This is a genomic window from Actinobacillus lignieresii, assembly GCF_900444945.1.
Lineage (GTDB): Bacteria > Pseudomonadota > Gammaproteobacteria > Enterobacterales > Pasteurellaceae > Actinobacillus > Actinobacillus lignieresii.
Window position 1 is genome coordinate 2,020,001 of sequence record NZ_UFRM01000001.1, and the last position, 57,671, is coordinate 2,077,671.

Consider the following 57,671-nt stretch of genomic DNA (forward strand, 5'->3'; position numbering starts at 1 on the left):
TGCAAGGTATAGACCCGAAACCCGGTGATCTAGCCATGGGCAGGTTGAAGATTGGGTAACACTAATTGGAGGACCGAACCGACTAATGTTGAAAAATTAGCGGATGACTTGTGGCTGGGGGTGAAAGGCCAATCAAACCGGGAGATAGCTGGTTCTCCCCGAAATCTATTTAGGTAGAGCCTTGAGCGGACACCTTCGGGGGTAGAGCACTGTTTCGGCTAGGGGTCCATCCCGGATTACCAACCCGATGCAAACTGCGAATACCGAAGAGTGATACTCAGGAGACACACGGCGGGTGCTAACGTCCGTCGTGGAGAGGGAAACAACCCAGACCGCCAGCTAAGGTCCCAAAGTACTAGTTAAGTGGGAAACGAAGTGGGAAGGCTTAGACAGCTAGGATGTTGGCTTAGAAGCAGCCATCATTTAAAGAAAGCGTAATAGCTCACTAGTCGAGTCGGCCTGCGCGGAAGATGTAACGGGGCTAAAACTAGTCACCGAAGCTGCGGCATCAATGGAAACATTGTTGGGTAGGGGAGCGTTCTGTAAGCGGATGAAGGTGAATCGAGAGGTTTGCTGGACGTATCAGAAGTGCGAATGCTGACATAAGTAACGATAAAACGAGTGAAAAACTCGTTCGCCGGAAGACCAAGGGTTCCTGTCCAACGTTAATCGGGGCAGGGTGAGTCGGCCCCTAAGGCGAGGCTGAAAAGCGTAGTCGATGGGAAACGGGTTAATATTCCCGTACTTGGTATAACTGCGATGTGGGGACGGAGAAGGTTAGGTTATCGCACTGTTGGATGTGCGTTTAAGCCGGTAGGTGGGTGTTTTAGGCAAATCCGGAACACCATTCAACACCGAGAAGTGATGACGAGGTTCTACGGAACTGAAGTAACCGATACCACGCTTCCAGGAAAAGCCACTAAGCTTCAGGTTATACTAAACCGTACTATAAACCGACACAGGTGGTCAGGTAGAGAATACTCAGGCGCTTGAGAGAACTCGGGTGAAGGAACTAGGCAAAATAGCACCGTAACTTCGGGAGAAGGTGCGCCGGCGTAGATTGTAGTGATTTACTCACGAAGGTTGAACCGGTCGAAGATACCAGCTGGCTGCAACTGTTTATTAAAAACACAGCACTCTGCAAACACGAAAGTGGACGTATAGGGTGTGATGCCTGCCCGGTGCTGGAAGGTTAATTGATGGTGTTATCGCAAGAGAAGCTCCTGATCGAAGCCCCAGTAAACGGCGGCCGTAACTATAACGGTCCTAAGGTAGCGAAATTCCTTGTCGGGTAAGTTCCGACCTGCACGAATGGCATAATGATGGCCAGGCTGTCTCCACCCGAGACTCAGTGAAATTGAAATCGCCGTGAAGATGCGGTGTACCCGCGGCTAGACGGAAAGACCCCGTGAACCTTTACTATAGCTTGACACTGAACATTGAATTTTGATGTGTAGGATAGGTGGGAGCCTTTGAAGATGACACGCCAGTGTTGTTGGAGGCGTCCTTGAAATACCACCCTTTAACGTTTGATGTTCTAACGAAGTATCCGGAACGGGTACTCGGACAGTGTCTGGTGGGTAGTTTGACTGGGGCGGTCTCCTCCCAAAGCGTAACGGAGGAGCACGAAGGTTTGCTAATCACGGTCGGACATCGTGAGGTTAGTGCAATGGTATAAGCAAGCTTAACTGCGAGACGGACAAGTCGAGCAGGTGCGAAAGCAGGTCATAGTGATCCGGTGGTTCTGAATGGAAGGGCCATCGCTCAACGGATAAAAGGTACTCCGGGGATAACAGGCTGATACCGCCCAAGAGTTCATATCGACGGCGGTGTTTGGCACCTCGATGTCGGCTCATCACATCCTGGGGCTGAAGTAGGTCCCAAGGGTATGGCTGTTCGCCATTTAAAGTGGTACGCGAGCTGGGTTTAGAACGTCGTGAGACAGTTCGGTCCCTATCTGCCGTGGGCGTTGGAGAATTGAGAGGGGCTGCTCCTAGTACGAGAGGACCGGAGTGGACGCATCACTGGTGTGCCAGTTGTCTCGCCAGAGGCACTGCTGGGTAGCTACATGCGGAAGAGATAAGTGCTGAAAGCATCTAAGCACGAAACTTGCCTCAAGATGAGTTCTCCCAGTCTATAAGACTGTAAGGGTTGTTGGAGACTACGACGTAGATAGGTGTGGTGTGTAAGCGTAGTGATACGTTGAGCTAACACATACTAATTGCCCGAGAGGCTTAACTATACAACGCTCAAGTGTTTTTGAGCGCTACACTCAGTAGCAGCTTGTTTCGAATTTAAGAAGAAAGAACAAAGACAAAGAAGACAAAAGACATCAACAGAATATTCTGGCGACCAGAGTGCTGTGGCTCTACCTGAATCCATTCCGAACTCAGAAGTAAAACGCAGTAACGCCGATGGTAGTGTGGGGTTTCCCCATGTGAGAGTAGGGCATCGCCGGATTGAATTTAGCGCGAAAGCGAAAACGAAGCAAGAAACCCTGTGGTTAGTAATAACGACAGGGTTTTTTGCCATTTTGAAACTTTATTTTTTCCTTGTTTTATTCCTTTTATTGATTCATTTCTTCCTACTTTTTTCTTTATTCTCTCGTTATTTATTCCTTGATTTAGCCCTGACTATTTTATAAATATGCGTATGATTTTTTATTGGATTTGCAACAAATAAGGGATATTTGACCGCTTGTTGGGAAAAACGATTCCATATGCTGTTGAAGATTATATTTTGAGTAACTGTTACTTTAAGTTTTCGATATTAAACAGATATCCTTACTTTCTTTAATTCAGGCATGTTGTTATCAAATAATAAAAATGCCGAGAAATTCCTGACTTATAGCAGAAGTTAATGGAAAGCATCGAAAAATATAGTTGCCAAGGTGGGGATTTAGGAAACCAAGATATTTTAAATATGCTGTTTCGGCATACTTGGTTGCCTTTACATCGGAAATATAATTATCAATTTGGTAATTACTATTACTTAAAGCAATTAAATCATTTTAAATTGTATTCGGAGATTATAGATATTGAAAAAAGCGGTCAATCTGCCCTACTTTACAGATTAACCGCAAGGTGGTGTGTTATACCACGAGGTTTAGATTATAGTTGTTGGAATAATTTTCGTTGCATCCCAGAAATCAATATGAGCATTGACAACCGGGGCAATAATATTAGAGCGAATAACAAAGTCACCGAAAGCTTCGTTGGTTTGACGTTCCGTTGCCCAGCGTGCAACTAATTGGTCAATTTCATTGACGATTTCCGGTAAGGTAATATTTTCTTTATATAAGCGAGGAATACGCAAACCGGCACGATCGCCGCCGATATGTAGGTTATAGCGTCCAATCGCTTTACCGACTAAGCCGATTTCCGCTAACATTGCCCGTCCGCAACCATTTGGACAGCCCGTGATACGGGTAATAATGCTTTCGTCTGCAACATTGTGCTTACTCAAGACTTTATCGAGTTCGCTAATAAAATCCGGTAATACGCGTTCCGCTTCCGCCATTGCTAGTGGACAAGTCGGTAAGGAAACACAAGACATTGCGTTTTCACGCAATTTCGAAATTTCTTGGATTAATCCGTATTGGCGAGCAATCGCCTCAATTTGTGCTTTATCTTGTTCCGCAACATTAGCTACGATCAAATTTTGGTTTGCGGTAATACGGAAGTCGCCTTTGTGTACTTTAGCGAGTTCCAGCACGCCTGTCATTAAAGGTTTTTCAGGTTTATCGGTAATACGACCGCTTTCAATGAATAAGGTTAAGTGCCAGTTATTATCGATACCTTTAACCCAGCCGATACGGTCTCCACGTTCAGTAAATTCATACGGACGTGTCGGTTCGAATTTAATATTCATACAACGTTCCACTTCCGCTCTAAAGCCGTCAAGTGTCATATTTTGTATGGTATAGCGCACACGTGCATTTTTACGGTCGGAACGGTTACCGAAATCACGTTGAGTTTTTACTACGCCTTCGGCAGCGGCAAGCGTGTGTTCCAACGGTACAAAGCCGAGTGAATAAGCCACATTCGGGTAAGTTTTGGTGTTACCGTGTTCGAAGGATAATCCTCCGCCGACTAATACGTTAAAGCCGCATAGCTGTCCGTTTTCATCTTGAATCGCAATAAAGTTCAAATCGTTGGCATACACATCAACATCGTTAAGCGGTGGAATAGCAACGGCGGTTTTAAATTTACGAGGAAGATAAGTTTTACCGAGAATCGGTTCATCTTCAATTTTAAGTAAATCGTCCGAGCTTTCGACTTTTTTACCATCGACCCAAACATCTAAATAACCACGAGAACGAGGCAAGAGATGTTCCGAAATCTTTTTCGCAAACTCGTAAGCTTGTTGATGTAATTCGCTTTCAATCGGATTGGAAGTACAAAGTACGTTACGATTCATATCGGCAGCGGTCGCAATTGAATCCAAACCGATACTATGTAACAAACGGTGCATCGGTTGTAATTTGCCTTTTGGTACGCCGTGATATTGGAATGTTTGGCGATTGGTCAAGCGAATGGATTGGTAACGGGTGTGTTCGCGAGCGAATTTATCAATCTCAATCCATTGATAAGGTTTGATAATACCGCCGGGTAAACGGCAACGAAGTAACATAAATTTTAACGGCTCAAGTTTCTCTTCTAAACGCTCGGCACGAATATCACGGTCATCTTGCTCATACATCCCGTGAAAGCGAATTAGTTGGAAATTATCGCCTTTGAAACCGCCGGTTAAGCCGTCTTTTAAATCATCTAAAATTGTGCCACGTAAGAAATTGCTATCGGTTTTTAAGCGCTCGTTGTCAGACAACGGTTTTTCTTGCCATTCTAAGCCTTTGGTTTTTTTATCACTCATTTTATCACTCCTAAATTCCACTGATTTTTAATAAACATCACGTTGATAACGTTTTTCTTCACGTAAGTGATCTAAATATTCTTCTGCTTCATCCGCATTTAGATTGCCTTGCTGTGCAATCACATCTAATAAGGCTTGATTAACGTCTTTCGCCATACGGCTAGCATCGCCGCACACATAGAGATAAGCACCTTGTTGTAGCCATTGCCATAATGTCTCGCCTTCTTCACGGATTTTGTCTTGTACATAAATTTTTTGCTCCTGATCTCGTGACCATGCAAAGCTGTATTTATGTAGGAAGCCGTCTTTAGCAAATTGTTGCCATTCGGTTTGATATAGGAAATCGGAGGCGAAATGTTGATTACCAAAAATCAGCCAGTTTTTGCCTTCTGCTTCATCAGCAGCACGTTGTTGTACAAAAGATCTAAACGGTGCAATGCCGGTACCGGAACCAATCATAATGATCGGTTTAGAGGAATCTTGCGGCAATTTGAAGTTGTCATTGTGTTCAACAAAGATCCGCACTTGCCCATCTTCTTCAACACGATCGGCTAAATAGCTAGATGCAGCGCCGGCACGTGCTTTGCCGTTATAGTCGTAACGGACAACGCCAACACTGAGATGTACTTCTTCACCGACTTCCGACTGTGCGGAGGCAATCGAATATAAACGAGGGGTAATCGGACGCAGTAAAGCAATAAATTGTTCGGCGGAGAGGTTTGCCGGATATAGATTGATAACATCAACAAGCGGTGTATTTTGCACAAAATTTTGTAATTGTTCGCTGTTCGTTACAATCGTATTGAGTTCGGTATGATTAGCGAGAGCCGCATAATGTTTGACGAAAGCCGCTGTGTTTTGCGTCAATTCAAATTGCGTTTGTAAAGCGGTGGCTAGCGGTAGTGTTTTATCCTGCAGAGTTACTTGTTCTTCTGCGGATAAACCGAGAACGGTTAGGATTTCATTGACTAACGCCGGATCATTTTCAAAGTAAACACCCAAAACATCGCCGGATTGGTAGCTCAAATCGGATCCGCTTAAATCAAATTCTAAATGACGTACATCTTTTTCCGCATCTTTTGCTGTGATACGTTGGTTGGTGATAAGCGTTGCCGGAAATGGATTCGCTTTATTGTATTTTGATTGACTAGTTGTAGCGGGAGTTTGGGAAGAATTTGGCGCTAAATTAACCGCAGCACCTTCGTTATTCTTGGCTTTAATGATCTCGACAATCTCATTGATCCATTGATCGGCGGTTGCTTGGAAGTCTAAATCTGCATCGACACGTTCGAATAAACGCGTTGCACCTAAATCATAAAAACGCTGATCAAAATCTTTACCAGCTTGGCAGAAGTTCGGATAAGAAGAATCGCCTAAACCTAATACGGCAAATTGCAAGCGGTCTAATTTCGGTGCTTTTTTACCATTGAGTAGCTTTAACAGCACTACGCCTTCTTCCGGTGCTTCGCCTTCGCCCTGCGTTGAGGTAACTAATAAGGCGATCTGCTCATCGGCAATATTTTTTGCCTTATAGTCTTTTAATGAAGTGCGAGTCACATTTATCCCTTCAGCGGTTAAGCGTTCGGCGAGTTTATCGGCAACGGATTTCGCATTACCGGTTTGTGAAGCGGAAAGTACCGTCACTTTAAGCAGTTCTGCCGGCACCAAAGCGGTCAAATTTGACGGATCTTTTGCAAAATTTTCACCAATGTTAGTTGTACTTTGTGCTTTTGCCCACGCATAGCCGGACAGCCATGCCAGTTGCAAATGATCTAAATTTGCCAAAACTTGTACGGTTTCAGCGGATAAAGGTAATTCCCCTTTATTTTCAACGCTCATATAAAATCCCCACGTTTAAAAAATAGTTCAATAGTATATTTATAAAGGGATTTTATTATTCTTAAAAATACTAACAGAGAATAGTTTAGAGCAGAATGGAATATAGAATTTAAAACGTGAGCTTAGATCAAAGTTTATAAAGAAATTTGTGACTGGAGGAAGAAAAATTAGGTATTTTTATGCGTTTTGGGAATATAGGAAAAGATTTTGCTATTTATTCAAAAGTATAACCGATATCAAGAAGCCTGGGCTTATGAATAATTTACTATTATTAATGATTTCACTAAGGATAATGGCATCCGGATAATGCCATTACCACTTGATAATGAAAGTAAAATCGTTTCACTTATTTCACTCGTCCTTTATTCAATAATGTGAGCGGTTCGTTAATATCGAATAATTTATAGATTACTTCTTCCACACCGAATAGTTTTAAACGAGAGGTATGTTTTGCTACATAAGCAAGAGCAGTTTCTTCATTCTCAAAAGCATAAATACCGCCCGCTTCTTGCGTTTCCGAATTTTCTGTCCATATCTTCCACATAAAGCCTGGCTCATCGTTGATGGATTGAGCAAGTTCCACTAATTGGTTAGACATATCTTCACCAAAAGGACCATGATAGTCGAAGTGCAATTGTAATAATTTAGTCATTCTATCCTCCTAAACGAATAATAAGTTGTGATAAAACCATTATGAATAATTTCAGCATTAGGATAAACAGGCTAAAATACAATTCACTTTTTCAAAAATGGGATAATCTATGATTTCACTTGATGATATGCGGTTATTTGTAGAAGTGGTTAAAGCTAACGGTTTTAAAAACGCTTCAAATGTAATGAACGTACCAACATCGACTCTTTCTCGTCGAATTAGTTTATTAGAAAAAGCCATCGGATTAAGATTACTCAATCGTACAACACGAAAAATAGAGCTGACGGAAGCCGGTGCGATTTATTTTGAACGTTGTAAAAGAGTTGTTATCGAAGCCGAGCTAGCTCATGAAGCACTTGATGAAATGAGCTATAAGCCAAGCGGTTTGCTTCGTGTTTCTACCACGCAGGATTTTGCCAAGATTTTCTTATTACCTTATTTAGCCGAATTTGCCGAATGTTATCCTGAAATTAACTGTCAGTTTCATCTTTCTGATGAAAAAATCAATTTAGTTGGCAATCCGGTCGATTTAGCGATTCGTATCGGGAGATTAGAAGACTCTCATTACATCGCACGATTTCTAACTCAGTCCCAACTTCGGTTGTATGCTTCGCCTACTTACTTAGCGAGAAATAGACCGATTCAAATACCGGAAAATCTGGCCGAACTTAATTGTCTAGCATTTGGCTCCCAGCAAAAATGGCAACTTACGCAAAATGACCGTATGGTTGAAATACCTATATCAGGACGTTTTTCTGCAAACAATATCGGTTTTTTATGCCAATTGGCAAGTGATGGTTTAGGTATCGCTTTATTACCCGATGTGGTAGCTAAAAATGCGGTACAGAATGGGTTGCTTACAGAAGTATTACCAGACTGGCAAGGAGGAGAGCATCTGATTTACGCTTTAACCGAAACGAAACTGATTCCGGCTAAAACCCAAGTATTTATTGATTTTCTCAAAGAGAAATTACATTCGAATCAAGATGCCGTTTGAAAAACATATTTCATTCGGCATCTTCCGACTTAAGGAAAGGGTTACATTATGTTAATCAAGTACGGTTGTAAAAAATTAACAAATTTAGACCGCTTATTCTTAAGGTGAACCTTATTCCGTAGCAAGAATCATCCCTGCCGCTACCGTGTGATAGGTCGCTTCGTCAATTAAAATAAATGATCCGGTCGCAACATTTTGTGCATAAGTGGTGGCGGTAATCGGCTTTTGTAAGCTAAGTTGTACTTCACCGATATCATTTAATTTTAAGCTGTCCGCTTCCGCCGAATTACTCAAGGTTTTTACATCTAGTACGTGATCAACTTCAGTAACTTTAGCAAACACAGTTTGTGTAGTATGTTTTAGTAAATATTTACGCGCCGGATTTAATGCTCGTTGATCAAACCAACATACCGTAGCAGTTAAGCGTTTTGTGGCGATAATCGGTGAATGTTGTGCAACAAAAGTATCGCCGCGTGAAATATCAATATCATCTGCCAAACGAATCGTTACCTGCTCACCGGCAACCGCTTTTTGTACGATACCATTCGGGCTAATAATTTCCGATACGGTCGAGGTGTAGCCGTTCGGTTCAATTCGAATCGTATCGCCAACATTCACCGAACCGGCTTCGATTCTGCCTTGATAGCCTCGAAAATCGTCCGCTTTGTCTTGATCTAAACGACTGACTAACTGTACCGGAAAATGAAAATCTTCCACTCGCTCCGATAAATTCTCGTTGCTCGGTAAGTTTTCTAAAATAGTAAGTAACGGCTCTCCGTCATACCAAGGCGTGCGTTCGCTTTTATGCACAATATTGTCGCCTTGCAAAGCGGAAACCGGCACAAATTGTATGTGCTGAATGCCAAGCTGATCGGCTAATTTGCGGTAAGCGGTCGTAATTGCTTCAAATTTTGCAACATCAAAATCCAGCAAATCCATTTTGTTTACCGCCACTAAAATAGTGGGCGTATTTAAATGTTTTAAGATTGCCGAATGGCGTTTTGTTTGCGGTAACAATTCCAGTTCCGATTGGTTAAAATCCAATTGCGAAGCATCAATTAATACTACGGCAGCATTAGCAGTTGAAGCACCAGTCACCATATTACGGGTATATTGTTCATGCCCCGGTGTGTCGGCAATAATAAATTTGCGTTTTGCGGTAGAAAAATAACGGTACGCCACGTCAATGGTGATGCCTTGCTCACGTTCTGCTTCTAAGCCGTCTGTCAGAATCGAAAAATCAATGACTTCGCCCGCATTTTTAGATTTATTCAAACTTAATAACTGGTCGCTTAATAACGCTTTGCTGTCATAAAGTAAACGCCCGATTAAGGTACTTTTACCGTCATCTACGCTACCGGCGGTGATGAAACGAAGTGGTGCATATTGGTTTAAATTGCTCATATTATTATCCTTTTATTCCTAGCACGGCAAAGCCGTACTAGGTTACGCATAGTGTTGCCCCGCTGGGGCAAATTGAGTGCTTAGAAGTAACCTTGTTTTTTACGTTGTTCCATTGCCGCTTCGCTGGTTCGGTCGTCCATTCGGGTGGCGGAGCGTTCTGAGATCTCGGCTACTGCGGTTTCTTTGATAATATCCGCCGGAGTTGCAGCGGCGCTGGCAACCGGACAAGTGCAACTAATATCGCCCACGGTACGAAAACGTACGGATACGATTTTACTTTCTTCATTCGCTTGTTTTGGTGTCAGCGGAGTAACCGGTACGAGTAAGCCGTTGCGTTCTACCACCTCACGTTGGTGAGCATAATAAATTGGTGGTAACTCCAGTTTTTCACGTTCGATATATTGCCAAATATCCAGTTCCGTCCAGTTAGAAATCGGGAACACACGCATATTTTCGCCTTTATGTAATTTAGCATTATAAAGCGACCATAATTCCGGGCGTTGTGCCTTTGGATCCCATTGACCAAACTCATCACGGAACGAGAAAATCCGCTCTTTAGCACGGGCTTTTTCTTCATCTCGTCTTGCGCCGCCCATTAAGGCATCAAAACCGTTGGCTTCAATGGTTTCCAATAAAGTGACCGCTTGTGCCGCATTACGAGAATCGGTTTCTTTGCGTAACACCACCGTGCCTTTTGCAATCGAATCTTCCACGTGGCCGACTACCAATTTTGCATTTAATTTTTTCACTTGTTCGTCACGGAACTGAATCACTTCAGGATAATTATGTCCCGTATCGATATGTACTAATGGGAAGGGTAAAACGAGTTCTCTACCTTCCAACTGAAAGGCTTTACGAGCTAAAGCGAGTAATACTACAGAGTCTTTACCGCCGGAAAACAGTAATGCCGGATTGCTACATTCCGCCACCACTTCACGAATGATGTAAATTGATTCCGCCTCAAGCCAATCTAAATGTCCGTTTTCAATATTATTTTGTGTTGTCATATTTTCAGATCCTTTTATTTATGTAATCCACACTCTTTACTGTCTTTGTTTTCCCACCACCAACGACCGGCTCGGATATCTTCTCCGGCTTTGACAGGACGGGTACAAGGCTCGCAACCGATACTTGGGAATCCTTGTTTATACAGTTCGTTATAAGGAATTTGATGTTTTAAGATATACGCCCAAACCTCTAATTCGGACCAATCAAAAATCGGATTATATTTATCGATACCTCGGCTCGTATCTTGTTCATGTAAAGCAAGTGCGGTGCGAGTGACCGACTGTTCTCGGCGTTGTCCGGTTAGCCACGCATCCGCATTTTGTAAGGCTCGATTAAGCGGTTCGATTTTGCGAATAAAACAACATTCTCGGCGTAACTCTACGCTTTCATAAAAGGCGAATTTACCTTTTTGCCGATCATATTCCGCCGCTTTTTGCGTATCAGGATAATAAAGTTGGAAATTTAAATTCGGGTAATTTGCTTTCACCTTATCAACCAGCGCTAAAGTTTCTGGATTTAAACGTCCGGTTTCCAAAGTGAACACGGTAATATTTGCTTGGCTTTTGGCGATCACATCGGTAATCAGCATATCTTCCACCGCCAAACTGTTGGCGAATTTTGCATTACGGTGCTGCTGGCTAATTTGTTGAATACGTTGATATAAAGCGGTCTCTTTTTGACTAAGATTTGCAAAATCCGCTTCGCTCGGAGTCGGGATTTGCCATAAATTCGGTCTTAAAAAACTCATTGTCTTCCTCCGTTATGCTGCTTGTTTCCATAGTGTTTCTTGAGTTGAAACAAATTGCATCGCTTGTTTACCGAACCATTCGAGTTCTTTTTGTAATTTCACTACTTCGCCAATCACAATCAATGCCGGTGTTGGAGCATTTTCAGCAAGTTCCGCTAATTCACTCAGTACACCGGTTTGCACCTGTTGATTTGGCAATGTGCCGTTACTAATGATTGCTACCGGTGTATCGGACGGTTTGCCGTGTTTTTGTAACTCGGCGGACAGCTCAGCGGCTTTAATTGTTCCCATATAAACCACCAGCGTTTGATTGCCTTGGGCAAGCGTTTCCCATTTAAGTCGGTTTCCGTCCGGCTTCAAATGACCGGTAATAAACATTGCCGTTTGCGCATGATCACGATGCGTAAGCGGAATCCCTGCATAAGCGGTCGCTCCTAATGCGGCAGTAATACCCGGCACAACACTAAACGGAATATTTTCCGCTTTAAGGATTTCTAATTCTTCGCCGCCACGCCCGAATACAAACGGATCACCACCTTTTAAACGCACCACCCGTTTACCTTGTTTGGCATATTTCACCAGTAGCTGATTGGTATCTTCCTGTTTGACGCTGTGTTTACCGGCTCGTTTACCGACAAACACTTTATCCGCATCACGGCGAACCAATTCTAAAATCGCTTCGGAAACCAGTGCGTCATATAACACCACATCCGCCTGTTGAATGGTTTGTAAACCTTTTAAGGTGAGTAAACCGGCATCGCCCGGCCCCGCACCGACTAACGAAACCTCACCCAAAACCGGATTATTGTTTTGTAATTCAGCTTCCACTAATGCTTCCGCTTGTTCGATTTGATGATTTTCAGTCAGACGCTGAAAACTTTGATGGGTAAACAGTTTTTCCCAAAAACGGCGGCGTTGGGTTAATTGAGGAAATTTGGTTTTGACCGCATAACGCCAACGGGTCGCTATCTCTGCCATTGCGCCCAAATTATGCGGAATCAAGGCTTCTAATTTTTCGCGTAATAAACGAATTAAGACCGGCGCGGCACCGCCACTAGAAATCGCAATTTGCACTGGAGAACGATCGATAATCGAAGGGAAAATATAGCTACAACGAGGTTGGTCATCCACTACGTTCACTAAGCGTTGTTGGCTTTCCGCCGTATCAAATACCTGTTGATTTAAGGCATTGTCATCGGTAGCGGCGATCACTAAATAGCTGGAGGTAACTTGACTCGCTTCAAATGTTGTAGCAAGCCATTCGACTTTACCTTCATCCACTAAAACTTGTAGCGAGGAATGGAGTTTCTCAGCCACCACTTTGACTGATGCTCCGGCTTTTAATAAGGCATCAATTTTACGTACGGCAACGTGTCCGCCGCCAACGACCAATACCGGTCGGTTTTTTAAATCTACAAAAATTGGTAAGTAATTCATTTTTCCCCCACACGCTTAAAACAAGCCACGATTTGTTTTATTAAGTTATAAGAGAAATTCGTTATTCTGAAAAATAATAACAGGATATAGATTATAGTCTTTTGGAATAAATCGCAGTTTTAAAGGCTTGATCTAAGGTTTTTTGTTTTATAACAAGCAATTCGTGATGTTTTTTACTGTTTTTATTCCATATGGATATATCAATAAAGTTTCGGTTCTTTGTTAAAGCGGTTTAAGCGGTTAGATTTTTTAGCCAATATGAGGATTTATTATGATGATTGTAAAAAAATTCTATTTTTTAACCGCTTGCTTAATGCTGTCAGTACAGGCTTATGCGGTTGAGTTATTAAACGTTTCTTATGATCCGACCCGTGAGTTTTACAAAGAATATAATCGCCTGTTTGCCGATTATTGGCAACAACAAAGCGGTGAGCAGATCACGATAAAAACATCACACGGCGGATCCGGTAAACAAGCTCGTGCGGTGATTGACGGCTTGCAAGCGGATGTCGTTACCTTAGCGTTAGCCGGTGATATTGATGCGTTAAATAAACATCAAGATCTGATCGAGCCGAATTGGCAGCAACGTTTAGCTGAACGTAGCTTACCGTATCACTCGACCATTGTATTTTTAGTACGTAAAGGGAATCCGAAACGGATCTACGACTGGCAGGATTTAGTGCGAGATCCGAGTATTGAAGTGATTACGCCGAACCCAAAAACGTCCGGCGGAGCAAGATGGAATTTTCTAGCGGCTTGGGCGTATGCTCAAGATCGTTTCGGTAGGGAACAGCAAGCATTGGAATTTGTTACTCGCCTTTATCAACAAGTACCGGTGTTAGATACCGGTGCGAGAGGCGCGACGATGAGCTTTATCCAACGAGGATTGGGCGATGTTTTACTTGTTTGGGAAAACGAGGCTTATTTGGCATTACAAGAAGAAGGCGGTGATCAGTTTGAAATAGTCACTCCAAAAGTTTCGATTATTGCCGAGCCATCGGTTGCCGTGGTAGATAAAGTGGTGGATAAAAAAGGTACTCGTAAACAAGCGGAGGCTTATCTGCAATATTTATACAGCGAAGCGGCACAACGCCTGATTGCTAAGCATTATTACCGTCCTGCAAGCGGTCAAATTTTAGCGGAATTTCGCCAACAATTTCCCGAGCTAAGATTACTTAAAATGCACGACATTTTTTGCGGTGGCTGGGAATTGATTCAACCGAAATTTTTTGATGACGGTGCGATTTTCGATCAAATCTTAGAAAAAATTTACCAATAAATAGGCTAAGGAAATGTTATGCAACAAACTCGAATTATTCCCGGTTTTAACCTTTCGTTAGGTTATACCCTCACATTTTTAAGCCTTGTAGTACTGATTCCGTTAGCCGGTCTATTTATCTTTTCCGCCCAAATTTCTGCCGAACAATTTATTAAATTGATTACCAGCCGGCAGTTATTATTAGCGTTGGGGTTATCTTTTAAAAGCGCATTCAGTGCCGCATTAGTGAATAGTTTTATCGGTTTATTGTTAGCATGGGTATTGGTGCGTTACCAATTCTGGGGCAAGCGATTAATGGATACTTTTATTGATATGCCGTTTGCCTTGCCAACTGCGGTAGCCGGCATTGCACTGACGGCGATTTACGCTCGCAACGGTATTATCGGGCAATTTTTTGAAACCAAAATCGCCTACAGCTCATTAGGTATTACTTTAGCATTATTGTTTGTCACGTTGCCCTTTGTAGTTCGCACACTACAACCGGTGCTGGAAGACTTACCGAAAGATGTGGAAGAAGCGGCGGAAATTTTAGGCGCTAGCCCGTTTCAGACCTTTCGCTATGTAATCTTTCCGGCAATTTTACCGGCTTGGATTACCGGTTTTACCCTCGCTTTTGCACGTGGCATCGGCGAATACGGTTCGGTCGTGTTTATTTCCGGTAATTTGCCGTTTAGAACCGAAATCCTACCGCTTGTAATTATGTCAAAACTCGATCAATACGATTATGTTGGGGCGGCAACCATTGGCGTATTAATGCTGATCATCTCATTCGTACTGATTTTTGTGATCAATCTGATTCAGCGTTACTTCGCTAAGCGGACAGCAAAATAGAAGGGAAGAAATATGCAAAGTTTACTCAAAAAACGACCGCTTGTTGAAAGGCTATTAATCGGCTTAGCGATTCTGCTATTTGTGATTTTGCTACTTTTACCGTTATTGGTGGTAATTTCACAAGGATTGGCAAAAGGCTTGGATTTTTTCCTTGCGTCAATCAGCGAGGAAGATACGCTTGCTGCGCTAAAACTTACCTTGTTAGCCGCCGCTATTGCCGTACCGCTGAATATCATTTTCGGCATTGCCGCAGCTTGGGCTGTGACTAAATATCAATTTAAAGGCAGACAGCTTTTGCTTACCTTAATTGATTTACCTTTTTCGATTTCACCGGTGGTGGCAGGACTGATTTACGTGTTGTTATTCGGCGCACAGAGTTGGCTTTATCCGCACTTACAAGCGGTCGATTTTCAAATCGTTTATGCTATTCCGGGCATTATTTTAGCCACCCTATTTGTTTCCGTGCCTTTTGTCGCACGAGAACTGATTCCGATTATGGAAGCACAAGGCACAACGGAAGAAGAAGCGGCGGCGGTATTGGGTGCAAACGGCTGGCAAATTTTCTATCACGTCACTTTACCGAATATCAAATGGGCGTTATTACACGGCGTGGTACTCTGTACCGCTCGTGCGTTAGGCGAATTCGGGGCGGTTTCGGTGGTATCAGGGCATATACGAGGATTAACTAACACCTTACCGTTGCAAATCGAAATTTTATACAACGAATACAACATTGTAGCGGCATTTTCGGTTGCGATTTTATTACTCGGTTTATCTTTAATTTTATTATTTATTCGTCAGTGGACAGAGGCGAAATTAGCACGATAGCGGGGCATTATGGCAATTAGCGTTAAACAAATTAATAAGCGCTTTGGACAATTCCAAGCACTAAACAATATTGATTTTAGTATTCAAAATGGTGAACTGACCGCCTTACTCGGGCCGTCCGGTTGCGGAAAAACCACGTTGTTACGTATTATTGCCGGACTGGAAACTGCAACAAGCGGTCAAATTTTGTTTGATGATTGTGATGTGACCCAACTTTCGGCGAAAGAACGGGATATCGGCTTTGTGTTTCAGCATTATGCGCTGTTTCGCCATATGACGATTGCCGACAATATCGCTTTCGGCTTACGTATGAAGCCAAAACAAGAACGTTTATCCGAAGCGGAAATTCAAACGAAAGTTAAAAATCTCTTGGAACTGATTCAGCTGGAACATATCGGCGAACGCTATCCTGATCAGCTTTCCGGCGGTCAGCGTCAACGTGTTGCCTTGGCAAGAGCGATCGCAACCCAGCCGAAAGTGTTGCTGTTAGACGAACCATTCGGCGCTTTAGATGCGAAAGTGCGTAAAGATTTGCGCCGTTGGTTGCGTGATTTTCATCATGAAATTAACCTCACCAGTATTTTTGTAACTCACGATCAAGATGAAGCATTGGAAGTTGCGGATAAAATCATTCTGATGAATAAAGGACAAATCGAGCAAATCGGCACGCCGGAACAGGTTTATAAACAACCGAGAAGTGCATTTGTGGCAAATTTTTTGGGCGATGTGAATATTTTACACGGCTATATTTTAGCCGGCGCCTTGCATATTGATACGTTTAAAAAACCAATCGAACAATGTTATGCTGCTGATGATGTAGTGGTTTATGTACGTCCGCATGAAATGGCAATAACTAAAAATAAAATTGAAAATACGTTAAAAGGCGTGATCTCCCGAGTACACACCGCCGGCCCTACGGTATTTTTAGAGGTGTTACATAAAAATCACGAGCCGATAGAAATATCCGTCAGCTATGCTCAATTCGGACAAGAACAATTTTGCATAGGCGATGAAGTTTATTTTCGACCGTTATTATTAAATTTCTTTGTGCAAAACGAATTGATTGAATTTATGATCTAGGTTATATGAAGCGTTAGATATAGAGATAAGCGGTTAATTTTGCCTAAAAGTTTGCAAATTCAACCGCTTTCTTATATTGAGAATGATATTACAGCTTGCTTAAATCAACCAGTGCATCACGGGTGATGTCGCTGATTTTTTGGTTGCTGGTAAGGGTCATTGCAACGTGCATTTCTTTCTTGAAAATATCTAACATATTTTCCACGCCGGCTTTGCCCGCTGCGCCGAGAGCGTACACAAACGCACGTCCGAGCATAGTAGCGTCCGCGCCTAATGCGAGCATACGTACAATATCTAAGCCGTTACGAATGCCCGAGTCGGCAAGAATTTTAATATCGCCTTTCACCGCATCGGCAATCGAAGGTAAAGCTCTTGCGCTGGATAATGCACCGTCTAGTTGGCGACCGCCGTGATTTGAAACCACAATACCGTCTGCGCCGAAACGTACCGCATCTTTCGCATCTTCCGGATCTAAAATGCCCTTGATTACCATCGGGCCGTCCCAGAAATCACGAATCCATTCCAAATCTTTCCACGAAATTGACGGGTCGAAGTTTTCGCCTAACCACACCACGTAATCATCTAAACCCACCGCTTTACCGGTATAAGCCGAAACGTTACCAAGCGTATGCGGTTTACCTTTAATACCGACATCCCACGTCCAGAACGGGTGAGTTACCGCTTGTAATGCACGGCGAATTTCTTTGTAATCACCGCTCATGCCCGAATGGCGATCACGATAACGTGCGCCTGGTGTCGGCATATCCACGGTAAACACTAAGGTTGAACAACCTGCCGCTTTGGCACGTTCTAACACGTGTTTCATAAAACCGCGGTCTTTTAGCACATAAAGCTGGAACCACATCGGGCGTTTAATTGCAGCGGTCACTTCTTCAATCGGGCAAATTGATACCGTGGAAAGCGTGAACGGAATGCCTTTATTTTCCGCCGCCTGCGCCGCCTGCACTTCGCCACGGCGAGCATACATACCGCAAGCGCCCACCGGTGCTAATACCGCCGGCATCGCCAGTTTTTCCCCGAATAATTCGATTTCGGTATCAAGCTGTGACATATCTTTTAATACGCGCTGACGTAATGCCAGATCGGCAAGATCAGTTACGTTACGTTCTAACGTGCGTTCAGAGAATGATCCGCCGTCCGCATAATGAAACATAAACGGAGGAACACGACGACGTGCGGCTTCACGATAGTCATTGGCTGATGAAATAATCATAGATACTTCCTTATATAATTTTAATTAAAATAAAAATAATTTTCATTTAGAATTGTAATTTAAAATTGTTAATAAGGATATAATTAGATGTAAATTTTTTGTGAAAATGTGGAGTAGATCACAGAAATGAAAAAGCTCTCTTTATTTTTTGCAAATAAGAGAGCTGGATAAGACCTATAAAACGTTATTCCGCTCTTAAAGACATCTCGCCGATTCCGAATAGTGTTATCACGCCGTTTTGCTCGAGCAGTAATTCGCCCCGTTGGCTTATACCACGCGAGATACCGTGAATTTCGTTACCTTCCATCACCAGTTTTACCGGCTGATCACGAAAAATATCAAACGTTTGCCAACGCTCTGCATAATGTTCAAAGCCGACAAGCGGGTAAATTTTGAGATTTTTTTGCAATTCATACGCGAGACGACAAACCAACGCATTGCGATCAAATTGATAGTCGGATAAATCGGACCACGCTTGGGTCACGATCTTTTCATCTACTTTGGTCATGCCCAAATTTAAACCGATGCCGATCACTAAATGGATTCCGCTGCGATCCGCTTTGGTTTCAATTAAAATCCCACCCATTTTTTTGCCGCAATAATAAATATCGTTCGGCCATTTGATTTGGATATTTTCCACCTGTTGCGCTTGCAAACTTTCGGCAATAATCAACGAAATTACCAAGCTCAGCGAAGAAATATGCGCAGCGTCTTCAGTCGGGTAATGCCATAAAATTGAAAAATAGACATTTTCACTTTGCGGAGAATACCAAGTGCGCCCACGTCTGCCCCTGCCGGCGGTTTGTTGCTCCGCCAAACATACCGAACCTTGTGGCAAGGTTTGATAGTGTTTAAGCAAATATTCGTTGGTCGAATCAATTTCATCAAACACCAACGCTTGCCCGCATAATAACGCCGTTTGGATCTGAGATTGGTTTAATTTGCTCATTACTTTGGTTATCTCGTGACTTCTTCGCTATTCACTTCGCCATTTTTGCCCATAAAACGCACTTCCGGATGCAGCTCAACTCCGAATTTTTCACGTACACGGTGGCGTACTTCTTTCGCTAATGCCACTACATCTGAACCAGCTGCTGCTTGCTTATTAATCAATACCAACGCTTGTTTTTCATGTACCGCCGCACCGCCTAATTGAAAGCCTTTCAATTCGCATTGATCAATCAACCAACCAGCCGCCAATTTTACTGTGCCGTCTGCTTGCGGATAGTTTGGAATATTCGGGTAAGCGGTCTGAATTTGCGCAAATTTTGCAGCCTCAATCACTGGGTTCTTGAAGAAACTACCGGCATTACCAAACTCGTCCGGATTCGGTAATTTTGCCGAACGTACCGCACACACTTCGTCAAACACTTGTTGAGGCGTTACACGTTGCGGATCAAATTGAGTTAATGAGCCGTAATTTAATACCGGCTGCCATACTTTTGCCAATTTGATGCCGACCGACAGAATCGCAAATTCATCTTTGTACTGGTGTTTAAACACACTTTCACGATAACCGAATTGGCACTCTTGTTTGGTTAAACGGAAAATGTCGCCGGTGCGTAAATTCAGCACTTCGACAAAATCACACACACGTTCAAATTCCACCCCGTAAGCACCGATATTTTGAATCGGCGCAGAACCGGCAACCCCTGGAATGAGCGCGAGATTCTCAAGACCTGCAATATTGTTTGCTAGCGTCCATTTCACCAGCTCATGCCAATTTTCACCGCCTTGCACGTGCAAATAGTGGAATTGTTCATCTTCGTGATGTTCGATACCTTTTAATTTGTTGATGAATACGCAACCGTCAAAATCATCTAAGAAAATCACATTTGAGCCTTGCCCTAAAATCAGTACCGGCTGATGATTGTTTACGGCGGTTTGCCATTCGTTAAGTAATTGTTCGGCATTGCTGAACTCAACGATTTTGCTTGCATTTGCCGGCAAATGAAAGGTATGGAAGGGAGTTAAACTGTGTTTCATTTTCGTGTATCAGTGAATAAAAGTTATTAGGAAGTTTATCACAAACACAAATATAAACACAAAAAGAGTAGAGCTGATTAGCAGCGTATAAAAAATAACCCTCTTACTTCATGAAGTAAGAGGGTCATTCAATTTAACTTTAAGAAATTAACTAAATTACATAGTTACTTCTTTTGAGCCTTGTACTTGAACTTCAACACGACGATCCGGTGCTAAGCAAGCGATTAACGCTTTACGACCTTTAACTTTGTCACATGTTGCGCCGGTTACCGGGTTCGCTTCACCGTAACCTACTGCAGTTACGTTAGCTGCCGGAGTACCTTTAGAAACGATGTAGTTAGCTACTGTTTCCGCACGACGTTGTGAAAGTTTTAAGTTTGAAGCTTCTTTACCGATACGGTCTGTGTAGCCGTTTACTTGGATCGCAGCGTTTGCTAAACCTGCGTTATTGATTTCGGTTTGCATTGCATCTAATGCTGTTGCCGCAGCCGGTTTTAAGTTTGATTTACCGAATGCGAATAATACGTCAGAGCTGAATGCGAAGTTTTTAGTTTCAACTGCCGGAGCTGCAACCGGTGCCGCACCTTGACCGAAACGGTAGCTTAAACCTGCAGATACGGAACTGATATCCGGACGGTAGTCAGTTGCACCCATACGATTTAAAGTAGAGTAGCTTGCTTTACCTGCGTTGTTTAACCATTGGTATTCCACACGTGCCGCTAATTCAGGAAGAATTGCGTACTCAACACCCGCACCTAAAATTAAAGAACTTTGGAAACGACGAGTTTTCACTTTCTCTTGTGCTGCATTGAATGTTTTATATGTATTGTTTACTAATGCGATACCTACTTTACCGTAAACGTCTAAGTCAGGTAATACTTCGTAGCTAGGTTTTAATGCGATTGTCGCACCGTGTGCAGCGTGACGGAAAGTTTTCTTGTCCGCTTTACCGTTTGGTTTTTCAGAACCGCGCACACGACCGAAATAGTCATAACCTAATTCAGCCGCTAAACCTAATTTGTCTTGGTTTAAAATTTGGTAACCGCCGAATACGCCGTAAGTTACTGAATTACGGTTGATACCGTATTTTGTACCGCGATCTGTGTTTTTAGCTGAATCTAATTGTTCGATACCATCATGGAATGACGCCCAACCTGCTTTCGCACCTGCGTAGAAAGTATTTTGTTGTGGCGCTGCTTGAGCTACCGCTGCAGCCGATAATACTGTTAAAGCAACTAATGATTTTTTCATTTTGATGATCCTCTAAATTTATCGTCATCTATTAAAGACAAATCCCTAACCTAAAAGGGATAATGAATAAAGCCGTAAATTATTTTATGTGTATCTCAAAATAATTAAGCTTTTATTACAGTTGTATTCTACCAAATAAAAATTGAAAAATACAACTAAACCTATAATTTAGATCATTTTTTATGCGTAATTCACTCAAAAAATAGATTTTTTTTATCCGTTTTTTAATGATCTACAATTAATTTTTACTTACCGATAGAGATATATTTGCTTAAAACAACTTATAATTTATAAGCTATTATGCATATCACTTACCATTGATAGCGGTAAGCGGCTTGAATAACAAAAAGCCCGCTTCTTGCGAAGTAGGCTTTTGATTAATTTTTAATTAACCTTGTGATGAAATACGCTTCATATCCGTCATATAACCGCGTAACTCTTGACCGATTAATTCAACCGGATGGTTACGGATTGCATCGTTGATATCACGTAAGTAAACGTTGTCGATTTCAGCAGCCGGAGTCGGTTCGCCTAAGTCGCCTTTTTGTAACATCGGGATTAATTTCTCTGCAAGAATAGGCGTTGCAACGTGAGAGAATAAGTAGTTGCCGTATTCCGCCGTATCTGAAATTACCACGTTCATTTCATATAAACGTTTACGAGCGATGGTATTTGCGATTAACGGTAATTCGTGTAATGACTCATAGTATGCCGATTCTTCGTAGATACCGCTTGCAACCATTGCATCGAATGCCATTTCTACACCCGCTTTCACCATTGCAACCATAACTACGCCGTTATCAAAGTATTCTTGTTCGGAAATTTTGATGCCGTCCGCTTTCGGTGAGTTTTCGAATGCGGTTTTACCGGTTTCTTCACGCCACGTTAATAAGTTTTTATCACCGTTCGCCCAGTCCGCCATCATGGTTGATGAGAATTCACCGCTGATGATGTCGTCCATGTGTTTTAAGTAAAGGTCGTTCAATTGAACTTTGATTTCTTCACTTAATTCAAAAGCACGGATTTTTGCAGCGTTTGATAAGCGATCCATCATTAAGGTGATACCGCCTTGTTTTAACGCTTCGGTAATCGTTTCCCAACCATATTGGATTAATTTACTTGCGTATGCCGGATCTTTACCGTCTGCCACTAATTTGTTGTAACATACGATTGAACCCGCTTGTAACATACCGCAAAGGATGGTTTGCTCACCCATTAAGTCAGATTTAACTTCTGCTACGAATGAAGATTCCAATACGCCTGCACGGTCACCACCGGTTGCGGATGCCCACGCTTTTGCGATTGCCATACCTTCACCTTTCGGGTCATTTTCAGGGTGAACAGCGATAAGTGTCGGCACACCGAAACCACGTTTATATTCTTCACGCACTTCCGTACCCGGACATTTTGGTGCGGTCATCACAACCGTAATATCTTTACGAATTTGCTCGCCTTCTTCAACAATGTTGAAACCGTGCGAGTAACCGAATGCAGAACCTTGTTTCATTAATGGAACAACATCTGCAACTACTTTAGAGTGTTGTTTATCCGGCGTTAAGTTGATCACTAAGTCGGCGGTTGGAATTAATTCTTGGTATGTGCCGACTTTGAAACCGTTTTCGGTTGCACGAGTAAATGACGCACGTTTTTCAGCAATGGCTTCCGCACGTAACGCATAGCTAATGTCTAAACCAGAATCACGCATATTTAAACCTTGGTTTAAACCTTGCGCACCACAACCTACGATAACGATTTTCTTGCCTTTTAAGAAATTGCAGCCGTCTGCAAACTCGCTACGATCCATAAAACGGCAACGACCAAGTTGGTCTAATTTTTGACGTAAGTTTAATGTGTTGAAATAGTTAGCCATTTTGTGCTTCCTTATTTATTGTATGATGTTGAGTGTGTTGTTTTATGATGTTGTGTTTACACATTGTTATGTTGTTATGCAATCGATTATACGCCGTTTTTATATTGCGTAAATTGATATTATCGGGATTTAATATTGCATTATTTGCAATATGGGTTGCTAATTTTTGACAAAAAATGACCGCTTGTAAGATGAATGTTAGAATATCGCCGTAATAAAGGTATAGGATAAATAGATGAGAATAAATCAGATTACTTTGCAACGTTGTCCGGAATGCGAAACGGTAGTGAAAATACCGGCGAATATTCCGTTTCAAACGGCGGTTTGCCCGAATTGCCACGATGTTTTACGTCCGGCAAACAGTTGGAGCTTAGGTCGCTGTTCGATTATTGCGATTGCTATTTTAATTTTGTTGCCGTTTGCGCTGACTTTTCCGTTAATGAGTATCGATTTACTTGGTGTACCGATTCATGCCACCGTATGGGGCGGCGTGTGGAAAATGGCGACCGAAGGATATTCTTATACTGCCTTTATGGTATTACTTTGTTCGGTCGTGTTTCCGATTGCTTTTGCATTATTGGTACTTTCCATTCGGTTACAACGTTTATTGGCGCAACGACCGCGTTATACGTTGATTTTTCTAACTAAGATCCAAGAATGGGTGATGTTGGACGTCTATTTGGTCGCGTTGGCAGTGGCGGCGTTTAAAATACGGGATTATGCCGATCTCAGCTTTAGCATACATTTAAGCGCATTTGTGATTGTGACGATTTTAACGACATTACTGTTTATTAAAATTAATCCGAAAAGAATGTGGGAAGATTTTTATCCGGAGTACCATACTTTATTAGGCGGTCACCAAGGTAACGTCAGTTTGTGTCCGACCTGCGAATATACATTCGACGAACAAATCGTCGATTTAAAAGGTCGCCAGCGTTGCCCTCGTTGTGAAAGTAATTTAGCGATTCCTGATAGCGTGAAATTACAGCGTGTGTGGGCGTGTTTATTAGCCGGTGTGGTGATGATGGTTCCGGCGAATCTTTTACCGATTTCCGCCACAGGATTAGCCGGTTCGGTTTCCGCCGATACGCTTTTTTCAGGCGTACTAACCTTTATCAGTTTAGGCAGTTACACGGTTGCCGCCATCGTCTTTATTGCAAGTATCGCCGTACCGTTCAGTAAAGTGACGATAATTTTATATTTATTGTTAGCGATTCATTACAAGTGGAAACACCCGATTCATTGGCAGATGAAAGCGCTACATTACGTGCATTTTGTCGGACGTTGGTCAATGCTGGATTTATTTGTCTTGGCATTGATGATGTCACTGCTTGAACGAGGACAAATCCTTAGTTTTTCGGTCGGTGATGCGGCATTTTTCTTCGGGGCGGCGGTATTTTTGACGATGATTGCCTCAAGTAATTTGGATGCTCGAATGTTGTGGCGAATCCATTATTCCAATGAGAAAAAAGGCTAAAACAAGCGGTCGAATTTTGTTAAATTTTTGCAAATTTTAATGAAATTTTGACCGCTTATTGTTTTTGTAGAAAATTTCTATCGACCTATTTCTTATTGATAGTTTTTAGTCTATGATGCGTAAGTCTCATTCATTCCGAATGAAATATAACAAGTTTGTTTATTTAAGGACCCATCATGAAAAAACTGCTATTAGCCACATTGCTGGCAAGCTCGGCTGCATTCGCCAACCAAGTTCCAAACCATAACACCACCACTCATACCTACGAATTTAATCAAAATTACGATCTCGTTGTGCCGCAAGGTTCAAAAGGCGAAACCAATTTATGGGTGCCTCTACCGTTCAGTAACGATTATCAAGATGTTAAATCAATTGAATTTGAGGGTAACTACAACAAAGCCTATATCACCGAAAATAACCAATACGGTGCGAAAACATTGTTCGCCAATTGGGATGAAAAAGCGCAAAAACGTTTGTTAAAAGTGAAATTAGTGGTGCAAACCAAAGACCGTGAACCGATGGCGACAGGGGCTTTAAACGGTTATCAGCCGCCGGAAAAAATCATTTATTCGGTGGATGTACAAGAGTATCTCAAACCGACTACTCACATTAAAACTGACGGCATTGTGAAGCAATATGCGGACAAAATTGTCGGCAAAGAAACCAACCCGCTGAAAAAAGCTGAGCTGATTCATAAATGGATTGTGGAAAATATGGAGCGTGATAATTCCGTATTGGGCTGTGGTGACGGTAATGTAGAAAAAATGCTCACTACCGGCGTGTTAAAAGGCAAATGTACCGATATTAACTCGGTATTTGTTGCTTTAGCCCGTGCTTCCGATATTCCGGCGCGTGAAATTTTCGGTATCCGTTTAGGTGATGCACCGAAAATGTCAAAATTCTCTAAAACTGCCTTCGGTAGTTCAAAAGACGGGATTGCGAATGAAAATAGCGGGCAGCACTGTCGTGCCGAATTTTATTTAGCCGGCTTCGGTTGGGTACCGGTCGATTCGGCGGACGTGGCGAAAATGCGTTTAGCTGAGAAAAAAGCAGTCAATGACGCCGATACGCAAGCCGTTTCAAAATACTTATTCGGTAACTGGGAAGCGAACTGGATGGGTTTTAACCATGCACGTGATTTTGACTTATATCCACAACCGGAACTAACACCGATTAATAATTTCGGTTATCCGTATGCAGAAATTGGCGGCGATCCGCTCAATTCATTTGATGCAAAAGAGTTTGGTTATGAGCTTATCTCAAAAGAACTCAAATAATCGCTTTTTTGCCTCGCTTACCGCTGCACTGGTTGCGGCGGTAAGTTCAACGTTATGCTGTATCGCACCGCTGGTTTATCTGGTGTTTGGTATTTCTTCGCCGTGGTTGGTCGGGTTAAGCGAATATGAGTATTTACAGCTTCCGCTTCTGTTTGTTTCGCTTGGGACGTTCGGTTACGGCTTTTGGTTACTGATATTTTCCAAGAAAATTATTTGTACTAAATATTGTTCTCGCCGTACTTTGATTATTTTGTATTGGATTGCCTTTGTGATTATTCTGTTTTTCCTGAGCTATCCTTTTATTTTGCCTTGGTTATTAGAATGAAAAAATTACTGTTTACTTTGCTTTTTTCTATCGGAATTACACCGCTTGTTTATGCCAATGAAGCTGCATCGACCAATAATGTGACAACCGAACAGCAGGCACAAAAAGAAGTGAATTTCTACGTTAAAGAAATGACCTGCCAATTATGTGTCTATTTGGCTAATAAAGAATTGCGAGCAATTGACGGTGTGATTTCGACCAAAGCGAATATGAAAGAGCGTAAAGTTAAAATCATTGCTAACGAAAATGTAGCGGTAGAGCAGATGATTAAAGCGATTGAAAAACTTGGTTACACCGCTGAGCAGATTTAGATTTTTACCGCAGAGCGTACGGATTTTTTACCACGCACGGCAAGCCGTACGTGGTTAGGATCAGCCTACGGCTGAGTGAGCCACGCTGTGGCTCTGAGGGTTTCTGCGATGTGGTTTATTTTCGATGAATGTACGGACACCCTCGCCCCTCGTGGGAGAGGGACAGATTTTTCTTTGTTTAGAAGAAAAATCAGGGAGAGGGGGTAATCAGTTAAAAAGTCTTATTAGGTTTTTATGCCTATCAACTGTCAAATCTCCCCTAACCCCTCTTTGCTAAAGAGGGGGATTTCTTTTAAAAATTAACCAGTTAGGAATTTTTGTTTACCACGCACGAGCCGTACATGGTTAGGATCAGCCTGTGGCTCTGGTTTTTTTGCGATAAGATTAATTTCGCGTTGTCGGTATATTCCGTAGTGCATTTTTACCACGGAATATACTTATTATGCCTCTTTCGCTGCGGTGTAAATTGCGATCATATCCGCTTCATATAAGGTTTTAGCCGCACCGATACTGCCTTTTGAGGCGATACTGCATTTTTGTGCCATTTCGGTAATTTGTTCCGTACTGACCTTAACGCCTAATTCGGTTAAGTTGGTCGGCATATTAATGCTGCGGAAGAAATTTTCCATTGCTTCGATGCCTTTTAAGGCGGTTTGTTCTGCCGTTTTTGCCGGCGTTACACCCATGGCATGAATCGCAAAACGTTCAAAACGAGGCAGGATATCACGATATACGTATCTTGCCCAATGTCCCCACATTGCGGCTAAACCGGCACCGTGGGTTACATCAAACATACCGCTTAATTCGTGTTCCAGCATATGCGTCGCCCAATCGCCGTTACCGCCGCCGCAGCCGGTCAAACCGTTGTGAGATAGGCTTCCGCACCACATAATTTCCGCTCTGGCTTGGTAATTTTTCGGATCTTTTACTAAGATTTGCGCATTTTTCATCACGGTTTTTAAAATACTCTCGGCAATCGTATCGGTAATTTCCATTGTAGCGTTCGGTGTGAAATAACGCTCCATCGTGTGCATTAAAATATCTGCGTTACCGCTTGCGGTTTGATAGTCCGGTAAGGTGACGGTTAATTCGGGATTTAAAATTGAGAATTTCGGACGAGACAAATCATTACTATAACCGCGTTTGATACCGCCCTCGTCTTTAGTAATCACCGAACCGTCACTCATTTCACTACCGGCGGCTGAAATGGTTAAAACGGTTGCAATTGGTAAACAAGCGGTTGCTTGACGTTTATTATCAAAAAGATCCCAAACATCGCCTTCTTCCGCCACACCGTAAGCGATCGCTTTGGCGGAATCAATTACACTACCGCCACCGACAGCAAGAATAAAATCGACTTGTTCTTGTTTACATAATTCAATGCCTTGATAAACCAAAGACAATAACGGATTCGGTACTACACCGCCCAATTCTACATAAGCAATACTTGCGTTATCTAATGATGCTTTAATGCGATCCAATAAACCGGATTTTTTCGCACTTTGGTTACCGTAGTGGATCAATACTTTGTTGCAATGTTGCGCTTTAATCAATTCTCCAACCTGTTGTTCGGTGTCTTTGCCGAATACGATTTTGGTCGGGGTAAAGTAATTAAAATTTTGCATATTCGTTTCTCCTTATCGAATCATTGATTTGGCACATTCTAAAAAGTGATTTATTCCTATACAATGAATAAATTACGAATAAAGAATTCCTGTTTAAGGAATAAAGTGGGGAGAGTATGCTCGATAAAGTGGAAGCGGTGCGTTACTTCTGTATTGCGGCGGAAACATTGCATTTTCGTGAAGCGGCAAACCGTTTGGCGATTTCACCGCAAGTCGTGACGCGTATGATTGCCGATTTGGAGCAACAATTAGGCGAACCGTTATTTAAGCGTAATACCCGCAATATTTCCCTAACCGATTTTGGTAAAGCGTTTTTGGCGGACGCACAAACTTGGCTGAAAGCGACCGAAACGTTATTCCAAACCGACTTTAAAGAATCTATGCGCGGTACTGTGCGGATTACCTTACCACGTTTACCGAATAACGATCTGATTTTAGTTGAGTTATTGGAAGCACTAGCAGATTACCCGCAATTGCATATTGACTGGCGACCGGATACCGCTTTGTATAACAGCGTGACAAAGCAAATTGATATTGGCGTGCGCATCAGTATGCAAATGGAGGCGCATCTGATTACTCGAGAGATTACTACTATCAAAGAACGGATCGTGGCAAGTCCTAAGTTATTGGCTAAATTAGGGCAACCGCAAGATCTAAATGATCTGCAAACTCGTTTCCCGTTATGCGTAGAGATCAATCCGCAGACCGGTAAAGCGTGGCATTGGTTTAATACGCCGAAGCAAAGTTTTATGGTAAAAGATCCGTATTTTATCAGTTCGGAAAGTTACAGTAATTTAGCGGTGGTGTTGCAAGGGTTGGCGGTCGGTATGTTGCCCGAGTATCATTATGCACCGCATACCAAAGCGGGAAGATTAACGATTTTATTTCCCGAGTTAGCGATTCCGGATTGGAAAATGTTTATCTACCGATCGCAGCAAGAAAACACTCCGATACGCGTGCTACACGTATTCAACCTATTGAGTGAGATTTTGCAAAAGCATTACGGAAAGGCGGATTAGACGAACTTTCAATATAGTGCGCCTTAGTTCGCATTTACTAAGATTAAGGGGTATTCAAGCGGTCGGATTTACATAGAATTTTGCAAAAAGTTTTGCCGATTCGACCGATTGCCTTTTTTCTAGTAGCAAAAAACGGCTATTTATGTTAAAAATTGAAGTCGATTTTCTCTCATAATTTCCATTTACATTAAAGGAACACAACAATGTCTTTACAAGCAATTATCGAAGCGGCATTTGAGCGTCGTGCTGAAATCACACCAAAAACAGTTGATGCGGAAACGCGTGCAGCAATCGAAGAAGTTATCGAAGGTTTAGATAGCGGTAAATATCGTGTAGCGGAAAAAATTGACGGTGAGTGGGTTACTCATCAATGGTTAAAAAAAGCGGTTTTACTTTCATTCCGTATCAATGACAACCAAATCATTGACGGTGCGGAAACCAAATACTATGACAAAGTTGCATTAAAATTTGCCGATTACACCGAAGAACGTTTTGCACAAGAAGGTTTCCGTGTAGTGCCGTCTGCAACCGTACGTAAAGGCGCATATATTTCTAAAAACTGCGTATTAATGCCGTCTTATGTAAACATCGGTGCATACGTAGGCGAAGGCACAATGGTGGACACTTGGGCAACCGTAGGTTCATGCGCACAAATCGGTAAAAACGTTCACTTATCAGGCGGCGTAGGTATCGGCGGCGTATTAGAGCCGTTACAAGCAAACCCGACGATTATCGGCGACAACTGCTTTATAGGCGCACGTTCGGAAGTGGTTGAAGGCGTAATTGTAGAAGACGGTTGTGTCATTTCAATGGGCGTATTTATCGGTCAATCAACTCGTATTTATGACCGTGAAACTGGCGAAATCCACTACGGTCGCGTACCGGCTGGCTCTGTGGTGGTATCCGGTAGCCTTCCGTCAAAATGCGGTAAATACAGCTTATATTGCGCAGTTATCGTGAAAAAGGTTGATGCGAAAACTTTAGGTAAAGTGGGCATTAACGAATTACTTCGTACTATCGAAGAGTAATTAAATCCTTCCGCCCCCTCCTTGCAAAAGAGGGGGATTTTTTTACCGCTTGTAAGGAATCAATATGAAAAAAATCCTTCTCCTAAACGGCCCTAATTTGAATATGTTAGGCAAACGCGAACCGCATATTTACGGCTCGCAGACCCTCTCAGATATTGAACAACACTTACAACAATCGGCACAGGCACAAGGTTACGAATTAGATTATTTTCAAGCAAACGGAGAAGAGTCGCTGATTAATCGTATTCATCAAGCATTTCAAAATACCGATTTTATTATCATCAACCCCGGTGCATTTACCCATACCAGCGTGGCAATTCGTGATGCGTTGTTGTCGGTATCCATTCCGTTCGTTGAAATCCATCTTTCGAATGTACACGCCCGTGAACCTTTCCGCCACCATTCTTATCTAAGCGATATAGCAAAAGGCGTAATTTGCGGTTTAGGTGCAAAAGGTTATGATTATGCGCTCGACTTCGCAATTTCAGAATTACAAAAAATACAATTAGGAGAAATGATGAATGGCTAATCCGGTGAAATATGAATCGCTGATTGTCGTCTGTAATGGTTTAGAACGCTTATTCGGCAATATTGTTAAAGTATTAAGCTACCCGTTTCATGCCGTTTTGCCTAAACTTCGTTTTACCATTCCGGAATATAGTCCGGCAAAAATTAAGTCGAAGCAAACTACCCGAATCACGAAAACCATTTGGCAAACCAATTATTCAAACAAAGTAACGTTACCGGTATATGCGAATTATCTGTTTAACCGCTTAATGTCGCTAAGTTACGATTATCGCTATGTCAGTACTGAAGATCGTGAGGCTTATATTAAGGCGAATGCTGATGAACGCACATTTAATGCTTATAGCAAGCTAACCGACGGTGCGGCGCAAGCAGATTTTTGGCGTGTGTTTACATTATTGCAAGAAGGCGGAATCTATATTGATATTGACGGGCATTTGGTCTTCCCAATCTCACAAATTATTCGGGAAAATGATCAGGAAGTCTTAATTAAACGTCGTGACAAATATACCAATTTCTTTTTAGCTTGCGAGAAAGGTCATCCTATCTTAAAAGATACGCTTGAGATTATTATCAGCAATATCGAAAATCGCCGTATCGAAGGCGGGGTGTTTGTGATGACGGGGCCGGATACACTGAATGCCGCAATTGGTAGCAAACAAGTCAATACTCGCCGAGACAAAGTGACTTGCGCACAAGGTACTTTCACCAACGAGTATTTTCAGTATATTGACAAACCTCGTAGTAAATGGAACTACAAAAAGAACGAAGATTTATTAAAATAAGTTCGCTTTGTAACTGCTACGATGAGTTATAAAATTGCGTGAATATCGCCAATTTTACGAGATTTTATTCGCAAAATTGGCGAAATTCAGGTAATCTACACAAGATTTTTACTCTGCACAGTATTGTGCAGAGTTTCTCTTTTTAATTGACTATAAAAACGGAATCTCACTATGGATATTCGCAAAATCAAAAAACTTATCGAATTAGTTGAAGAATCAGGCATCACTGAATTAGAAGTGTCTGAAGAAGAAGGTACAGTACGTATTAGCCGTGCTCAACCGGCTGCATCGGCGGCGGTACAATACGTTGCGGCACCGCAAGCGGCGGCGGTTGCGCCCGCACCTACGGCGGCACCTGTTGCACAAGCAGCTCCGGTTGCAGCGGCACCGGCGGAAGTAAGCGGTCACGCAGTGCTTTCACCAATGGTAGGTACCTTCTACCGTAGCCCAAGCCCGGATGCAAAACCGTTTATCGAAGTAGGTCAAACGGTAAATATCGGTGATGCGTTATGTATCGTTGAAGCAATGAAAATGATGAACCGTATCGAATCGGACAAAGCCGGTGTGGTTAAAGCGATTTTAGTAAACGACGGCGAAGCGGTTGAATTCGACCAAAAACTTATCATCATCGAATAATTTATTCAGCACGGAAATAACGGAATACACGGAATTTTATAAGTTGTACAAGCGGTCTGTTTTTTTACAAATTTTGTAAAAAAATTGGCAAAATTAACCGCTTCCGGCTTCTTCCGAGTGTTCCGTTCTTTCCTTGACAAAAGGGGAAAACTCCAATGTTAGAAAAAGTTGTCATTGCAAACCGCGGCGAAATCGCATTACGTATTTTACGTGCATGTAAAGAGCTTGGTATCAAAACGGTTGCGGTTCACTCAACGGCTGACCGTGAATTAAAACACGTGCTTTTAGCGGACGAAACGATTTGTATCGGCCCAGCTCCTTCAGTAAAAAGTTACTTAAATATTCCAATGATCATTGCCGCTGCGGAAGTGACTAACGCAGATGCAATCCACCCTGGTTACGGTTTCTTATCTGAAAATGCGGATTTTGCCGAACAAGTAGAAAACTCAGGCTTTACCTTTATCGGCCCGACTGCTGATGTGATTCGTTTAATGGGTGATAAAGTATCGGCAATCAATGCAATGAAAAAAGCGGGCGTACCTTGCGTACCGGGTTCTGATGGTCCGGTAGGCAACGATCCGGCTAAAAACAAAGAAATTGCAAAACGTATCGGTTATCCGGTTATTATTAAGGCGTCCGGCGGCGGCGGCGGTCGCGGTATGCGAGTGGTATATAACGAGAAAGATCTCGAAGAATCTATCGCAATGACCAAAGCGGAAGCGAAAGCGGCATTTAATAATGATATGGTGTATATGGAAAAATATTTAGAAAATCCACGCCATATTGAAATCCAAGTATTAGCGGATACACACGGTAATGCGGTTTATTTAGCGGAACGTGACTGTTCGATGCAGCGCCGTCACCAAAAAGTGGTAGAAGAAGCACCGGCACCGGGTATTACCCCTGAATTACGTAAATTCATCGGTGAGCGTTGTGCAAATGCGTGTCGTGAAATCGGCTATCGTGGTGCGGGTACATTCGAATTCTTATTCGAAAACGGCGAATTCTATTTCATTGAAATGAATACCCGTTTACAAGTAGAACATCCGGTCACAGAAATGATTACCGGCGTGGACTTAGTAAAAGAGCAATTACGTGTGGCGGCAGGTCTTCCGATTTCAATCAAACAAGAAGACATTAAAGTGAAAGGCCATGCGATGGAATGCCGTATCAATGCGGAAGATCCGAACACCTTCTTACCTTCTCCGGGTAAAATCACACGTTTACACGTGCCGGGCGGTTTAGGCGTGCGTTGGGATTCTCATATTTATAACGGCTATACCGTACCACCGCATTACGATTCGATGATCGGTAAACTGATTACCTTTGCAGAAGATCGTGATATTGCAATCCGTCGTATGCAAAATGCCTTATCAGAAACGATTGTGGAAGGTATCAAAACCAATATTCCATTACACAATCTGATTATGGAAGACGAAAACTTCCGTAAAGGTGGCACAAATATCCACTACCTCGAGAAAAAGCTCGGTCTTAAATAAGCAACAAGCGGTAAGATTTACTACAAATCTTACCGCTTTCTTTTAGCTTTTCAACCATTGCTGAATAAAATCGGCAATCTGATCAATATCATTAATATCTAGGTGATTCTCTCGTGCGAGCGGATAATCGGTCGCTGTCGCAATTGTCCATTGATCTAGCTCCGGCAACGGTTTTTCAATCGCTTGACGATGCAACTGAATCTTGGCGATCGGCTCGTGTTTAAAACCTTCCACTAAAATTAAATCCACGGCTGTCGGATCAAATTTTGCAATTAATTGCTGAAAATCGACCGCTTGTGTCGGTGTTTCGGTCATTAATGCCCAACGTTCTTCACAGACAATCATAGTCGGATTTGCTCCGGCTATACGTAAGCGATGGCTGTCTTTACCCGGTTTATCCACTTCGACATTGTGGTGCGAATGTTTAATCAATCCGACTCTAATCTGACAAGCGGTCAATTTTGGAATTAATTTTTCCAATAAGGTAGTTTTGCCGGTGCCGCTATAACCGGTAATGCCCAATAATTTTGGCGTGTTGGTAGCTGTTAAACTAAAATTTTCCAAATCGGCAAAGGTATTCATATTTTGAAAAGCAGCTTTTTGCTCGGAGAAATCTACCGCAACACTTTTTTGCGTTTGAAAAAATTGGAATAGACGACGCTCACCGCTTGCCAGATAGTGACGAAGCGATTCAGCTACCGAACGATGAATCAAGGCAGTGGTAGGATGCGCTCGCTCACCGTCATGCACATAAGCAATTTGAGCTTGATTAATCGCTAATGCAACCGAGAGTTTTTTCACTAAATTCTTTGGTAAGAACGGCGTATCACATGGGACGAATAACAGGTATTCGCTGTTAATCTTTTCAAAGCCGGACAGCATTCCGCTCAAAGGTCCTTGGAAATCGCTCAAACTGTCGCAATAAAAAGGCAGTTGAGAGAAATATGTTTGATATTCTGCCTGCGAACGGTTGATATTTAAATGAATCCGAGCGATCTGCGGGATAAGACGCTCTATAATATGCGAAATCAGCGGTTTGCCCTGTAAGAGCTGTAAGCCTTTTTCCGCCCCATTCATACGGCGAGCAAGCCCACCGGCTAAAATTACTGCAGAAATTTGATCTGTTTGTAGCATTTTATGTCCAAGTTTTTTGCAAAAGTGTGACTAAAAGTATATGATTCCGAACACTTTTCAACAAGGGTTTTTAAGGAAGCAAAGTATGAAATGCAAACGTTTAGAAGAATTACTTGAGTTACTCGGCGAACATTGGCGTCAAAATCCGGATTTACATCTGATCGATATTTTACAACAACTTTCGATTGAAGTCGGAGAGCCGGATAACTATGCGGCATTACGTGACGAGGTATTAATTTACCAGTTAAAAATGCGTAATGCGGATAAGCACGAGCCGATTCCCGGCATTAAAAAAGATTATGAAGAAGATTTCAAAACGGCATTGTTACGCGCCCGCGGAATTTTAAACGATTAGTTGAGTCTAACGGACGCATTTATTTTTATTCGAGGAACAATAATGAAAAAAATGGCATTAAAATCAGTTTTAGTCGCACTTTCTGCATTTTTCGCAGTAAATTCAACCGCTTTAGCGGCGGATCCGGTCGAGGGTAAAGAATATACTCAAGTTCGTCAAGCACCGTCGGCACAAAAAGAAGTGGTAGAATTTTTCTCATTCTACTGCCCGCATTGCTACGATTTTGAATTAACCTACAAAATCCCTAGCCAAATTAAACAAGCGTTACCGCAAGATGCGAAATTAGTGCAATATCACGTGAATTTCTTAGGTCGTCAGTCAGAGAACTTAACCCGTGCTTGGGCGTTGGCGATGGCGTTAGGTGTGGAAGATAAAGTAAAAACCGCACTGTTTGAAGCGGCGCAAAAAGATGCGATGAAATCAATGGATGATATTAAAGCGGTATTTACCTCAAACGGCGTAAGTGCGGCGGATTTTGATAACGGTATCAACAGTTTTGCGGTAAACGGTTTATTCAATAAACAAGTGCAATTGGCGGAAGATTTTAAAATTCGCGGCGTACCGGCGTTTTTCGTAAACGGACAGTACCAAATCAATTTGGAAGGCTTTGCCGATTCCGCATCAACCAACGAATTTGTTAAACGTTATGTAGAAGCGGTGACTTTTTTAATTAAAAAGTAAATTAAGTCTCTTAAAGAAAAGGCTCGATCATTATGATTCGAGCCTTTTTGCTTATTATGCGTAATGTAGCTTTACATCGAAATGATCACACATTCCGCCACACTGCGTGCGTTTGATTGTGCGTTAGAAGCGGCGGCTCTATCGCCTACCGGCCCTACAAACACACGATTCCAATCGGCACTTGAACTGATGCGCGCATTAAAGCCGGCCATCGCTAAACGAGCCTGCATATTTTCGGCTTGCGCTTTATTTTTGAAAGCGCCGCATTGTAAACCGAATCTGCCCGCTTGAGCGGCAGGTTTATCCGACGGTTTCGCTGCGCTCGCAACGATTTTAGCCTGTTCCGCTTTTTTCGCTTTTTCAGCCGCTAATTTTGCTTGTTGTTCCGCACTAGCAGCGGTTTCTACCGGTTTTGCCGTTTCAACCGGAACTTGATTTTGTTTGGCAAGTTCTTGCTGTTTTTTCAATTCGGCTTGTTTACGTTTTTCTTCCGCTAATTTTGCCGCTTTTTGCTCGGCGGCTTTTTTAGCGGCCAATTCTTCAGGTGTTAAGGCAACCACTGCGGGTTGTTGCTCCGCCGGTACCGTCGCATCCGTTTGCGTTTCCGCCGTAGTCGTTTCGGTTTGCGCTTTTTCCGCCGCTAAACGTGCAGCTTCTTCCTGCTTGAGTTTTGCTTCAAGTTGCTGTTTTTGCTCTGCGGAAAGTTGTGCCAATTTTTCTTGTGATTTTTGACTGTTATCGGTCAATACTTCACGGGTTTCCAAGTCACGGATGTAGCTGTAAACTTCTTCCGGACGACTTGGTAATGCAGGACCTTGAGGCGGCGTAACTTGGTTTTGCTGGATAGTCGGAATTGCCGGTGCGGGCGCATTTTCTTTTAACACCCATAGTCCGATTCCGCCGGCTAAAAGTAAGAAGATAATAATCCCTAAAATAAGCGATTTATTGATACCCTTTTTTTTGTTGGAACGGGCTGCATAATCACGTTGTGGCACGATAACACCTTATCTTGTTAGATCTAAAAAAATGAAAGATAATAATCCTACTAAAAAAACAACAATTTGCCTAGAAGTTCATAGGACAAGCGGTCTGATTTTGTTAAAAATTTACGCAGATTTTAAATGAGAAAGATAAACGTCAAAGCGGTGATTTTTTGTCGTTTGTGAAAAATCGGGCTTTTGCTCCGCTAAAAAAGGTGCGTAATCCGGGCGTTTTACCACCACTCTTTTACGAGCAAGTACTTTTGCCGGTGCAAAGAAATTATCCGAATCCAAATCCGCACCGACTAAATGTTGGAATACTCGCATTTCTTTTTTTACTAACGCACTCTTTTGTTTATGCGGATACATCGGGTCGAGATAAACTACATCGGCGGCTTGATGTGCTACGTCCAGTAACGAGATGTTACGCACATCGGCTAAAATCATTCGTTCTTGCATAAAGCCACCGATTTCCGGATCGGCATAGGCTCTTGCCAACCCGTCTTCCAATAACGCCGCTACAATCGGGTTGCGTTCGACTAATAACACTTTACAGCCGACAGAAGCCAATACAAAAGCATCTCTGCCGAGTCCTGCGGTCGCATCGATAACTGTAGGTAAATAATCGCCTTTAATTCCGACCGCTTTTGCCACCGCTTCGCCTCGACCGCCACCGAATTTACGGCGGTGTGCCATGGTGCCATCGACAAAATTCACGGCAATCGCACCGAGTTTCGGTTCGTCCAGTTTACGTAGTTCTAAACGCTCGTCGGTTAAAACTAGCGCAAGCATAGCGGATCGGTCGTGAACCAGTCGCCATTTGTCACAAATTTGCTGAAATTTCTCAGTATTCGAAGATTCGTTGATAAGTTGAATTGTCATTATGTTAATTGTAAAAATTAGCTAAATAGCCGGTTAAAATGTTCGAGTAAGCAGGCTTTGCCGGCAAGCGGTTCGTTTTGCCACGATTTTTGCAAAACCTCGTGATCGAACAGTTTTTCATATTCGGCGGAAATCGGACGATAACTGATGTGCCAAGGCTCATAACCGACTTTCGCATTATGAATGCCGTCAAAAGGAAAATAGAAACCAAAGCGTTCGGCATTATGATGAAGCCATTCGGCTAATGGTGCAAAATAACCGCCGGTTTGATATTCCCAAGGCTCAAGCTGTAAATTTTGCCCTTCCGGCAGTAAATCGGGATCAAAAATATCAATTTCCGTCCCCCAATGATGACGACTGGAACCCGGTACTGCCGACCAGCGCATCATCGCTTGAATTTTCTGTAAATCGTCCAATTTACTCATATCAATCGCACAGCCGTTATCATCATGTACCTTACGCTCACCGTTAAATTTTGCATTCCAAATTAGCATTTGGCGATCGAAATCACGATAAGTGCTGGCAGGCTGTAAATTAAAACCGGCTGCTTTTGCCGCCTGCTGCAATGCAAGAAAAGCATCAACCGTCTCAGCTTGCAAAAAGTGTTTATCCGATAACGGATTCGGCAACGGCACAAGATGTTCACGTGTTTTGCCGGTGAGGATTTGTTCGAGGTTTGCTAACATTTTAATATTTCCTCGGCATTAACTTTTGAGTAAGTGTTTGAGGATTTGATAGTACACCTCTCCGCATTTGCCAAGGTCTTCCACGCTGACACATTCATTCACTTTATGAATAGTTGCGTTTAACGGCCCGAACTCAATCACTTCCGCGCCCATTAATGCGATAAAGCGACCGTCTGAAGTCCCTCCGCTCGTATCTAAACGAGGGGTAATTTTTGTGACGTTTTCGACCGCTTGTACCGCCGCTTTAACCAATTCGCCATTACCGGATAAAAACGGTTTACCGGATAAATTCCAACTAATGCGGTGTTTTAACTGATGTTTAGCTAACATTTCCGCCACTTTGTTTTTGATAATTTCATCGGTCACTTCGGTGCAATAACGTAAGTTAAATTGCACGTATAATTCACCCGGAATGACATTATTACTACCGGTTCCCGCTTTAATATTAGCAATTTGTAAACTGGTCGGTGGGAAAAATTTATTGCCGTTATCCCATTGATAAGTGGTTAATTCGGTTAAGAAATTCAATGAAGTATGTACCGGATTTTCGGCTAAATGCGGATAAGCGACATGACCTTGTACGCCTTCAATATAAAGTTCACCGGTAATTGAACCTCGTCTGCCGTTTTTAATCACATCGCCTAACACTTTGCCGCTAGAAGGTTCGCCCACCACGCAATAGTGAATCGGTTCGTCTCTCGCCATCAGTGTTTCCACCACTTTTACCGTGCCGTCTTTTGCCGCAGCCTCTTCATCGGAAGTAATTAATAATGCAATCGTGCCGGTATGATTCGGGTTTGCTTTAACAAACTCTTCCGCTGCCACAACCAATGCGGAAAGCGAACCTTTCATATCCGCCGCACCACGCCCGTAGAGCATTCCTTCAACAATTTCTGCCGAAAACGGCGGATAAGTCCATTGTGTTTCATCGCCAACCGGCACCACATCGGTATGTCCGGCAAATGCGACTACCGGACTGCCGCTACCGTGTTTCGCCCATAAATTCAGCGTATCTCCGAAAGGCAACCATTCGAGTGTAAAGCCTAATTGCGCCAAGCGTTCTGCAATCACTTGTTGGCAACCTTGATCAGCCGGGCTAATGGACGGACGGCGAATTAAATCCTGCGCAAGATTGATGATGTTGTGTTTCATATATTTATTTTCCAAAATCAGGTTATTTACCGAATGCTTGTTCGTATTGTTTGGCATCAAAGCCGATTAACGCAATACCGTCTTGTAAAATAATCGGACGTTTAATTAAGGTCGGCTGGTCTTGCAATACTTTTAATGCCGTTGCACGATCCAGATTATTTTTAACCGCTTCATCTAAATTACGCCACGTAGTCGAGCGTTTATTAACCAGACTTTCCCAGCCGAAAGCGGTTTCGGCATGCTGCAAGAAATCAACGGATAGCCCGTCTATTCGGTAGTCATGAAGTTGGTGAGATATATTGTTATCTGTAAGCCATTTAAGTGCTTTTTTTACGGTATCGCAATTTTTAATACCATATACGCGGATTGTCATAGATTGTATCCTTGATTAATAAATAGAAAAGATTACTTTAGTGTTTTTTTTCTATCGAAACAAGCATTGTTCATAAAAGTACTATATACTCTAATCTATTATTCGGTGGGTTATTAGCCAAATAATGTTTATTAATTAGAAAAATTTATAATCGATAGCCGTGTTTATTTGTATAATTTACGGAATATTTTTTTAGGTATTACTTAAATGAAAAAACTTACTTTTAAAAGTATAACATTAGCCTTAACGTTGATGTTGGCGGCCTGCGGCAGTCATAAGGATACGAATGTATCCGGCTTATCCGAGCCGGAGTATAAAATCTCGGATGCGGATATGAATAAGTGGATCATTGAAAAAAATAAAGTGGAGCAGTGCTTATTCCCTAGAAAAGGATCCGCTAAAAATTCCAAATTGTCGGAGTCTAATCGTTTTGTTTATCAAATGGCGGCTTACAATAGAACCCTTAGTCAGATTATTGGCGAAGACGATTATCAAACGCTGATGCAAGACCCTGCATCTCAGCAATATTTAGCGGAAAGACTGGCGAAGTTAGGTCATTCTAAAAGTGTAAAAATTGAGAAGAAATGGTGTAACGAGCTGAGAGCGGATTACCAAAAATTTAATAAGGCAACGAAAACGGCAAAGTCCGCCGCAAAGAAAGCCACAGGGAAATCTAAACAAGCTAAAAAGACGGTAAATAAAAAATCACAGAAAGTAGCGAGAAAAGAGGCGGAAGAAAAAGACATACCGTATATCGGCGGTATTAATGAAAGGGTGCAAGATACTTCCAGTATGAAAGCCTCTTCCCAAGGCAGGGCGAATACGGCGGAAGATAATTCCTATCAAGAACCGAAAGCACCGAACGGTCGCATTAAAGTCAATTGGGATCCGGTAAAAAACGAAGTATATTCTTACTAAATACGCAACAAAAAAGAGATGTGAATATTAACTCACATCTCTTTTTTTATTTATTCGCATTCCGCTACCGCTTGCCATACTTTCAACATATCGGCGGTTTCCGCTACATCATGCACGCGAATAATCTTCGCCCCGTTTTGTACTGCAATTAACGCCCCGACAGCCGATGCCGTTACACGTTGTTCAACCGGTTTACTGGTGACCGCACCAAGCATCGACTTACGAGATAAACCGGCAAGCACCGGAAAACCGGCATCCGAAAAGACTTTCAAATGTTTAAGTAGCGTAAAGTTATGCTGGACACTTTTGCCAAATCCAAAGCCGGGATCGAGAATAATATGTTCTTTAGGAATCCCTGCGGTGATACATTCAAAAATGCGTTGATTGAGAAAATCCGCGACTTCTTCCAATACATCATCATACTCAGGTTTTTGCTGCATATTCTGCGGATTACCTTGCATATGCATTAAACAGACCGGCAGACCTAATTCTACAGCTATGTCTAGCGCATTCGGCTCGGTTAAGGCTCGAATATCATTCAGAATATCCGCTCCTGCAATAGCGGCTTGCTTAAACACTTCCGCCTTAGAGCTATCCACCGAAATTAAGCAATCAAAACGGGAACGCACCGCTTCTACCACAGGCACAACCCGCTCTAACTCTTGATCAAGGGTAACAATTTGCGCATTCGGGCGTGTAGATTCCCCACCAATATCAATAATGCCAGCTCCCTCTTTTAGCATTTTTTCCGCTTGAAAGAGGGCTTTATCCAGCGAAAAAAACTGCCCCGAATCGGAAAAAGAATCAGGAGTAAAGTTTAAAATACCCATAATTTGTGGCTGGGTCAAATCTAACAAGCGGTCATTTTTTTGCAGATTTTTGAAATGGATTTTCACGCTATTTCTCCGCCCTTAATTTGACTAATACGCCCTTAAGTGTTTTATCTAATGGTGCGGTAATCACCATTTCTTCCCCACTTTTCGGGTGTTCAAAGCGGATAGAATAAGCGTGTAAAAATAAACGGTGTAAACCGGCTTCTTTCATTTTGCTGTCAAATTCGTTGTCGCCATATTTATCGTCCAACGCGATAGGGTGTCCTGCATATTGAGTATGCACACGGATTTGATGGGTTCTACCCGTAACCGGCGAGGCTTTTACCAAAGTCGCATTCGCATAACGCTCTTCAATGCTAAAGCGAGTTTCTGAAGGTTTGCCCTCTTCGCTCACTCGCACAATGCGCTCACCACTTGCCAATTCGTTTTTTAGCAACGGAGCTTTAATCACTTTGGTGTGAGCTTGCCACTGACCACGTACTAATGCCAAGTAATCTTTTTGCACCACTTTTTCCCGCAACTGTTCGTGTAGGCTACGCAACGCCGAGCGTTTTTTTGCCACCAATAAAATACCGGAAGTGTCGCGGTCAATACGGTGAACCAGCTCTAAAAAACGGGCTTGTGGACGTAACGCTCTTAACGCTTCAATCACACCAAAACTCAAGCCGCTTCCGCCGTGTACCGCAATGCCAGAGGGCTTGTTGATAACCAACATCACCTCATCTTCATACAGAATTTGATCTTCCAGCTCTGCCACTTTATTCAATTTGGTTGAAATTGGGGCTTCATTCTTCTCCGCTACACGCACCGGTGGTACACGCACCACGTCATCAGGCTGAAGTTTATATTCAGGCTTGATTCGCCCTTTATTTACCCGTACTTCGCCTTTACGCACAATACGGTAAATCAAACTTTTCGGCACACCTTTAAGTTTGGCTAATAAAAAATTATCTAAACGCTGCCCGGCCTCATCTTCACTGATGGTAAAAAATTGAACGCTGGCACTAATTACTTTTTCTGTTGTCATTTTTGCTTTCTTCATAAAAAAATCATACAAATTCTATCATACCCCTGCCAATTAGAAGACTACAAGCGGTTAAATTTCCCTAATAATTTGCAATATTTCATAGAAATTAAATTTCTTACCTATAACCCACTCAAATAACCATAAAAAAATTATTGAATTATTCTGCTTCCACTCTAAAATACCCACCACTAATCCATAATCAAAATAAGGCCTTTACAATGAAATTAACGAAAATATCTCTATCTATGGCTGCCTGCTTGGTCAACACACAACTCTACGCAACTGTCGAACTTGACACTGTTCACGTAAAAGGAAACACGAAATCAGTACTTTCCGGTAAATATGAATTTGATCAAAAAAATTTAACAACCAAATTACAGACTAACTCAAATGTGAGTGATGCCTTAGTTTCGTTACCTTCAGTTCGAGTATCTAATAACAAAAACGGCAATACATTAGGTGAAATTGCTCCGCAAAATATTTCTTTTCACGGTGAGCGTTATTACAACAATAATTTTATGCTCAATGGTATAGGAATTAATGATAATGTTAATCCTATCGGCTTGGGTGAAGATTCATTATTAAAATCTGATATGACTAAAACAATCGATCCTCAATATATGCCTGCAGGGCATCCTCAAGCATTTTGGTTGAGTACCGATCTAGTTGATACGTTAGAGGTTTATGACCGTAATGTGCCTAGCCAATATGGAAACTTTACCGGCGGTGTAGTGAATGCAAAATTAAAAGAACCTGATTTCAAACGTGCATCCGGTTCTGTATCTTACCGAACAACCCGAGATGCTTGGACTAAATTCCACTTGGAAGGGCAGTATAAAAATGAATTTTATCGTGCCAATTCACCTTTATTACAACCTAAATTTACTAAGCACGAATATACGATTCAGCTAAATCAGCCACTTACAGAACGTTCCGGATTGCTATTTGCTTATAGCCGTCAGCAAAGTTCTGTACCTCAGCATCAACAGTATTTGCACAAATGGACTAATCGCTATCGTCGTAACGAAACGTTACTTGCAAGCTATAAAAATGAATTAAATGAGAATAACCGTTTAACGATTAATGGAATTTATTCTACTCATCAAGCAGATGAATATCTGGAAAATGCGGTAGATGGTCGCTTTAGATTAAGTGGCGGTGGTTTTTTAACTAATATTAAATGGGAGAATTACAACGTTCTTGGCTTGCTAACTAGTGAGTTAGCTTATCGAAATAACCGAAATCAAACTAAATACGATTCGGATACGCTTTATCGTTATACCAAAACTAAAAGTATTGACTGGATTTCTGATCCAAATACAGGAGAAGCGATAAAAGGTGGTATCGGTAAACGTTATACTCAGCAACAAAGTTTGCAGCTAAAACAAAATCTGGATTTCAATAAATTTGAAATCGGCAGCACTATTCATGAAATGAGTGCCGGTTGGGAATGGCAACAAAATACATCAAGATTAAAGCAACCTAAACTTGCAAAGCAGTATGCTGGAGCTGCCGACTATTATAAAGGTGAAGTATTTAATATTGAAAATTGTACATATTGTATTCCCAAAGAACAATATTTCAAATATAGGGTTCATTACTTACCGATAGATGGGAAAGTTAAACATAATCGTTTTGCCTCCTATTTACAAGACAAAATCGTTTGGAATAACTTCACTTTTGTGCCGGGCGTACGTTTTGACTACACGCAATTTACCCGTAAATGGAACATTGCTCCAAGAAGTTATATTGATTATAACCTGTTAGGTAAAGACCAAACTCATCTTATCGCTGGTTTCAATCGCTACTACGCAGGAGATTTAGTTGATTATAAATTACGTTCTGCCTTCAATTTTGAAGACCATTATAACAGAGAGTCTTACAACAGTCCTTGGGAGCTAGACAGATCTATCTTACATATTGCCTATAAAGGAAGTAAACTTAAAACACCTTATAGCGATGAAATTAATGCCGGAATCAGTCAAAAAATTTCAAATAGCTTATGGACATTCAAATGGGTACAACGCAACAGCAAAGATCAGTTTATGACCCAAATTGATTCTGATGTAAAACCCCAACAACGTTGGCTATCTAATTCAGGACGAAGTAAACATAATACCTTTAGTTTAGAAATAGAAAGTATCGAACCTATCGATTTGTCTTTTATGGCTCTTAAATGGCAATTCGGTGTTGCTTTTAATAAGAGTAAAACTAATCAAACAAATGATTACACCCAGCGAGATTGGAAAGATTACGGCATAACTAAAATGCTTCATAAAGATAAATTACAATCAATTGAATATCTTCCTGCAAGAAACTTCAATACCCCTTGGAAAGGTTATTTACAGCTGGAAAGTTATTTTCCATCACTTAATTTAAACTGGGCACAGCGTATTAATTATGAATCATCTAGTAAAGATTATACCTTTAAAGGTTTTAGATGTACTTCTGAAAAATCGGTATGTAACAACTATGAGGGATTGGTTGCTCGTGTATATGAAACAGCAAAACCACGCCACATTACGCTTGACTGGTTCTTTAATTGGAAAAAAGAACTAGGGCAACATAAAGCATTTTCAGTTAATGTAAGTGTACTTAATGTGCTTAACCGTAAGTTACTGGCAAATAAAATCACCACCGATGATGAAAACTATTACCAAACATACCGTGCCGGTAGACAATTTTGGCTCGGTGCAAAATATGAGTGGTAATTACCATTCTTGCAAAGTTTTGTAATAAAAGATTTATTTTAGTGCCGTACTAATTATAATTCCATTGTATTAATTCATATTTAATACAATGGAATTATTTCTTTCCAGCCTCAGCTATTACGTTGAGAAAATATCAACTTTTTAAGGAAAATAAAATGTCAGCAGAAAAAGCTACTGAAACTACACCAAATATCAATGTTGTTGCGGAAACGGAAAAAGCGATTAATAAAGTCAGCAATATGGATTTCAACACTATGTTCAATGAGTGGATTATCCCTTACGGTACAAAAATTCTGCTTGCGATTGCGATTTTTGTGATTGGTAAGTTTCTTGCCCGAGTAATTAGCACCTTATTGGGTAAAGCAGCATTGAAATCAACCAAAGATGAAATGCTACAAAGTTTTATTTCCTCTATCAGCTACTTCTTATTGCTCTTAATTGTCGTCATTGCTGCCCTTTCACAACTCGGCATTAATACCAGCTCATTGGTTGCCTTAATCGGTGCAGCAGGTTTGGCGATTGGTTTATCTCTGCAAAACTCACTACAAAACTTTGCGGCAGGTGTGATGTTATTAATCTTCAAACCGTTCCGTAAAGGCGATTTAATCGAAACCGGCGGTATGACCGGTACGGTTGAGCAAATGGGCTTATTAGTGTTGGAACTGCGTACCGGCGATAACAAAACCGTATTAATTCCGAACGGTAAAGTGTTCTCGGACAGCATTGTAAATTATTCGGATAATGAAACTCGCCGTATTGATTTTACATTTGATATTTCATACGAATCAAACTTAAAAGAGGCGAAGGATATTGTGACTCGCATTTTAGAAAATGATGCGCTAGTCTTAAAAGATCCGGCATTTGTCGTAGCAGTCGGTGCATTATCTGCGCATAGTGTACAACTTGTAGTGCGTCCTTGGGTGAAAACAGCAGATTACTGGACGGCATACTGGGGAATTACCGAAACGGTAAAACTCGAATTTGATAAAGCGGGAATTGAGATTCCGTATAATCAAATGAGCTTACATCTTGCCGATAGTAAAGCGATTGCGATTGAAAATAAATAATTATTTGAGACATAAATAACAGGCGGTCGGTTTTTTGGTAAATTTTACCAAGAATCCGACCGCTTTTTTGTTGTTCGGTAAATGCATAAAATAGTATCAAAAAGCGGAAAAGTCGCTTAGAATCTGATCAACTTTATAAAAGTTATAATCATTTTACCTATTTCTAATAAACTTTCTTATATATGGAATGAACTTATGTCAAAACAACTCAACTTTGTGATGATTTCGCCGCATTTCCCGACTAATTTCGAGACGTTCGCCGTCCGAATGAAGGAAAAAGGCATTAATACGTTAGGTATCGCCGACACGCCTTATGAGCAGCTCAGTGATAATTTAAAAGCGCATTTAACCGAATATTATCGTGTCGATAATATGGAAGATTACGATCAGGTTTATCGTGCGGTAGCCTATTTCGCGCATAAATACGGACGTATTGACCGTGTTGAATCGCATAACGAATATTGGCTTGAGCTGGATGCCAAATTACGTACCGATTTCAACGTGTTCGGTTATAAAAATGAGGATATGCTCACGATTAAAACCAAAGCGCAAATGAAAGAAGTATTTCGCAAGGCCGGTTTGAAGGTGGCAAAAGGACGTGTATTTAAAGACGAACAAGACGCTCGCAAATTGACAAAAGAGCTGAAATTCCCAGTAATCATTAAACCGAACTCGGGTGTTGGCGCATCGGATACTTATAAAGTGCGTAATGAAGCGCAGTTAAATGAATTCTTCGCCGTTCAAAATCCGCAAGTCGAATATATTATGGAAGAATTTATTGACGGAGATATTGTGACTTTTGACGGCTTAACCGATCACGAGGGCAATATCGTGTTCTACTCCAGCCTCGAATATTCCGAAGCGGTGTTAGACACGGTGGAAAAAGACGGCGATATGTTTTATTACGTCCCACGTGAAATCTCACCGAAATTAGTCGAGTTAGGCAAAATTTGTGTGGAAGCCTTTAAAGTGCGTGAGCGATTCTTCCACTTTGAGTTTTTCCGTGTGAAAAAAAACGGCGAATTATTACCGCTTGAAATCAACTGTCGTCCGCCGGGCGGTTTAACCATTGATATGTGGAACTATGCGAACGATTTTGATGTGTTCCGCGAATACGCCAATATCGTGACGGAAAATAAATTCTATGCTGACATTACCCATCCGTGGAATGTGGTATATATCTCACGTAAAGCGAACCAAAATTATCTGAACAGTATTGAGGACGTTTGCCGTCAGTATGCCGACAATATTATCAGCGTACAAACCGTACCGGGCGTATTTGCCAAAATTATGGGCGAACACGGCATTTTAGTTCGCACCGAAACGATGGAACAATTACGTGAAATTGTCCGTTTTGCACAACAAAAACAGTAAAAGGAGCTAACCATGCATTTTGAAAGAAGAAGTCATTGGAGTGGTGAATTAGGTCGTGAAATGCACTTTAATGTGTATGGTCATGCCGGTAAACCGGTAATCGTGTTTCCTTCCTCGGGAGGTAATCAAAATGAATACGGTAACTTCGGTATGATTGAGGCTTGCCGTGAATTTATTGATCGCGGTTTAATCAAGTTCTACACACCGGATTCTTACGATAGCGAATCGTGGTTGGCGTTACACAAATCCGGTCACGATATGGCGTTGGCACATAACGCTTACGACCGTTATATCGTCCACGAATTAGTACCGCTAATCCGTCACGAATCAAACTGGAACGGTACGATGATCGCCACCGGCTGTAGTATGGGTGCGTTCCATTCGGTTAATTTTGCACTACGTCATCCGGATCTGTTTGATACTACGATTGCACTGAGCGGCGTTTATGACGCTCGTTTCTTTACCGGCGAATTTTACGGCGATCCGACCGTCTATTTTAATTCGTCTATCGATTCGCTTTGGGGACAAAATGATGATTGGTTCTTAAATCGTTACCGTCAAAATCATTTTATTATTGCGGTTGGACAAGGTGCTTGGGAAGAACAACACGTGGAAGATACCCGCCGTTTACAAGAAGCGTTTAATGCGAAAGGGATTCAAGCGTGGTTTGATTATTGGGGGCATGATGTGGAACACGATTGGCCGTCATGGCGTAAAATGATGTCGTACTTCTTAGCTAAATTGGCGGAGCAACATATTATCTAAACGCGCCCCTTTCTCAAAATACAAGCGGTTAAATTCTGCAGAAAACTTGCAAAATTTAACCGCTTGTTTGTTTTTTTCCGCTCTATTTTCCCATTAACGAAAAACTTAAAAATTCTACAAAATGATTCGCCCAATGTATTTCATGGTGGGTTTCATTCGCCATAATTTTCAGCCGAATGTTATCAATCGGATGAAAAGTGCGAAGCAGTGCTTGATAGTAATAAAGCGAACTATTGATATAAGCCTGATTCATATTGGAAATATACTGCGCACCCATATCATCGCCTTCATTTGTGCCGACTTGAATAAACACTTTACTCGCTTTATTCAGCGGATGACGATGCACAAAATCCAAAAAGGCGGATTCGCTAAACCAAGAAGCGGAAGAAAATACGCCCAAATGGCCGAAGGTATCCGGATAAGCCGCGCCCATATAGGCGGTAATAATGCCGCCCATTGAACTGCCGGCTAACAGCGTATGCTCACGTTGCGGTTTGGTACGATAGTGAGCGTCAATAAACGGCTTTACCGTATTTACTACCCAATGCCCGTATTCCGCGCCCATACCGCCGGCATTACGCGCTTCCGGCGTATGTCCGACATCGGTTCGCCACGGAGCGTATTCGTCCAGACGGTGTACCGTCGCATTATCGATTCCGACAATAATCAGTTTCGGAAATTCTTGGTGACTTTTAATAGTCGGAATAATTTTCCATGAATAGCCGGAATAAGATTCTTTGCTATAAAACACATTCTGCCCGTCGTGCATATACAATACCGGATAGGTTTGCCAATTTTCTTTGTGATAATCTTTCGGGAGCAGCACGCGAATGCGGCGGTGATGATTGTAGTAAGGCACATACAGAAAATGTTCTTCCATTTTCAGATAGTATTTATCCAAATTCATTTTATATTCCATCATTTCACAATATTCAGATTAAGATCGTAACGTTTTTTATTTATCGAACACAAGCGATTTTATAGAAGATTTAAAACGAGATGACAGGGAGAAATAAAGAAAATAAAAGCGGTTATTTTTTGCAAAATATTGCGTAAAAATAACCGCTTGGAATCAGCTTAGATCGCGTAATCGTCTTTTAATAGATGCTTATAGGCAAACAGATAAGATGCGCCGACGAATGCCGCACCGCCGGTTACGTTACCTAAGAACACCGGAATCATATTAAAGAAGAACTGCCCCCAAGTCACATCAGCGCCCGCCCAAATGCCCGCCGGAATAATAAACATATTCGCCACGAAATGTTGTAAGCCGATTAATACGAAGGTCATCACCGGGAACCACATCGCTAAAATTCGTCCGGAAGTTTGTTTTGCACCGAAGTAGAACCAAATTCCCATACACACCATCCAGTTACAGGCGATTGCCGAGATAAATGCACGCCCGAAGTCCATATGGACTTTCGCTTCCGCAATCGCAATAGTTTTCGCCGCCGAAACGCCTTCCGCCAAACCGACATAATGCCCGAGGAAATACGCCATAGAAACTGCGCCGACTAAGTTGCCTAAACTGACAATCACCCAGTTACGCACTAATTTCGGTAAACTGACTTTTTTACTGAATTTACCTAACGCCATCAGCATCATATTGCCGGTCGCCAGTTCGCCGCCGCCGATCAAGATACAAATTAAGCAAATCGGGAAAACCGCTGCGCCTAATAAGTTGGCGAGTCCGCTCCATTCCGGCGGAATACCGCTGACCACTTTTAAATAAGCGATATAACCGAAACTCACATAGCCGCCGCCGAGAAAACTTAAAATGGCGAGCATTTTTAAACTGCTTTGCGATTTGGCAAAACTTTTGTCGATAACGTCTTGTAGGATTTCGTGTGGGTAAAGATCTCTATTGTGCATAATGTAAATCAAATGTTAATGAAAAGGATAGGTGAAATGTAGCAGAGCGATAACGTTTAGAGAAAGAATCTGCGGTTATATCTCACGTATTTTGGTTATATGTCGGAAAGTGTGAGCCGTTTCGCAAAATAAGCGGTCATTTTCGGCAAAAATTTTGCAAATGGCATAGTTAGGTTTATACTTTGAAATAATGACATCTTTTACAAAAGGAATAGCTTATGCGTATTGATACCTCAGCACTTTGTGATATTTATTCCGATCAGGTCGATGTAGTCGAGCCAATCTTTTCGAGCTTTGGCGGAGCCTCTTCTTTTTACGGTAAAATTACCACGGTAAAATGCTTTGAAAGCAACGGTTTAATTGCCAGCGTGTTAGAAGAAGAAGGTCAAGGAAGAGTATTGCTGATTGACGGCGGCGGTGCGGTTCGTCGTGCATTAATCGATGCGGAACTGGCGCAACTTGCGCTTGATAACGGTTGGGAAGGAATTATCGTTTATGGTGCGGTTCGTCAGTTGGACGTATTGGAAACGTTGGACATCGGTATTCACGCATTAGCACCGATTCCGGTCGGTGCCGACGATAACGAAATCGGCGAAGTCGATACGCCGGTGAATTTCGGCGGCGTGACTTTCTTCCCGGAAGATTATGTTTATGCGGATTTAACCGGCATTATTCTTTCGCCGGAATTGCTGGATTTAACGGAATTGGAAGAGTAACCCATCGAATATAGAAAACCGACCGCTTGGTCGGTTTTTTGTTTGGTTACATATTTAAATAAAACGCCTTGGTTAGCTGCTTGAACGCTTCGGTATATTGATTATCCGCATCGTAAATCACTAATTCCTGTTCCTCAAGCGGTACGTTTTGCGCTGAAAAACTGGCGATCATACGTTTCGCCGCTTGCCCTTGTTTGGTAATGATTTTGCAAATTTTCGTGCAAAACAGACCGTTTGTTCGGCTTTGTTCCACTAATTTTTCCGCCGCTTCAAAGGGTAAAATAAAGCTGATTTCACCCTGTTCCGCCAACCATTTTTTCGCTTGTAACAGCCAGTCTAAATGACTTTGGGTCGCGGCACGAGCCAAATCTCTTTCGTAAGATCGGGAAGCCAAACTCTCGCTGAAATAAGGCGGATTCGACACGATAAGATCAAACTTTTGGTGAAAGTGATAATCTAAGACATCGCCTTGATAAACTTGCAAGCGGTCGGAAAATGCGGAATTTCGGCAATTTTCAACCGCTTGTCGATAGGCGTTCGGCTCTAATTCAAGCGCGCTAATTTGCGTATTTTCGTCCGTACGCTGTGCCAACATAATTGCCACCAATCCGGTGCCGAGATCTAAGATCTGACGTTTGTGCCGAATATCGGCGATAGCACCGAGTAAGATGCCGTCGGTATTGACTTTCATCGCACATTTGTCGTGAGCGATAAAAAATTGTTTAAATTGGAAACCTTGAGATTTTGTCATAGATGTACAAATTTAATGTGAGATACGCTATAATCGCATTGTTTTTTTACCTCTACAACAGAAGGAAACTAAAATGGGCTTAGAAAACGTACCAGCTGGTAAAGAATTACCAGATGATATTTATGTAGTAATCGAAATTCCGGCAAATGCGGATCCGATCAAATATGAAGTGGACAAAGAAACCGGCACATTATTCGTGGATCGTTTTATGTCTACGGCGATGTTCTATCCGGCGAACTACGGTTATGTAAACCACACGTTATCGTCTGACGGCGATCCGGTTGATGTATTGGTACCGACACCATATCCGTTACAACCGGGTTCGGTAATTCGTTGCCGTCCGGTCGGCGTATTAAAAATGACCGACGAAGCGGGCGGTGATGCGAAAGTGGTTGCGGTTCCGCACACAAAATTAAGCAAAGAATACGATCACATTAAAGACGTAAACGATTTACCGGCGTTATTAAAAGCACAAATTCAACACTTCTTCGAAAGCTATAAAGCGTTAGAAGCGGGTAAATGGGTGAAAGTGGAAGGTTGGGGCGATGTAAACGAAGCGCGCCAAGAAATCTTAGAATCATTCGAACGTGCTAAAAAATAATTGTTGTTTTTAGAACGAGATGCCAAACACTCACAGAGTGCTTGGCATTTTTTTCTATGGCAAATAAATAACCCATTTATTTTCTAGGGGAATAAAATGAAATTGATTAAAAAAATTGGCGCAGCCGCATTTTTAGTTTCAGCGATTGCGGCTTGCGTCAGTACTCAAAGTATTAACCAAGAAGCGGCGCAAAGCTATGCGCAAGTAAAAAGCCAAGCACAAGCGGAAAGAGCGGTAGATGCAAGTTCCGCAACCGCACGCCGTATCCATACGGTATTTAATAAAATGAAGCCTTATGCGGAAAGAGCGAATACGACCGGCGTGCCGTTCCAATGGGAAATTACCGTGTTAAAATCCGACGAAATGAACGCTTGGGCGATGCCGGGCGGTAAAATGGCGTTTTATACCGGATTGGTCAATAAGTTAAACTTAAATGATGACGAAATTGCGACCGTGATGGGACACGAAATGGCACACGCTTTATTGGAACACGGGAAATCGGATCGTACCTTTAATGCGGTAACCGGCATTGCGGCGCAAGTCGGCTCAATCGCTTTACAATCGCAAGGGATTCAAACCAATTTCGGCGGTGTGGATTTGGTCGGCACGGTGGCGGATCTCGGTTTAAACAAGCCGTTTTCTCGTAGCCAAGAAACCGAAGCGGACGAAATCGGCTTAATCTTAATGGCGCAATCCGGCTACAATCCTTCGGCGGCACCGAACGTATGGGTCAAAATGAGTAAAGTCGGCGGCAGCTCGGGCAGTTCTATTTTCTCTACTCACCCGTCAAACGAAGATCGTCAGGAAAATTTACAACGCTTACTACCTGAAGCGATGAAAGTGTATCAAACCAGTAAAAAATAGTTTAAAACAAGCGGTTTAATTTATTCCGTTTTTTGCAATAGGCAGATCGTTTGGATCTGCCTTATTTTTTTGTTTAAAAAACAACCGGTTTAAAACAGTCGTTTTATACATGACACCAAATAGATATAACTAATTGTTTTATAAAGATTATTTATGAAAGTTGATATTTTTTAGAAAGTTATTCACGCTCATTTTTCGAAACTATCACAAATTTATCCACAATTGATGGGGATAAAATCGCAAGCGATGTGAATAAGATAAAGAAAAAAATAAAGATCTGGAAAGTTATCCATATAAAGTATAAAAAGCAGTATATAAAAAGATCCGAAACAAAGAAAAGGGATCATTTTTGCGCATAAATAAAGATCATTGCTCTTATAAATAAAAACAAGGGGTTATCTCGGTTATACTCATTATAAACCGAGCTATTTGACAACTTATCCACAGAGTTATCTACAAAATTGGCTTTAGAGGTTGTTCTAAGACGGAAAGTGTGAAACAATCTCATTCATTTTCTATTTACCTAAAAATAAATAAGGTGGTCAAGTGATCGATTTCGATGGCTACCGCCCAAATGTTGGTATCGTCATTTGTAATAAAGCAGGACAAGTTCTGTGGGCAAAACGGTTTGGACAAAACTCTTGGCAATTTCCGCAAGGCGGGATTAACGAGGGCGAAAACATTGAAACGGCAATGTACCGTGAGCTTTATGAAGAAGTCGGCTTAACTAAAAAAGATGTGCGATTATTATGGGCGTCTAAATATTGGCTGAAGTATAAATTACCCAAACGCTTAGTGCGTAGTGACGGTTCTCAGCCGGTGTGTATCGGGCAAAAACAACGTTGGTTTTTGCTGCAACTTCTCAGTGATGAAAATTTGATTGATTTAAAAACGACTAAAAGCCCGGAATTTGACGGTTGGCGTTGGGTTAGCTTTTGGTATCCGGTGCGTCAGGTGGTTTCGTTTAAGCGCGATGTTTATCGCAAAGTGATGAAAGAATTTGCCAGCGTGCTATTAAATGAATCAAAAAAACCAGAAACGGTTGAAAAACCTCGTGTAGAACGTACGGAAAAGCGCGATTTTCAAAAACGTGATAATCAAAAACGCGAATTTCGCAAATCTGCTCGTACGTGGAACAATTCGCATCAGAAAGGAAAAGCGCAATGATAGAAGTATTTTTGAGTTGTCTTGTCGTAGGTTCGGCGGTCGGCTTCTTAGCCGGTTTATTCGGTATCGGCGGCGGTTTGATCATCGTACCGAGTTTGGTTTATTTATTACCCTTAGCCGGTGTAACGCCGGAGAATTTAATGGCGGCTGCACTCGGTACTTCGTTTTCAACCATTGTTGTTACTGCATTTTCATCGGCGCAACGTCATCACAAATTAGGTAATGTGGATGTACAAGTCAGTAAATATTTCATTCCCGCTTTAATGGTATCGGTCTTCCTTGCAGGCTTAGCGGTAAGCAATTTGGATGCGAAATTGATGTCGAAGATTTTTGCGGTAATGGTGCTGTATTTGGCGGAGAGAATGTTGTTTTCCTTGAAAAAAACGCCTGAAATTAAACCGCTTACCACGCAATCTACTATTGTCGCCGGCGGCGTAATCGGTGCCTTATCCAGTATGGCGGGGATTGCCGGCGGTGCTTTTATCGTGCCGTTTCTAAATAGCCGAGGGTTAGAAATGAAACGTGCGATAGGCACATCCTCATTTTGTGGTGCTTTTTTAGGTTTATCCGGTACGATTAGTTTTATCGCAAGCGGTTGGAATGTAGAAATGATGCCGGACTACTCTTTAGGTTATGTCTATTTACCGGCGTTATTCGGTATAACCTTAACCTCTTATTTTACCTCTAAGCTCGGGGCGAATGCGGCGAATGTCTTACCGGTCGCGACCTTGAAAAAAGCCTTTGCGGTGATGTTGGTTGCGATAGCGATTAATATGTTTGTAAAATAATGCGACGTTTGCTCCCCTCTGTATCAGAGGGGAATTTTTTTAAAGGAATAATATGAACGAACAATTTATTCAATTTCCACAAATTGACCCGATTATTTTTAGTATCGGTCCAATCGCTTTGCGTTGGTACGGTTTAATGTATTTAATCGGTTTCGGTTTTGCTTATTGGCTTGGTATGCGTCGCGCAAAAAACTCCAACGGCGTTTGGACAACCGAACAAGTTGATCAGCTTATCTATACTTGCTTTTGGGGCGTAGTATTAGGCGGACGAATCGGCGACGTATTTTTCTATAATTTCGAGCGCTTGTTACAAGACCCGATGTTCTTATTCCGTATTTGGGAAGGCGGAATGTCATTCCACGGCGGTTTGATCGGTGTAATTGTCGCGATGATTTGGGTTTCTTTCCGCCAAAAACGTAGTTTCTGGAATACGGCAGATTTTATCGCACCGTTGATTCCGTTCGGGCTTGGAATGGGGCGTATCGGTAACTTTATCAATGATGAACTTTGGGGACGTATCACTGATGTGCCTTGGGCGGTATTATTCCCAAGCGGGGGATATTTACCTCGTCACCCTTCGCAACTCTATGAGTTTTTCCTAGAAGGTGTGGTACTGTTCTTCATCTTAAACTGGTTTATCAAAAAGCCCCGTCCGGCAGGTTCGGTAGCAGGACTGTTCTTAATCGGTTACGGTGTGTTCCGCTTCTTAGTCGAATATGTACGTGATATCGACCCGAACGTAAATACGGTAGATGATTTGATTACCCGAGGTCAGTTATTATCGTTACCAATGATTATCGGCGGACTGGCGATTATGATCTGGGCATATTCTCGTAAAAAAGCATAACGACAAGCGGTTGAATTCGTTAGAAATTTTGCAAATTTCCGATGAAATTCAACCGTTTTTTTGCTGCCCGAATTCTGCGAGCTTGATCGAAAAGACACAAAGTCGTAATTGAATCTACCGCAAGATTCTGTAGGCTATGTTCCAAAAAAGGAGCGAATATGTGGAATCTATTTCAGCAACCGGTCGAAAAAGAGTCGTTTGAATCTTGGGGAAAAATGTGTGATGATATTGCGAAAGTCGCATTATTGGCGTTGCCGGTAATCTTATATAGCAAAGAAGGGCTAGACTTTCGTTTAATCAATATTGTATTGCTACTATGCGCTACCTATCTATTTTTACTAGGCGGCAGAATTTGTCGTAAGAAATCATTTAAGGGGAAAAAAGTATGAGTTTAACTATCGCCTTAGCCGTATTTACATTAGTTGCCTTAGCATTTGTGTTTTGGCTAAATTATGCAGCAAAACACTCATAAGAATATAAAAAGCTGTAACCTCTGATTGTTACGGCTTTTTTATTTGCTAAAATTAGTGGCAACTGAATTTAAATAAGGAAAAAATTATGACTGCAAAATATAAAGTAATCGGTTTTGATCTGGACGGTACCTTGGTAAATACTCTGCCGGATTTAACTTTGGTGGCTAATTCGATGTTTGCCGAATACGGTTTACCAACTACGACGCAAGAGAAAGTCTTAACTTGGATTGGTAAAGGTGCGGATATTTTCTTTCAAAATGCGATTGCTTATACCGGACAAGTGTTTGATGCCCAAAAATTAGTGCAGTTACGTACCAGTTTCGATAAATATTATGCCGCTTACGTTTGCGAAGAAAGCGAGTTATATCCGAATGTAAAACAAACTTTAGAAACGTTGAGGGAACAAGGTTATACGTTGGTGGTGATTACCAATAAACCGACCAAATTGGTCGAGCCGGTATTAAGTGCGTTCGGGATTTTTGAATTGTTCAGCGAATATCTAGGCGGACAATCGTTACCGAAAATCAAACCGCATCCGGATCCGATGTTGCATATCTGTGAAAAATTTGCGATTCAGCCAAGTGAAATGTTATTTGTCGGTGATTCGGAAAATGACGTGATTGCCGCCAAAGCCGCCGGTTGTGATGTGGTCGGTTTAACTTACGGTTATAACTACAACGTGCCAATCGAGCAATCAAACCCAACCTTCGTTACCGGTGAATTTGCTGACGTATTGAAATTTGTTGGTTAATTCTACATATAACAAGCGGTCAAATTCCCTTAGTTTTTTGCAAAAAATTTCTGGAATTTGACCGCTTGTGCTTTTATCGA

Annotated in this window: 54 protein-coding genes, 2 rRNA genes and 1 pseudogene (1 of these 57 cut by a window edge); 33 read left to right on the forward strand and 24 right to left on the reverse strand. The window is 42.0% G+C overall.

Going from position 1 to position 57,671, the window contains the following annotated elements; all coding sequences use genetic code 11:
• The 3 genes and pseudogenes from DY200_RS09580 to DY200_RS10870 form a co-directional block, all read left to right on the forward strand.
• A 23S ribosomal RNA gene (locus DY200_RS09580) occupies window positions 1–2,242 on the forward strand; it begins 660 nt to the left of the window's first position.
• Window positions 2,243–2,344: 102 nt separating this feature from the next.
• Window positions 2,345–2,460: ribosomal RNA gene (rrf, locus tag DY200_RS09585) — 5S ribosomal RNA — on the forward strand.
• A 399-nt stretch (window positions 2,461–2,859) separates the two neighbouring features.
• A pseudogene (locus DY200_RS10870) lies at window positions 2,860–2,994 on the forward strand (glycosyltransferase); the annotation flags it as partial.
• 111 nt (window positions 2,995–3,105) lie between these two features.
• Here the strand turns inward: DY200_RS10870 and cysI are convergent.
• The 3 genes from cysI to DY200_RS09605 all read right to left on the reverse strand — a co-directional run bounded on the left by cysI (window position 3,106) and on the right by DY200_RS09605 (window position 7,363).
• Window positions 3,106–4,872 (reverse strand): assimilatory sulfite reductase (NADPH) hemoprotein subunit, encoded by a 1,767-nt coding sequence (gene cysI / locus DY200_RS09595; RefSeq protein ID WP_115587797.1) that lies wholly within the window; start codon window positions 4,870–4,872, stop codon window positions 3,106–3,108.
• Window positions 4,873–4,899: 27 nt separating this feature from the next.
• Complete coding sequence (locus DY200_RS09600; protein ID WP_115587798.1) at window positions 4,900–6,711, reverse strand: assimilatory sulfite reductase (NADPH) flavoprotein subunit; 1,812 nt, start codon at window positions 6,709–6,711, stop codon at window positions 4,900–4,902.
• Between the two features lie 346 nt (window positions 6,712–7,057).
• Window positions 7,058–7,363: a monooxygenase gene (locus DY200_RS09605; RefSeq protein WP_115587799.1), complete on the reverse strand. Its 306-nt coding sequence runs from the start codon at window positions 7,361–7,363 to the stop codon at window positions 7,058–7,060.
• A gap of 109 nt (window positions 7,364–7,472) precedes the next feature.
• Between DY200_RS09605 and DY200_RS09610 the strand changes: the two genes are divergently transcribed.
• Entirely contained in the window at window positions 7,473–8,360 is an 888-nt protein-coding gene (locus DY200_RS09610) for a LysR family transcriptional regulator (protein WP_005613403.1), read from the forward strand.
• A gap of 111 nt (window positions 8,361–8,471) precedes the next feature.
• Here the strand turns inward: DY200_RS09610 and DY200_RS09615 are convergent, their stop codons facing one another.
• From DY200_RS09615 to cysG, 4 genes are all read right to left on the reverse strand, one after another.
• Window positions 8,472–9,764, reverse strand: a complete 1,293-nt coding sequence (locus DY200_RS09615) for a sulfate adenylyltransferase subunit 1 (protein ID WP_115587800.1) — start codon at window positions 9,762–9,764, stop codon at window positions 8,472–8,474.
• An 80-nt stretch (window positions 9,765–9,844) separates the two neighbouring features.
• Complete coding sequence (gene cysD, locus DY200_RS09620) at window positions 9,845–10,771, reverse strand: sulfate adenylyltransferase subunit CysD (RefSeq protein WP_115587801.1); 927 nt, start codon at window positions 10,769–10,771, stop codon at window positions 9,845–9,847.
• 14 nt (window positions 10,772–10,785) lie between these two features.
• Window positions 10,786–11,520 (reverse strand): phosphoadenylyl-sulfate reductase, encoded by a 735-nt coding sequence (locus DY200_RS09625; protein ID WP_115587802.1) that lies wholly within the window; start codon window positions 11,518–11,520, stop codon window positions 10,786–10,788.
• 12 nt (window positions 11,521–11,532) lie between these two features.
• Window positions 11,533–12,957: a siroheme synthase CysG gene (gene cysG, locus DY200_RS09630; RefSeq protein ID WP_115587803.1), complete on the reverse strand. Its 1,425-nt coding sequence runs from the start codon at window positions 12,955–12,957 to the stop codon at window positions 11,533–11,535.
• Window positions 12,958–13,231: 274 nt separating this feature from the next.
• Here cysG and DY200_RS09635 point away from each other — a divergent pair, with 274 nt between their 5' ends.
• From DY200_RS09635 to DY200_RS09650, 4 genes are read left to right on the forward strand one after another with little or no spacing between them, the layout of a single operon-like run.
• A complete protein-coding gene (locus DY200_RS09635) occupies window positions 13,232–14,236 on the forward strand; it encodes a sulfate ABC transporter substrate-binding protein (RefSeq protein WP_115587998.1) in 1,005 nt (334 codons plus the stop codon).
• A gap of 18 nt (window positions 14,237–14,254) precedes the next feature.
• Window positions 14,255–15,067 carry a sulfate ABC transporter permease subunit CysT gene (gene cysT / locus DY200_RS09640; protein ID WP_115587804.1) on the forward strand — a complete coding sequence of 271 codons (813 nt, stop codon included), beginning with the start codon at window positions 14,255–14,257 and terminating at the stop codon, window positions 15,065–15,067.
• Between the two features lie 12 nt (window positions 15,068–15,079).
• Window positions 15,080–15,895, forward strand: coding sequence for a sulfate ABC transporter permease subunit CysW (gene cysW, locus DY200_RS09645; RefSeq protein ID WP_115587805.1), 816 nt, complete (start codon window positions 15,080–15,082; stop codon window positions 15,893–15,895).
• A 9-nt stretch (window positions 15,896–15,904) separates the two neighbouring features.
• Complete coding sequence (locus DY200_RS09650) at window positions 15,905–16,975, forward strand: sulfate/molybdate ABC transporter ATP-binding protein (RefSeq protein ID WP_115587806.1); 1,071 nt, start codon at window positions 15,905–15,907, stop codon at window positions 16,973–16,975.
• Between the two features lie 88 nt (window positions 16,976–17,063).
• On the opposite strand, the gene lldD is transcribed toward DY200_RS09650, so the two are convergent.
• The 5 genes from lldD to ilvC form a co-directional block, all read right to left on the reverse strand.
• The gene (gene lldD, locus DY200_RS09655; RefSeq protein WP_115587807.1) at window positions 17,064–18,209 is read right to left on the reverse strand and encodes an FMN-dependent L-lactate dehydrogenase LldD; all 1,146 of its coding nucleotides are present in this window, start codon (window positions 18,207–18,209) and stop codon (window positions 17,064–17,066) included.
• Between the two features lie 184 nt (window positions 18,210–18,393).
• On the reverse strand, window positions 18,394–19,158 hold the full coding sequence (locus DY200_RS09660; protein WP_115587808.1) for a biotin--[acetyl-CoA-carboxylase] ligase: 765 nt from the start codon (window positions 19,156–19,158) through the stop codon (window positions 18,394–18,396).
• Window positions 19,159–19,166: 8 nt separating this feature from the next.
• Window positions 19,167–20,195: a UDP-N-acetylmuramate dehydrogenase gene (gene murB / locus DY200_RS09665; protein ID WP_115587809.1), complete on the reverse strand. Its 1,029-nt coding sequence runs from the start codon at window positions 20,193–20,195 to the stop codon at window positions 19,167–19,169.
• A 156-nt stretch (window positions 20,196–20,351) separates the two neighbouring features.
• Complete coding sequence (ompA, locus tag DY200_RS09670) at window positions 20,352–21,446, reverse strand: porin OmpA (RefSeq protein ID WP_115587810.1); 1,095 nt, start codon at window positions 21,444–21,446, stop codon at window positions 20,352–20,354.
• 388 nt (window positions 21,447–21,834) lie between these two features.
• Window positions 21,835–23,316 (reverse strand): ketol-acid reductoisomerase, encoded by a 1,482-nt coding sequence (gene ilvC / locus DY200_RS09675; protein ID WP_115587811.1) that lies wholly within the window; start codon window positions 23,314–23,316, stop codon window positions 21,835–21,837.
• A 235-nt stretch (window positions 23,317–23,551) separates the two neighbouring features.
• On the opposite strand from ilvC, the gene DY200_RS09680 reads away from it, so the two are divergent.
• From DY200_RS09680 to DY200_RS09695, 4 genes are all read left to right on the forward strand, one after another.
• Window positions 23,552–24,793 carry a paraquat-inducible protein A gene (locus tag DY200_RS09680; protein WP_115587812.1) on the forward strand — a complete coding sequence of 414 codons (1,242 nt, stop codon included), beginning with the start codon at window positions 23,552–23,554 and terminating at the stop codon, window positions 24,791–24,793.
• Window positions 24,794–24,969: 176 nt separating this feature from the next.
• Window positions 24,970–26,070 (forward strand): transglutaminase-like domain-containing protein, encoded by a 1,101-nt coding sequence (locus tag DY200_RS09685; RefSeq protein WP_115587813.1) that lies wholly within the window; start codon window positions 24,970–24,972, stop codon window positions 26,068–26,070.
• On the forward strand, window positions 26,042–26,395 hold the full coding sequence (locus DY200_RS09690; RefSeq protein ID WP_115587814.1) for a mercuric transporter MerT family protein: 354 nt from the start codon (window positions 26,042–26,044) through the stop codon (window positions 26,393–26,395). Before DY200_RS09685 ends, DY200_RS09690 begins: the two co-directional genes overlap by 29 nt.
• Entirely contained in the window at window positions 26,392–26,706 is a 315-nt protein-coding gene (locus DY200_RS09695) for a heavy-metal-associated domain-containing protein (RefSeq protein ID WP_115587815.1), read from the forward strand. The genes DY200_RS09690 and DY200_RS09695 overlap by 4 nt, the downstream gene beginning before the upstream one ends.
• A gap of 440 nt (window positions 26,707–27,146) precedes the next feature.
• Here the strand turns inward: DY200_RS09695 and DY200_RS09700 are convergent, their stop codons facing one another.
• The gene (locus DY200_RS09700; RefSeq protein ID WP_115587816.1) at window positions 27,147–28,331 is read right to left on the reverse strand and encodes an iron-containing alcohol dehydrogenase; all 1,185 of its coding nucleotides are present in this window, start codon (window positions 28,329–28,331) and stop codon (window positions 27,147–27,149) included.
• A 116-nt stretch (window positions 28,332–28,447) separates the two neighbouring features.
• Here DY200_RS09700 and DY200_RS09705 point away from each other — a divergent pair, with 116 nt between their 5' ends.
• The 6 genes from DY200_RS09705 (at window position 28,448) to accC (ending at window position 33,823) form a co-directional block, all read left to right on the forward strand.
• Window positions 28,448–29,350 (forward strand): LysR family transcriptional regulator, encoded by a 903-nt coding sequence (locus DY200_RS09705; protein ID WP_115587817.1) that lies wholly within the window; start codon window positions 28,448–28,450, stop codon window positions 29,348–29,350.
• A 203-nt stretch (window positions 29,351–29,553) separates the two neighbouring features.
• Window positions 29,554–30,378, forward strand: coding sequence for a 2,3,4,5-tetrahydropyridine-2,6-dicarboxylate N-succinyltransferase (gene dapD, locus DY200_RS09710; protein WP_005599515.1), 825 nt, complete (start codon window positions 29,554–29,556; stop codon window positions 30,376–30,378).
• Between the two features lie 64 nt (window positions 30,379–30,442).
• Window positions 30,443–30,907 carry a type II 3-dehydroquinate dehydratase gene (gene aroQ, locus DY200_RS09715; RefSeq protein WP_115587818.1) on the forward strand — a complete coding sequence of 155 codons (465 nt, stop codon included), beginning with the start codon at window positions 30,443–30,445 and terminating at the stop codon, window positions 30,905–30,907.
• On the forward strand, window positions 30,900–31,688 hold the full coding sequence (locus tag DY200_RS09720; RefSeq protein WP_115587819.1) for a glycosyltransferase family 32 protein: 789 nt from the start codon (window positions 30,900–30,902) through the stop codon (window positions 31,686–31,688). Before aroQ ends, DY200_RS09720 begins: the two co-directional genes overlap by 8 nt.
• Window positions 31,689–31,859: 171 nt before the next feature.
• Complete coding sequence (gene accB, locus DY200_RS09725; RefSeq protein ID WP_115587820.1) at window positions 31,860–32,324, forward strand: acetyl-CoA carboxylase biotin carboxyl carrier protein; 465 nt, start codon at window positions 31,860–31,862, stop codon at window positions 32,322–32,324.
• A 155-nt stretch (window positions 32,325–32,479) separates the two neighbouring features.
• Window positions 32,480–33,823 (forward strand): acetyl-CoA carboxylase biotin carboxylase subunit, encoded by a 1,344-nt coding sequence (accC, locus tag DY200_RS09730; RefSeq protein ID WP_115587821.1) that lies wholly within the window; start codon window positions 32,480–32,482, stop codon window positions 33,821–33,823.
• 42 nt (window positions 33,824–33,865) lie between these two features.
• Here the strand turns inward: accC and mobA are convergent, their stop codons facing one another.
• Window positions 33,866–34,957 (reverse strand): molybdenum cofactor guanylyltransferase MobA, encoded by a 1,092-nt coding sequence (mobA, locus tag DY200_RS09735; protein ID WP_115587822.1) that lies wholly within the window; start codon window positions 34,955–34,957, stop codon window positions 33,866–33,868.
• Between the two features lie 85 nt (window positions 34,958–35,042).
• Between mobA and DY200_RS09740 the strand changes: the two genes are divergently transcribed.
• Both DY200_RS09740 and dsbA read left to right on the forward strand, forming a co-directional pair.
• Window positions 35,043–35,312, forward strand: coding sequence for a YihD family protein (locus DY200_RS09740; protein ID WP_115587823.1), 270 nt, complete (start codon window positions 35,043–35,045; stop codon window positions 35,310–35,312).
• Between the two features lie 42 nt (window positions 35,313–35,354).
• Window positions 35,355–35,993: a thiol:disulfide interchange protein DsbA gene (gene dsbA / locus DY200_RS09745; protein ID WP_115587824.1), complete on the forward strand. Its 639-nt coding sequence runs from the start codon at window positions 35,355–35,357 to the stop codon at window positions 35,991–35,993.
• Window positions 35,994–36,064: 71 nt separating this feature from the next.
• Here dsbA and ftsN read toward each other — a convergent pair whose 3' ends face one another.
• The 5 genes from ftsN to DY200_RS09770 all read right to left on the reverse strand — a co-directional run bounded on the left by ftsN (window position 36,065) and on the right by DY200_RS09770 (window position 40,066).
• Window positions 36,065–36,988 (reverse strand): cell division protein FtsN, encoded by a 924-nt coding sequence (gene ftsN / locus DY200_RS09750; RefSeq protein ID WP_115587825.1) that lies wholly within the window; start codon window positions 36,986–36,988, stop codon window positions 36,065–36,067.
• A gap of 111 nt (window positions 36,989–37,099) precedes the next feature.
• A complete protein-coding gene (locus tag DY200_RS09755) occupies window positions 37,100–37,855 on the reverse strand; it encodes a class I SAM-dependent methyltransferase (RefSeq protein WP_115587826.1) in 756 nt (251 codons plus the stop codon).
• Between the two features lie 17 nt (window positions 37,856–37,872).
• Window positions 37,873–38,541 carry a M15 family metallopeptidase gene (locus DY200_RS09760; protein ID WP_115587827.1) on the reverse strand — a complete coding sequence of 223 codons (669 nt, stop codon included), beginning with the start codon at window positions 38,539–38,541 and terminating at the stop codon, window positions 37,873–37,875.
• Window positions 38,542–38,559: 18 nt separating this feature from the next.
• Window positions 38,560–39,693 carry a succinyl-diaminopimelate desuccinylase gene (gene dapE, locus DY200_RS09765; protein ID WP_115587828.1) on the reverse strand — a complete coding sequence of 378 codons (1,134 nt, stop codon included), beginning with the start codon at window positions 39,691–39,693 and terminating at the stop codon, window positions 38,560–38,562.
• Window positions 39,694–39,715: 22 nt separating this feature from the next.
• Entirely contained in the window at window positions 39,716–40,066 is a 351-nt protein-coding gene (locus DY200_RS09770; RefSeq protein WP_005619049.1) for an ArsC family reductase, read from the reverse strand.
• A 207-nt stretch (window positions 40,067–40,273) separates the two neighbouring features.
• Here DY200_RS09770 and DY200_RS09775 point away from each other — a divergent pair, with 207 nt between their 5' ends.
• A complete protein-coding gene (locus DY200_RS09775) occupies window positions 40,274–40,984 on the forward strand; it encodes a DUF5358 family protein (protein WP_115587829.1) in 711 nt (236 codons plus the stop codon).
• Window positions 40,985–41,034: 50 nt separating this feature from the next.
• Here the strand turns inward: DY200_RS09775 and folP are convergent, their stop codons facing one another.
• Together folP and rluC are read right to left on the reverse strand one after the other, a co-directional pair.
• Complete coding sequence (gene folP, locus DY200_RS09780; RefSeq protein ID WP_115587830.1) at window positions 41,035–41,880, reverse strand: dihydropteroate synthase; 846 nt, start codon at window positions 41,878–41,880, stop codon at window positions 41,035–41,037.
• A gap of 1 nt (window position 41,881) precedes the next feature.
• Window positions 41,882–42,844, reverse strand: coding sequence for a 23S rRNA pseudouridine(955/2504/2580) synthase RluC (rluC, locus tag DY200_RS09785; protein WP_115587831.1), 963 nt, complete (start codon window positions 42,842–42,844; stop codon window positions 41,882–41,884).
• 392 nt (window positions 42,845–43,236) lie between these two features.
• Here rluC and DY200_RS09790 point away from each other — a divergent pair, with 392 nt between their 5' ends.
• From DY200_RS09790 to DY200_RS09805, 4 genes are all read left to right on the forward strand, one after another.
• A complete protein-coding gene (locus DY200_RS09790; protein WP_244924200.1) occupies window positions 43,237–45,555 on the forward strand; it encodes a TonB-dependent receptor plug domain-containing protein in 2,319 nt (772 codons plus the stop codon).
• Between the two features lie 155 nt (window positions 45,556–45,710).
• Window positions 45,711–46,622 carry a mechanosensitive ion channel family protein gene (locus DY200_RS09795; protein ID WP_115587833.1) on the forward strand — a complete coding sequence of 304 codons (912 nt, stop codon included), beginning with the start codon at window positions 45,711–45,713 and terminating at the stop codon, window positions 46,620–46,622.
• Window positions 46,623–46,817: 195 nt separating this feature from the next.
• Complete coding sequence (locus DY200_RS09800) at window positions 46,818–47,996, forward strand: ATP-grasp domain-containing protein (RefSeq protein WP_115587834.1); 1,179 nt, start codon at window positions 46,818–46,820, stop codon at window positions 47,994–47,996.
• 12 nt (window positions 47,997–48,008) lie between these two features.
• Window positions 48,009–48,761: an esterase family protein gene (locus DY200_RS09805; protein WP_115587835.1), complete on the forward strand. Its 753-nt coding sequence runs from the start codon at window positions 48,009–48,011 to the stop codon at window positions 48,759–48,761.
• An 82-nt stretch (window positions 48,762–48,843) separates the two neighbouring features.
• Here DY200_RS09805 and DY200_RS09810 read toward each other — a convergent pair whose 3' ends face one another.
• Together DY200_RS09810 and DY200_RS09815 are read right to left on the reverse strand one after the other, a co-directional pair.
• A complete protein-coding gene (locus DY200_RS09810; protein WP_115587836.1) occupies window positions 48,844–49,668 on the reverse strand; it encodes an alpha/beta hydrolase in 825 nt (274 codons plus the stop codon).
• A gap of 170 nt (window positions 49,669–49,838) precedes the next feature.
• Window positions 49,839–50,633 carry a formate/nitrite transporter family protein gene (locus DY200_RS09815; RefSeq protein ID WP_115587837.1) on the reverse strand — a complete coding sequence of 265 codons (795 nt, stop codon included), beginning with the start codon at window positions 50,631–50,633 and terminating at the stop codon, window positions 49,839–49,841.
• 218 nt (window positions 50,634–50,851) lie between these two features.
• Between DY200_RS09815 and rraA the strand changes: the two genes are divergently transcribed.
• Window positions 50,852–51,349 carry a ribonuclease E activity regulator RraA gene (gene rraA, locus DY200_RS09820; protein ID WP_115587838.1) on the forward strand — a complete coding sequence of 166 codons (498 nt, stop codon included), beginning with the start codon at window positions 50,852–50,854 and terminating at the stop codon, window positions 51,347–51,349.
• A 46-nt stretch (window positions 51,350–51,395) separates the two neighbouring features.
• Here the strand turns inward: rraA and DY200_RS09825 are convergent, their stop codons facing one another.
• A complete protein-coding gene (locus tag DY200_RS09825; protein ID WP_115587839.1) occupies window positions 51,396–52,100 on the reverse strand; it encodes a tRNA1(Val) (adenine(37)-N6)-methyltransferase in 705 nt (234 codons plus the stop codon).
• A gap of 73 nt (window positions 52,101–52,173) precedes the next feature.
• On the opposite strand from DY200_RS09825, the gene ppa reads away from it, so the two are divergent.
• The 7 genes from ppa (at window position 52,174) to DY200_RS09860 (ending at window position 57,591) form a co-directional block, all read left to right on the forward strand.
• Window positions 52,174–52,701 carry an inorganic diphosphatase gene (ppa, locus tag DY200_RS09830; RefSeq protein WP_005599607.1) on the forward strand — a complete coding sequence of 176 codons (528 nt, stop codon included), beginning with the start codon at window positions 52,174–52,176 and terminating at the stop codon, window positions 52,699–52,701.
• A gap of 96 nt (window positions 52,702–52,797) precedes the next feature.
• The gene (locus DY200_RS09835; RefSeq protein WP_115587840.1) at window positions 52,798–53,565 is read left to right on the forward strand and encodes a M48 family metallopeptidase; all 768 of its coding nucleotides are present in this window, start codon (window positions 52,798–52,800) and stop codon (window positions 53,563–53,565) included.
• A 546-nt stretch (window positions 53,566–54,111) separates the two neighbouring features.
• A complete protein-coding gene (gene rppH / locus DY200_RS09840) occupies window positions 54,112–54,732 on the forward strand; it encodes an RNA pyrophosphohydrolase (RefSeq protein ID WP_115587841.1) in 621 nt (206 codons plus the stop codon).
• The gene (locus tag DY200_RS09845) at window positions 54,729–55,520 is read left to right on the forward strand and encodes a sulfite exporter TauE/SafE family protein (protein WP_115587842.1); all 792 of its coding nucleotides are present in this window, start codon (window positions 54,729–54,731) and stop codon (window positions 55,518–55,520) included. Before rppH ends, DY200_RS09845 begins: the two co-directional genes overlap by 4 nt.
• A gap of 52 nt (window positions 55,521–55,572) precedes the next feature.
• On the forward strand, window positions 55,573–56,367 hold the full coding sequence (lgt, locus tag DY200_RS09850) for a prolipoprotein diacylglyceryl transferase (RefSeq protein ID WP_115587843.1): 795 nt from the start codon (window positions 55,573–55,575) through the stop codon (window positions 56,365–56,367).
• A 158-nt stretch (window positions 56,368–56,525) separates the two neighbouring features.
• Window positions 56,526–56,756, forward strand: coding sequence for a hypothetical protein (locus DY200_RS09855; protein WP_005599594.1), 231 nt, complete (start codon window positions 56,526–56,528; stop codon window positions 56,754–56,756).
• A gap of 169 nt (window positions 56,757–56,925) precedes the next feature.
• Window positions 56,926–57,591, forward strand: coding sequence for a phosphoglycolate phosphatase (locus DY200_RS09860; protein WP_115587844.1), 666 nt, complete (start codon window positions 56,926–56,928; stop codon window positions 57,589–57,591).
• Window positions 57,592–57,671: the final 80 nt, after the last annotated feature.

Bases quoted from the DNA above. Each gene is read 5' to 3' on its own strand.
- cysI (WP_115587797.1), bottom strand. From the start codon at position 4,872: ATGAGTGATAAAAAAACCAAAGGCTTAGAATGGCAAGAAAAACCGTTG.
- DY200_RS09600 (WP_115587798.1), bottom strand. From the start codon at position 6,711: ATGAGCGTTGAAAATAAAGGGGAATTACCTTTATCCGCTGAAACCGTA.
- DY200_RS09605 (WP_115587799.1), bottom strand. From the start codon at position 7,363: ATGACTAAATTATTACAATTGCACTTCGACTATCATGGTCCTTTTGGT.
- DY200_RS09610 (WP_005613403.1), top strand. From the start codon at position 7,473: ATGATTTCACTTGATGATATGCGGTTATTTGTAGAAGTGGTTAAAGCT.
- DY200_RS09615 (WP_115587800.1), bottom strand. From the start codon at position 9,764: ATGAGCAATTTAAACCAATATGCACCACTTCGTTTCATCACCGCCGGT.
- cysD (WP_115587801.1), bottom strand. From the start codon at position 10,771: ATGACAACACAAAATAATATTGAAAACGGACATTTAGATTGGCTTGAG.
- DY200_RS09625 (WP_115587802.1), bottom strand. From the start codon at position 11,520: ATGAGTTTTTTAAGACCGAATTTATGGCAAATCCCGACTCCGAGCGAA.
- cysG (WP_115587803.1), bottom strand. From the start codon at position 12,957: ATGAATTACTTACCAATTTTTGTAGATTTAAAAAACCGACCGGTATTG.
- DY200_RS09635 (WP_115587998.1), top strand. From the start codon at position 13,232: ATGATTGTAAAAAAATTCTATTTTTTAACCGCTTGCTTAATGCTGTCA.
- cysT (WP_115587804.1), top strand. From the start codon at position 14,255: ATGCAACAAACTCGAATTATTCCCGGTTTTAACCTTTCGTTAGGTTAT.
- cysW (WP_115587805.1), top strand. From the start codon at position 15,080: ATGCAAAGTTTACTCAAAAAACGACCGCTTGTTGAAAGGCTATTAATC.
- DY200_RS09650 (WP_115587806.1), top strand. From the start codon at position 15,905: ATGGCAATTAGCGTTAAACAAATTAATAAGCGCTTTGGACAATTCCAA.
- lldD (WP_115587807.1), bottom strand. From the start codon at position 18,209: ATGATTATTTCATCAGCCAATGACTATCGTGAAGCCGCACGTCGTCGT.
- DY200_RS09660 (WP_115587808.1), bottom strand. From the start codon at position 19,158: ATGAGCAAATTAAACCAATCTCAGATCCAAACGGCGTTATTATGCGGG.
- murB (WP_115587809.1), bottom strand. From the start codon at position 20,195: ATGAAACACAGTTTAACTCCCTTCCATACCTTTCATTTGCCGGCAAAT.
- ompA (WP_115587810.1), bottom strand. From the start codon at position 21,446: ATGAAAAAATCATTAGTTGCTTTAACAGTATTATCGGCTGCAGCGGTA.
- ilvC (WP_115587811.1), bottom strand. From the start codon at position 23,316: ATGGCTAACTATTTCAACACATTAAACTTACGTCAAAAATTAGACCAA.
- DY200_RS09680 (WP_115587812.1), top strand. From the start codon at position 23,552: ATGAGAATAAATCAGATTACTTTGCAACGTTGTCCGGAATGCGAAACG.
- DY200_RS09685 (WP_115587813.1), top strand. From the start codon at position 24,970: ATGAAAAAACTGCTATTAGCCACATTGCTGGCAAGCTCGGCTGCATTC.
- DY200_RS09690 (WP_115587814.1), top strand. From the start codon at position 26,042: ATGAGCTTATCTCAAAAGAACTCAAATAATCGCTTTTTTGCCTCGCTT.
- DY200_RS09695 (WP_115587815.1), top strand. From the start codon at position 26,392: ATGAAAAAATTACTGTTTACTTTGCTTTTTTCTATCGGAATTACACCG.
- DY200_RS09700 (WP_115587816.1), bottom strand. From the start codon at position 28,331: ATGCAAAATTTTAATTACTTTACCCCGACCAAAATCGTATTCGGCAAA.
- DY200_RS09705 (WP_115587817.1), top strand. From the start codon at position 28,448: ATGCTCGATAAAGTGGAAGCGGTGCGTTACTTCTGTATTGCGGCGGAA.
- dapD (WP_005599515.1), top strand. From the start codon at position 29,554: ATGTCTTTACAAGCAATTATCGAAGCGGCATTTGAGCGTCGTGCTGAA.
- aroQ (WP_115587818.1), top strand. From the start codon at position 30,443: ATGAAAAAAATCCTTCTCCTAAACGGCCCTAATTTGAATATGTTAGGC.
- DY200_RS09720 (WP_115587819.1), top strand. From the start codon at position 30,900: ATGGCTAATCCGGTGAAATATGAATCGCTGATTGTCGTCTGTAATGGT.
- accB (WP_115587820.1), top strand. From the start codon at position 31,860: ATGGATATTCGCAAAATCAAAAAACTTATCGAATTAGTTGAAGAATCA.
- accC (WP_115587821.1), top strand. From the start codon at position 32,480: ATGTTAGAAAAAGTTGTCATTGCAAACCGCGGCGAAATCGCATTACGT.
- mobA (WP_115587822.1), bottom strand. From the start codon at position 34,957: ATGCTACAAACAGATCAAATTTCTGCAGTAATTTTAGCCGGTGGGCTT.
- DY200_RS09740 (WP_115587823.1), top strand. From the start codon at position 35,043: ATGAAATGCAAACGTTTAGAAGAATTACTTGAGTTACTCGGCGAACAT.
- dsbA (WP_115587824.1), top strand. From the start codon at position 35,355: ATGAAAAAAATGGCATTAAAATCAGTTTTAGTCGCACTTTCTGCATTT.
- DY200_RS09755 (WP_115587826.1), bottom strand. From the start codon at position 37,855: ATGACAATTCAACTTATCAACGAATCTTCGAATACTGAGAAATTTCAG.
- DY200_RS09760 (WP_115587827.1), bottom strand. From the start codon at position 38,541: ATGTTAGCAAACCTCGAACAAATCCTCACCGGCAAAACACGTGAACAT.
- dapE (WP_115587828.1), bottom strand. From the start codon at position 39,693: ATGAAACACAACATCATCAATCTTGCGCAGGATTTAATTCGCCGTCCG.
- DY200_RS09770 (WP_005619049.1), bottom strand. From the start codon at position 40,066: ATGACAATCCGCGTATATGGTATTAAAAATTGCGATACCGTAAAAAAA.
- DY200_RS09775 (WP_115587829.1), top strand. From the start codon at position 40,274: ATGAAAAAACTTACTTTTAAAAGTATAACATTAGCCTTAACGTTGATG.
- rluC (WP_115587831.1), bottom strand. From the start codon at position 42,844: ATGACAACAGAAAAAGTAATTAGTGCCAGCGTTCAATTTTTTACCATC.
- DY200_RS09795 (WP_115587833.1), top strand. From the start codon at position 45,711: ATGTCAGCAGAAAAAGCTACTGAAACTACACCAAATATCAATGTTGTT.
- DY200_RS09800 (WP_115587834.1), top strand. From the start codon at position 46,818: ATGTCAAAACAACTCAACTTTGTGATGATTTCGCCGCATTTCCCGACT.
- DY200_RS09805 (WP_115587835.1), top strand. From the start codon at position 48,009: ATGCATTTTGAAAGAAGAAGTCATTGGAGTGGTGAATTAGGTCGTGAA.
- DY200_RS09810 (WP_115587836.1), bottom strand. From the start codon at position 49,668: ATGAATTTGGATAAATACTATCTGAAAATGGAAGAACATTTTCTGTAT.
- DY200_RS09815 (WP_115587837.1), bottom strand. From the start codon at position 50,633: ATGCACAATAGAGATCTTTACCCACACGAAATCCTACAAGACGTTATC.
- rraA (WP_115587838.1), top strand. From the start codon at position 50,852: ATGCGTATTGATACCTCAGCACTTTGTGATATTTATTCCGATCAGGTC.
- DY200_RS09825 (WP_115587839.1), bottom strand. From the start codon at position 52,100: ATGACAAAATCTCAAGGTTTCCAATTTAAACAATTTTTTATCGCTCAC.
- ppa (WP_005599607.1), top strand. From the start codon at position 52,174: ATGGGCTTAGAAAACGTACCAGCTGGTAAAGAATTACCAGATGATATT.
- DY200_RS09835 (WP_115587840.1), top strand. From the start codon at position 52,798: ATGAAATTGATTAAAAAAATTGGCGCAGCCGCATTTTTAGTTTCAGCG.
- DY200_RS09845 (WP_115587842.1), top strand. From the start codon at position 54,729: ATGATAGAAGTATTTTTGAGTTGTCTTGTCGTAGGTTCGGCGGTCGGC.
- lgt (WP_115587843.1), top strand. From the start codon at position 55,573: ATGAACGAACAATTTATTCAATTTCCACAAATTGACCCGATTATTTTT.
- DY200_RS09855 (WP_005599594.1), top strand. From the start codon at position 56,526: ATGTGGAATCTATTTCAGCAACCGGTCGAAAAAGAGTCGTTTGAATCT.
- DY200_RS09860 (WP_115587844.1), top strand. From the start codon at position 56,926: ATGACTGCAAAATATAAAGTAATCGGTTTTGATCTGGACGGTACCTTG.